Raw genomic sequence first — 57,671 nt, forward strand, 5'->3', positions numbered from 1 at the left:
TGGTGGTAACAACGCCAATAGAGCATCTCTAATAAAGATGCTCTGCATGAACATCCATACAATGATGATCAGCAAACAGCTCAATTCACAGTTATATTCTATTGTTGAAGTTTATGAAAAAGCCAGAGTGATTAGCTCTGGCTTTTTTGTTTTTACGAAAATGGTTTGGGCTTTATAAAGATTTGTTAAAATTAGTCAAATAACAGGCTTTAAAGTGTCTATTCCTACTTACGATAATTTATTAAATCCAGCATTACAGGCGTTTCATAATCTAGGAGGATCTGCCTCCATCGATGAATTGGAAGAAGAGGTTGCAAAACTTCTTAATTTATCGGATGCCGATTTGAATGAGCTCATGGAAAACCAATCTAGGTCTCGTTTCAATTATCGCCTTGCATGGGCGCGAAATTATCTGAAAAACTATGGATTACTTGAAAATACGGCGAGGGGTATATGGGCTCTTACACAAGCAGGAAGGGATACCAAGAAGATCGATCGTCTTGCTGTAGTACAGAAAGTTCGAGAAAAATTTCGTATTAAAGAAGATTTTGAATCTAATAGTGAGATCGACGAATTAGAATCGGAAGAAAATATTCCATGGCAAGAAGAATTGCTGAGTTTGTTAAAACAAATGAAACCTGACGCTTTTGAAAGGCTTTGCCAACGGATATTACGAGAATCTGGATTCGTTAATGTAGAGATTACTGGTCGTTCTGGTGATGGCGGCATTGATGGTCGCGGAGTAGTCCGTCTAGGAGGACTACTTTCTTTTCATGTTTATTTTCAGTGTAAGAGATACAAAGACGTCGTTAATCCTTCAGTGGTCCGTGATTTTCGTGGAGCTATGTCTGGCAGGGCGGATAAAGGTCTAATCATTACTACGGGTCGATTTACTCCCGAAGCAAAAAGGGAGGCTCTAAGGGATGGGGCAATTCCTTTAGATTTAATTGATGGCCAAGAATTAGTTACAAAACTAAAAGAACTTCGTTTGGGCGTGTTAGTCAAAGAGAGAATAGTCGAAGACGTTACCATCGAAAAAGAATGGTTTCTCGGATTGTGAAATAGCGGAGTTTTATGATTCGGGACTTTCTTCTCCGAAATCATCTTCGAAATTATAAAAAAGCTGCTTTTTTTGCTCATATTCTTGTTCGTACCATTCAGGCAAAACTTGGAAATGCGGATCTTCAGTTAAATACGGAATCATAAAAGGTTTACCCGCGCTTAACAAGAATTCCCTGCAATAGGCATTCAAGTCTGAGGTTTCGCAATGATTTAAGTAAAGCTTCATTAAAGAGTTTAGTCTATTTTCTTTTGCTTTATCATTCTTAATCCAAAGAATTGGATAAGGCCTCTGATTAAGTACTCCTTTCAAAATCTGAGGCTCTTCTAAATGAAACTTAAAAAATGTCGATGAAGTCTCAGCTAATAGAATTAATAGTTCTACTGAAATTATGAATTTGAGTTCGCTTGCATATTTGCCAATTCGAAAGCCGATATCCATTTGTGGGCCGATGAAATCCATTACATTCTTCGAATTTGTCTCAGTTGCAAATTCTGCATTAATTACGGGGAATCCTGCAACCCATGCGCTCCCTTTTAAGGATAATGATTCTTCACGGATTGATGTTGAGTAATCAAAAACAGTAGAGGCGAATGCTTTTACAATCTCCTGAGCTTCTTCATGTTTTTTGATTTCTGCCTTAAAGATAATTTCGTCTCCCAGAGATTTCCAGACTTCGGGCTTGTACGAATTGGGACTTCTTACTTCTTCTAATTTTCGTAAAAAAGATGTCGGAAAATCTTTGTAGAAAGTAGTAAAAAAACGTAACCAAGCATTCTGAGTTTTTGATTTATTCTTATACTCAGTGGATCCGACGATATCGGCGGAAAGAAATAATACGATTTTACGTTCTAAGAAGGGAGTCGTATCTGACATCAACTGCCTTTCTTGAGACCAAAAAATGAGCCGCTACAAAGTCCAAATCGTTATTATATCTTTTTAAGGTATTTAGAAATTCTTCCTGTGGCATTAGAAAAGCTGCCGCAAACCAATTTGCCTGCCATTCGGTTTTTGTAGATCCACGTCTAGCAGCTTGGATTCGAATTCTACCTTCATCCGAGTGGAGAAAATAATGTCCTAATTCGTGAGCTAAAGTAAATCGGTTCCGGAGCGGGCTCGAGAAATTTGATAGAAAAATGAAGAAATCATTAGGTCCATTTACGCAGATAGAGCCATCCTGGGTTTCTAACCATTTCTGCACGGAAACATAGTGTATTTTTCCGCCTAAATTTTTAATGATCGGTTCGATTTCTCCCCCAGCAACTAGTCCTAACTCTTGTCCTTTTTTTTCAGCGAGTAGGAATATTTGTTTCTGCGTTAAGATAGATGGCGTTGCGGCTGAATATGAACTATTCATATGTTTACTATACTTCTTTCTGTACTTTCGTCAATAAAATTCACGCGAAATATTAAACTTTTTCAGAAAATTTCAATGCGACATAATGTGACTGACAAATTCGCTTAGTAAAGGATATTTTAAACTGTTAATGAAATTTGTCCTATTCGATAAAGTAACTTAATTATTTCGAATACCAGTACGTTCGGGAATCATAATTATCAAATTAAATAATTTCGGAGTAGAATGAATAATTTTCGAGAAAAGGCGAATTTCCTTTGGTCAATTGCAGATTTATTAAGAGGCCATTATAAACAAGCTGATTACGGAAAAGTAATTTTGCCGTTAACAGTTCTTAGACGATTGGATTTTGTATTAGAGCCTACTAAACAGAAAGTGATCGAAGCGTATGAGGCTAATAAATCGAAAAAGCCGGAAGTAGTGGAACAGCTTTTGAACAATGTAGCCAAACTTAAGTTTCATAATCGGAGTAAATTCGATTTTAATAAACTAGCCGCTGAGCCAAAAAGTATTGCAGCGAATTTTAAAAATTATTTGAAAGAGTTCTCTCAAGGAGGGCAGGAAATTATCGAGTATTTCGGTTTGAAAGAGCAGATCAAAAAGTTAGATGAGTATGATCTGCTCTACCTGGTAATAAAAGAATTTGCGGATGCTGGAAAAATATTTAAAAATGTTACTACCTTAGAAATGGGATACATTTTTGAGGAGCTGATCCGGAAATTTGCAGAACTCAGTAATGAAACTGCAGGAGAACATTTTACTCCCCGGGAAGTCATTCAGTTGATGGTAGACATTTTGTTTGTGGACGATCAGGAAAACCTTACTAAAGAGGGAATCGTTCGTACTCTATACGACCCGGCCTGCGGAACTGGTGGTATGCTTTCTGTTGCTGAGGAATATATTCTAAATTTGAATCCGAATGCGAAACTGGAGGTATTCGGTCAGGAACTTAATGCGGAATCTTATGCGATTTGCAAATCGGATTTACTGATCAAAGGACAAAATCCTACGAATATCAAGTTCGGGAATTCATTTACTCAAGACGGGCTGTCAAAAGAAAAATTCGATTACATGCTAAGTAATCCTCCATTCGGAGTGGATTGGAAAAAAGCAAAAACTTTCGTCGAGAATGAAAAGAATAATCTTGGTTGGGATGGAAGATTCGGCGCTGGCCTTCCTTCTATCAGTGACGGTTCCTTTCTTTTTTTGCAGCATATGATTTCTAAGATGAAAGAAAGCAAGGACGGCGGAAGTCGGATTGGGATCGTCTTCAACGGTTCTCCGTTGTTCAGCGGAGGAGCTGGAAGCGGACCGAGCGAGATTCGAAAATGGATCATCTCGAATGATATGCTGGAGGCGATCGTTGCATTACCAGATCAACTATTCTATAATACGGGGATTTCAACGTATATTTGGGTCGTGACAGATCGGAAATCCAAAAAAAGACAAGGCAAAGTGCAGCTGATAAATGCGACAGGCGCGGAGATGGAGGATAAAGGCAATCCTTTCTATCGTAAGATGCTTCGCAGTCTCGGAAACAAGCGGAAAGAGATTCACGAGGATGCAATTTCATTCATTACAAAAATTTACGGATCCTTCAGAGAAGGTCCTTATTGCAAAATTTTTAATAATGAAGAGTTTGGATACTACCGTATCACCGTCGAAAGACCAAAACTGGACGATCAAGGAAAACCAATCTTAGATAAGAAAGGAAATCCGGTCCCGGATGCTGATCTTAGAGATTTTGAAAATATTCCCCTCACTCAAGATATTGAAGAATATTTTGTGAAAGAAGTAATTCCTCATATTCCAGATGCTTGGATCGATTCTGAAAAAACAAAAATCGGATACGAGATCAATTTTACGAAATATTTCTATCAGTACAAACCTTTGCGAAGTTTGGAAGAAATCCGTCAGGATATTTTAGCCTTGGAAAAGGAAACCTTGGGAATGATCGAAGGTATTATCGAAACATGAAACGTTACGAGAAATACAAGGATTCAGGAGTAGAATGGATAGGGGAGATTCCTGAAGGATGGGAAGTTCAAAAGGGTCAATCACTTTTTAATATTGCTAAAGAGGTTATAAGTAAAGGGCAGTTGGATAATTTCTTCGTTTACCATTACAGTATCCCTTCTGTTCAGAATACGAATGACGCTTATTATGAGGATGGTAAAGGCATTGATAGCGATAAGTTTACAGTATTTGGAGATGAGTTGCTCTATTCAAAACTAAACCCCCGAAAAGAGACTGTTGTAATAACAAAAAAAAGGAATGCGTTACAGGTTTGTTCGACAGAATTCTTAGTAATAAAGCCGCTAAAATTTAATTTGAAATTCGCATTCCACTTATTTAAATCTCATTTTTTGAAAGAAGAAATTTGTTCGACTGTTCAATCCGCAACAAAGAGTCATCAACGCGCGAACCCAGGTGAAATACATCGTATGTATTATCCGCTTCCCCCCCTTTCCGAACAAACCATCATTGCTGACTATCTAGACCAAAAAACATCTCAGATCGATAACTTGATTGAAGGCAAGAAACGCCTTATGGAGCTTCTGCAGGAAGAACGGACTGCAATCATCAATCAGGCTGTCACCAAGGGTTTGGATCCGAATGTAAAATTTAAGGATAGTGGGATCGACTGGCTGGGAGAGATTCCGGAAGGATGGGAAGTAAAGAAGTTACGATATTTAAGTAAAATTTATACTGGATCTAAGAATACAGAGGATCGAGTTGAAAATGGTGAATATCCCTTTTTTGTTAGATCACAAACAGTTGAACACATAAATACGTATAGTTTTGATGGGGAAGCAATTTTAACGGCTGGCGATGGTGTTGGAGTTGGAAAAGTATTTCATTACCACAATGGAAAATTTGATTTTCATCAGCGGGTTTATGCAATTGTTCAAATAAGTGAGATTTACGGGAGTCTCTTGTTTCACTACATTAGCAATTGCCTTAGTAAGGAGTTATACAGATGGAATGCTAAATCAACAGTTGATAGCTTACGTTTACCACTGTTTCAAAATTTTCCAGTTGCATTTTCTCAAAGCCCGTCTGAACAAAAAAAGATTTCTGACTTCATTCAAAAGGAAACTGCGCGCATTCGAAGAGTGTCGGAGGCAATCAATCACGAGATCGAACTGCTCCAAGAATATCGAAACGCTTTGATCAGTGAGGTTGTAACAGGGAAGGTAAAAGTGGTATGACTCTATGTGCAGCGTGGATTCGAGATACCGGTGATTCTGAGGAACTCATATTCTGCACAGATAGCACATTGACCGGTGGCGAAAAATGGAACCACGGTGTGAAGCTCTTTGAGCTCCCTAGGAAGGACTGCCTAATTTGTTTTGCTGGAGAAACTTATCGGGCTTACCCTTTAATCCTAAATTTAATTTCTGCTCTCAAACATGACAGGAAACTAAATGATTCGATGCTTGATATCCACGATGTTCTCCATCGAGTCGTTGAAAATTTTACCGAGTTGGTAAATTCCATCTTTGATCTTCCCTCCGGAGATAATCAAAATATAGGAGCCGAAGCGAAATTTTTATTTGGAGGCTGGAGTTGGAAGGATAGTAAATTTAGAGTCTGGCGTTTGGATTATAACCCAGGAATCAAAGCATTTATTTCCATCGAAGAATTATTGGGAAAGATAGGAAAAATTACTTTTATAGGAGATCCGGAAGAAACCGAACCAGGGATTAATATACCCGAGATTGCATTAGCTAAACTAAAAGAAATCCGAACGAATACGGACAGTTTTGATGGTAAGATTGGCATGGAACCGATGGAGGTGATTGTGAAAATGTGCAGGGACTCTGCTGTTCGGGAAGTTGACGGTGCTCTGCAGATTGGAAAAATTTATAAATCAGGTACGAATGAATTTTTCGGAATTTGTTGGCCATCCGTTATTAATGGAAAGCATACGTTTCTAGGTAAAAATTATGATCTTTTTACGAAACCCACTGTAAAATACTTTGATCCGGATAGTTGTGAGATACTTGAGGAAGAGTTGCCTACTAGGCTTCCCTCATTGGAAGATTTCGAGAAAAATGAAAGCTTCGAATTTATTCTGAACGCTTATTCCGGAGAAGAAAATGAATTGCGTAGCAATCTTTCCGAACCAGAAAGAAATAAATTAATATCTATATTTAAAGAATATTCGTATAAAAAGTTTTTGGATAATCTTACCGAATCTCAGAATGGAGAATATGATTGAAATATTTTTTAATCAATCCTAATGACTATGCGAATTATATGGAAGGCTGGTATAGCATAACATGAGTTCGTCCATCCATAAGGAATCTACGTTTGAGGAATCTATCGTTGAACATCTTATATCAACAGGTTGGATTTTCGGGATTTCAAATACTTTTGACAGAGAACTTGCCCTGGATAAAGTCAATGTTTTATCTTTCGTAAAGGATTCTCAGCCGAAAGAGTGGGATAAACTAACAAAGTATTACCAGGAAGATACAGAAAATAAATTCTTCCAAAGACTCTATCGAGAACTTGATTTACGGGGGATGCTTGACGTCATTCGTCACGGAATCGTAGATAGTGGGATCCGTTTCCAATTGGCTTACTTCAAACCTGACAGCCAGCTAAATCAGGATGCATGGAAGGCATATCGGAATAATCGACTTTCAGTTGCCCGCCAATTGTTTTATTCCAGCAAAAACCAAAATAGCATAGATCTGTTATTATCTTTGAATGGCTTACCATTGGCAACGATAGAGCTAAAGAATCCTTTTACAGGACAAACTGTTGAAGATGCAAAAAGGCAATACCGAGAGGATAGAGATCCGCGAGAACTATTATTTGCTTATAAAAAACGATGTGTCGTACATTTTGCCGTCGATCCGGACGAAATATATTTAACGACCAAACTCTCTGGAAAAGATACAGAATTTTTACCGTTCAATCGTGGATATGAAAAAGGGTGCGGAAATCCTCCCAACCCGAATGGTTATAAGACTTCTTATTTTTGGGAGGATCTCCTAAGACCTGATAGTTGGATGGAAATTTTGGGCTCCTTCTTGCATATGAAAAAGGAAGAGGTTGTGATAGGCGGCAGGAAAACTTTTAAGGAATCTACTTTATTTCCCCGCTACCACCAAATAGATGTAGTCCGTAGGCTTGCAGGCGATGCAGAGCAAAGTGGTCCAGGAAAGAATTATCTGATCCAACATTCTGCTGGAAGTGGAAAATCAAATTCGATTGCTTGGTTGGCTTATCGTCTAGGTAGCTTATTCGATGCGGATGATCGAAGGATTTTTCATTCGGTTCTTGTCATAACGGATAGAAGAGTCTTAGATTTCCAGTTGCAGGATACTATATATCAATTTGAACATAAACAGGGAGTGGTCCAGAAAATCGATGACGACTCTAAACAATTGGCCTCTGCGATTAAATCAGGGACAAATATTATTATCACGACCCTGCAGAAGTTTCCCTACGCTTTAAATCATATCTCTGAAGTTCCGGATCGGAATTATGCTGTTATCATTGACGAAGCTCATAGTAGTCAAGGAGGCGAGGCAAGCCGTAAAATGGTCGAGCTTTTAGCCGGAAAATCGGTTAGCTTACAGGAAGCAGAAGAAATAGAAGGAGAGGTCGAAAACTCAGAGCCAGACGAAGAAGATTCAATCCGCGAGATTATTCGAAAACGCGGAATACAGAAAAATTTGAGTATTTTTGCCTTCACTGCGACCCCAAAACAACAGACCTTGGAGGTCTTTGGAACCAAAGACGAAGAAGGTAGGCCGATTCCTTTTCATCTTTATTCGATGAAACAAGCGATTGAGGAACATTTTATTCTGGATGTTCTGCGTAACTATACCTCATACAAAGAATATTATAAAATTTCTAAATCGATTACAGATGATCCGGAGCTTAACAAAAAAAAGGCATTACGCGCTATTGGTCGATTTGCCTCACTACATCCTTATAATCTTTCGCAAAAAACGGAAGTGATTGTGGAACATTTTCGTTCCGTGGTTATTGGAAAAATCGGCGGTCGTGCCAGGGCAATGGTTGTCACGGCTTCTCGACAGCATGCATACGAATATTACTTATCTTTTATGAAATACCTGAAAGATAAAGGATATTCTGATATCATTCCGGTTGTCGCTTTTTCAGGTGAGCTTGCCCATAATTCCCTTTCTGAAAAAGTGAGCGAAGCTTCTCTAAATCAGTTTAAGGAGCAAGAGCTCCCTCGGAAATTTGCTGAGAACAACCAATTCAAATTTCTAATTGTCGCGGACAAGTATCAAACGGGATTTGATCAACCGTTACTCCATACTATGTATGTGGATAAAAAACTTTCAGGAGTTAAAGCAGTTCAGACCCTTTCGCGTTTGAATCGAATTTATCCGGGAAAGCAAGATACATTTGTTCTTGATTTTGCAAATGATAGGGAAGGAATCCTCAAGTCTTTCCAGCCCTATTATACATTAACATCAATGCAAGAGTCAACAGATCCTAATCGATTATTCGATTTAAAGGCTAAATTGGACAAAATGAGTATTTATTATCAAATGGAAGTGGACAGCTTTGCAAAAGTCTTTTATAAGCCGGGCGTAAGTTTAGCAAAAGCCCAGAGCAAACTATATTCATTTGTGGATCCAGGAGTGGATCGTTATGCCCGTCGAACAGAAGAGGAACAAGATGAATTTAAGAAAAGCTTGAATAGTTTTATCGAGCTTTATTCTTTCCTTTCTCAAATTATGCCATTTCAAGATATAGGCTTGGAAAAACTGTATACTTTTGGTAGATTCCTTTCTATTAAATTACCGAAACAAAATTATTCGGAACGACTCCAACTTGACGATGATATAGCTCTGGAATACTACCGCTTAAGAAAGGTGGCCGAAGCAGATTTAGTATTAGAAATTCAAGGAGTTTCCTATTTAGACCCAATAGTAGAACCTTCGACCAAAAAGGACAAACAAGAAAAAGCCAAACTATCGGACATTATTCTAATTTTGAATGAACGATATGGAATGGAGCTTAATGAGGCAGATTCGTTTAATCTTAGTCAAATCGAAGAGGATTGCATTCAGGACGCGCAACTTAGGTTACGAGCTCGGAATAATTCGATAGAGAATTATAAATTTGCGCTTAAAGAAATTTTTATGGAAAAAATATTGGAGCGCATCAATAGAAACAACGGCGTTTTTGAGAAAATTCTTGAAAATCCTGAAATAACTAAATATCTAATCGATCAATTTACTGAACGAACATATGCTCGATTCAACGAAAAAGCGGATTAGAAAGAATGCCCTTCTTCTCTCATTTTAAGAACGAAGGTAAAGTTACTTAGAACATTCCCCCGCGTTAGGGATACGTAGGACGCGAAGCGGACCCCGCAGCCGAAGGCGAGGAGTCCGAAGCGAAGCGCAGTCCGTAGTAGCCCGACCACACCATATTAGAGAAAGTTTGCTTAGAAATAGGGAGAGAGTGTGGGAACGTCCAGCTCTTTGTTTTTGAAAATCTTTATACACCGACGGTTGTTTAAACCGATATAGAATCTTCTTGCCTTCAAAATTCCCCCATAAACTGCCTTGCTTTTCTTAGCTGATCGAACATATCTTGATCGCAAAAGGTGTGCGGATGGAAGCTATACAAAAAGACACTAAGTTAGAATCGGGAAAAACTTCCCTTTGGAAGGAATTAAAAAAAGCGCTCGCTGGCTCGGAAGCGGATTATACACAAATTTCACTTGGTAAGGCAGTTTTTTTACTCTCTGTTCCAATGGTTTTGGAATTGGTCATGGAGTCTGCATTTGCGGTCGTTGACATTTATTTTGTGGGAGCTTTGGGTCCTTCTGCAGTTGCAGCGGTTGGGCTTACGGAAACATATTTGTTCCTTCTTTATTCTCTCGCGATCGGAATGTCGACTGCTGTGACCGCAATTATTGCAAGAAGGATCGGAGAAGGAGACAAGGAACAAGCTGGGATTGCAGCAGTTCAATCTGTTTTTCTTTCCATACTTGTTTCGTTACCATTTGCTGTCTTCGGAGTTTGGTTTGCGAAAGATCTTCTTATACTCATGGGTGGTGATCCTTGGGTTGTAGAGCATGGATCTCGTTACACTCAATGGATCTTTGGTGGAAATATAGTAATCGTACTTTTGTTTGGGCTCAATGCGGTTTTTAGAGGCGCAGGTGATGCAGCTATCGCAATGAGAGTATTATGGATTTCTAATGGTCTTAATATGATCTTGGATCCAATCTTTATCTTTGGCTTTGGTCCAGTCCCTGCCATGGGTATTGAAGGTGCTGCCATTGCTACGAATATAGGAAGAGGAGTAGGCGTTCTTTTCCAGGTTTATCTGCTTCTTAAAGGTGGAAATCATATTAGGGTGCTTCGTTCTCAGATCAGTATTCACTGGGAAATCATTTCGGATATAGTTCGTACTTCTATCGGCGGGATCGGACAAACTATTATAGGAATGACTTCTTGGATCTTTCTTGTGAGAATTATTTCCGAATTCGGAAGTGAGGCAGTAGCAGGTGCAACGATCGCTCTTAGGATTATGATGTTTACTCTGATGCCTTCTTGGGGAATGTCGAATGCTGTTGCAACTTTAGTTGGTCAGAATTTAGGAGCTGGGAGACCCGATCGTGCTGAAAAATCCGTTTGGATTGTTGGAATATGGAATATGGTCTTTCTGATCGGAGTTTCCATCTGCTATTTTATTTTCAGAGAATCTCTTGTGTCCATTTTTACTGATGATCCAAAAGTGATCTCTATCGGTTCTGAATGGTTGGGTATTGTATCTTATTCATACTTTGTATATGCTTGGTGGATGGTTAGTGTTCAGGCATTTAATGGTGCTGGAGATACTATGACTCCTACATTAATCAACCTGGTCTTCTTTTGGATGTTCCAAATTCCATTCGCTTATGTTTTGGCGAAGGTTCTTTCATTTGGATACTCTGGAGTATTTTGGGCAAGTATGATCACTGAAACTTCTGTGGGATTGTTCACTCTTTGGTTATTCCGAAAAGGTGGATGGAAAACTTCGAAGGTTTGATTTTTGAAGATTCTAATATCTTTGTAGTGTGTGAAACTGTAACGGCGACCGGCTTGTTCGCTAATCTGCCGTTACAGTCACCGTCTGAGTTGTCGAAACGGTTACATTTATGACACCGATAATTTGTCCTGGTTTTATGCCAGGAAACCATACGTCATATACATTATTCATAACTCTATAAACTACTCGAGCTTTTCCAGGAGTTGAACCGCTAATATTAAAACTATCTGAGTAGTTGGGAAAACAATCATCCATGTCAATCCTGTCCCAAAAACTACTTGAGCCATCTGAAACTGTAATATTTACACCTTCTTTACTTCCAAGGAAGCTTATATTTACTACATTACAACCTGGTCCGTATGGAAGAGTACCTGAAACCGAGTAACTTCCGCTAGTCCCTGCTGTAAAGATTACCGGTTCGCTTGGGAAGCTCATCCAACTGATGGGCTCCACGTTTAACGGAGGTAGATCGTTTGATCCTAATAATGTGAGCAGGGGAGATAAATCTGTCTCGTCGCTTTTTACTTGTTTTTCGTATGAATCGAAAAGTAAGTAAGTTCCGCATTGGACTTGTAAGAATATAAGTAAGATAGGAAAAAGAATAGACGCGCGTTTCACTTTTAATTTCCAGAATAGGCCATAGCTTAACATTATCGACTATTTGATGCAAGGTGGATTTTTGAATTTAATAAAACTTATGTATAACTTTGGAAACGAAGCAATTCTGTTCTTACAAGAAATTTCCTATACTTGGGCTGCTTTATTGTTCTTGGTTGAAAATCTTCTGATATTCACTTGTTCCGTATATTTCGGAGATCTGTTAGCTAAACGTTATACCCATCGCCGTATCGTTCCGGTTCCTCTTAAAATCGAAGCTAAAGAGATCCTATTTGCGACCTCTACCATCCTCCTTAATACTGTTGTTACGTTATTCGGTCTATGGCTTTGGAGAACGGGTTCTATTCAATTTAGGACCGATATAGACATTTTCGCGTTACTCGATATTTTGATCCTTCTTCTCGTCATGGATGCGGGCATGTATTTGCTGCATAGGATAGCCCATATTCGATTTATTTATAAGTTTGCTCATAAAACTCATCATAGATACGATAAACCTCGCCCTCTGACTCTATTTGTTCTGAATCCTCTAGAAGCTCTTGGATTTGGAACTCTTTGGTTATTGGTTCTTTGTATTTATGATTTTTCTTGGCTAGGGATGAGTATTTATCTCGGAGTGAATGTGATATTCGGCTCAATCGGCCATTTGGGAGTAGAGCCTTTATCAGAAGGATGGCTTCGCTCTCGTTTATTCAATACGTTTACTACCAGCACTTTTCATGCAAGGCATCATCAGAAGGAAGATTATAATTTCGGATTTTACACTTCGATTTGGGATCGGATCTTCGGAACTTTTTATTCGGAGAACTCGCGTAGCCAAGGATAGCTGACTCGCGAGATCTAAAGTTTAGATTTTCGTTGTAGGAGTTCCGACAAACAAGAACTCCTCAATATATTTTTAATATCCGTGAGCAGTCATAACTTTCTCAAACTTTTCCAGAAGTTTGTGATCGTCTTGGTTGTTTGGATGAAAACCAGGAATATAATATTCTAAAATATAGAAGATCACTGCCCAGGCAAAACCAGGAACACCAAAGAAGAATCGAATGTCTCTAACGACTTGGCTTTGATTAGGAATACCAAAATAGAATAAGGCTCTAATTGTTCCCACGATCGCTAAAATTCCAAGCAGCTGGACTGCGATAGTCATTCCAAGTATACGAGTAAAATACCCGCCACCGGAAGCGCGATACACATCATAAGCCACAGCTTTATGTTCTAATTCTTCCAGCGCATGCCATTCGATCACTTTCCAACTGATTGGATCGATCCAGGCCACACGTTTTTCAGGAAGAGAAAGTAAAAATCTACCTAGAGTAGCAGTGAAATGTTCTGCGGCTGCGGTGATAGAGAGTGCGAGTCTTTTTCCCCAAACAGGAAATAGTTTAAGAATATTTTTTTCTAATATATCGAAGAACAACCAACAAAACATTTTTTCGTGACTGCGGAAATCTAAACCGATCTCTACAAATCTTTCGTTCATTTTATCATGAACGTTGCCATGGACTGCTTCTTGACCTGCGAATGCTTTGATCTCGTTCCTTAAAGCAGGATCAACAATATCGCTGAAAGCTTTGACCGAGCGAATAAAGAAACGTTCTCCTTCTGGAAATAATACGCTTAAGCTGGAAAGAAATGCCGTAAAGAATGGGATATTTTTTCCGAAACCTCTTTCTTTCGCGATATCTTCCAAAGGGAATTTCGGTTTACGTATTTTCGGCTGGACTCGTGTAGATGCCGCTTGGCCCATAATATTCTCCTAATATAAAATCGATTTGGATTTTCGATTTTTCTTTCTCCATCCTTTGGATTTTCACCGCTCATTAGAGAATATAAAAAAGATATTATATATTGATCCGGGCTTTTTATCTATTCCTTGAGTTTGTCCGGCCTCAGTCTGGAATAGTTATCTTTTGAATCATTGTAACGGTTGCTACAGAATTAGGTCAATCCCAATCCTGGAAAAAGTCCATGGGCCAAATTGAATTGGCGGCCCGAAAAGTAACAAACAGCGCTCGGATACGGACCTAAGATCTAATAGAAGCCTCTTCTATTTTTACCTTTCCCGTTTTTTCCAGCCACTGGGAGAAGTTGAGAAGACCAGGATGTTCCTTCCTAAGAGAATCCAGATCCACTTTCGGATAACCTTCTCGATTGATCCATTCGGTCAGTTGTCCCAGAATTTTATTATGAGAATAAACCGTTTCAAGAGGGATCCTCATATATTCAATCCTTCTGTCTAAAAACACAGAAAGTATATCTACAATTTGTAATGGAGTTAGGCTATCTCCTACAAGATCAATCGTCCTTCCAGAATATTTTTGCAGACTCTCGAAAGATAAACCTGCAAATGTTCCTATATCTTCTACAGAAATCATATGGATTCGACTATCGGGAGAAACTGTCTCGTATAAAAGTCCACCTGGTAAACCTGAACGTGAGTGTATCAAGTTTTCCATAAATCCAGTTGGTCTTAAGATCGTGAAAGGTATTCCTAAGCCTTGTATGTGTTTCTCCACTTCCCATTTATGGGTCCGAAAGCTGGATTGTCTTTCTGCTCCAATTACAGAAGAATAAACGAAATGTGAAACATTCGCTTTCTTGGCTGAATCGGCGACCGATATTCCTATATTAATTTCATTTGTATCTGTAGATTCAGTCGGTTCCCATTCTGGTGGTTGGACACTGAATACTCCATATACACCCTGCATTGCTGAATCTAATGAAGAAGAGTCTTCCATATCACCTTGGAAAATTTCTGCTCCAAGCTCCTTCAGTTTCAAAGAGTTTTCGGAAGAAGGACTTCGGGTAAAAGCTCTAACCTTCCAATGATTTTTAAGAAGATACTTTGCTGTTTCCCCTCCTTGTTGCCCGGTAGCCCCTAGCACCAATATGATTTTATCTTTTTGACTCATTTGTATGTTCTCCAATATAGAACGGCACGGTATCGTTCCATTAATCCGGAATCGATTTTTCTGTGTCAAATTATTTATAAATAAGTCTTTTGATAAGTTTCCTCGAAGATTTCTTGACCCTGAAAAATGAAACAAGATCTTATGACCATATCCGAGCGGAATTTTCAAAAAAAAGTTTATGGCGAAGAAGGTCCGGCAGATCAGAACAGGGCGTCCACCTAAGGAAGTGTCAGACGGCTTATCCGATAAGATATTGGATACTGCCTTAGGACTTTTTACGACCCAAGGATTTACTGCAACTTCTATGGAGCAGGTGGCTTTAGCCTGCGGCTCAGGCAAACATACAATTTACAGGCGATTTGAATCCAAAGCAGATTTATTCTTAGCTGTGATGGAATTCCAAAAACAGAAATTTTTCAACTTACTCGTTCGGATAGAATGTAAGAAAGAAAATCCTTTGGAAACTTTAAAGGAATCTTGCAGAAGACTATTAGAATTAATCGTATCAAATGAAATTATAGACTTTTACAGGATCACTATTTCAGAAGTTGAACATATCCCTAAAATTGCATCTAACTTACAATGCGAAGAAAGTCCTTCCTTTCTTAGAGTTTTGGATCTTGTAATTTCTGCACAAAGATCTAAGGACTTAAATCAGATAGATCCACAATTTTTGACTGCTCAGCTACTTCAAGTTATGACTGGTTATCCTTTAAGCGAAGTTCTTTTGGGAAGTAAAGGATTCAGTTCTTATTCTAAACGTTCTAAATATTTTGAGAAGGCTTGGACCTTGTTTATAAAAGGAGCTGGCAGACTAAAAAAGAAGAAGGTCCGTAAAAGACCGATCTAATATTCAATCCCCAATTCATTCAAAACGAACAAGTTCCCATTGATTCAAATTGAAGAAATTTATATTTTTTCTAAACATGATCTCTAAATATGACAGATTTTGTCATATTTAATATGCAATAATAGCCATATACGGATCCGAGATTTTTGATACATTTTTGAGATCTGAAAAGGAGTTATATATGAGCCTTAAAAAATATTCTGGAAGTTGTCATTGTGGTGCAGTTCGTTACGAAGCGGATTTGGATTTGAGTGCGGGCACAGGAAGATGTAACTGTTCCTTCTGCAGAAAGGTACGAAATTGGTCCATCATAGTTAAACCTGAATCTTTTCGTTTATTGAGCGGAGAAGATAGTCTTAGTTTTTACGAATTTAACACAAAAAGTAGCAAACATCATTTTTGCAAAAATTGCGGAGTCAGAACTTTTTCAAAAGGATATATCGAAGAAATCGGCGGCGCCTTTATAAGTGTTGCTATTTCTACTTTAGATAATGCAGACCTAAGCGAATTAATCGAGGCTCCTGTATGGTATGCAGATGGTTTGAATAATAATTGGCATAACCAACCTGCAGAGATCCGACATTTGTAATTTTCCCGGCCCGCGAGGATCATAAGGGAGGCTCTTAATGTTGGAGTTCCTACTCGCGGGAGCTACTCAATCCTTATTTCTGTTGGAATTCCTACAGTCAATTTTAGGTGAAATCTTGGACCCTTGGAAAACTTTGGTTCATAAAGAGCGCACTTAAAGATGATCAAAATTTCTAACCTTCATAAATCTTATACTTCTAACCTGCTGTTCGATGATCTGAACCTGAGTTTGAATCGGGGCGAAAAATTGGGTCTTGTCGGGCGAAACGGTCACGGTAAGTCCACTTTGTTTCAGATGATTTTGGGGAATGTGGAACCGGATTCTGGTACTATCACTTTTCCGAAGGGTTATAAGATCGGACATTTACAACAGCATTTGAAATTTACTAAACCTACCGTATTGGAAGAATGCGCGCTCGGTCTTCCGGAAGGTGAAGAATACGAGACCTGGCAGGTTGAAAAAATTTTGTCAGGCTTGGGTTTTTCAGAAGCGGATCTGGAAAGAAGTCCGGAGGAATTTTCGGGTGGTTATCAGATCCGAATGAACTTGGCAAAACTTCTGGTATCCGGTCCTGACTTACTTATGTTAGATGAGCCGAATAACTATCTTGATATCGTTACAATTCGTTGGCTTGAGGAATTCTTACGTGAGTGGGAAGGCGAGATCATTCTGGTCACTCACGATAGAAGTTTTATGGACAGCGTAGTGACTCATACTGCGGCGATACATCGTACAAAAGCGATCAAGGTCCAAGGTGATACGGATAAGCTTTATAATCAGATCAATCAGGCTGAAGAAATTTACGAAAGAACTCGTTTGAATGAGGCGAAAAAAAGAAAACAAGAAGAAGTCTTTATCGCTCGATTTAAAGCGAAGGCGAGTTTTGCGAGCCGTGCTCAATCCAGAGTGAAAAAACTGGAGAAGCAAGGTGAGATGAAAGCGTTAGAAGAGATCGAAAGTTTGGAATTATATTTTAATTCCGCACCTTTCGCAGCGAGCCAAATGTTATCTGCTGAAAATATTTCTTTCTCTTATTCTGGGAAAGAGCCTTTTTTGATTTCCGATTTTTCTCTGAGTGTTGGTAAGAGGGATAGAATTTGTATCATCGGTAAAAACGGTAAGGGTAAGTCTACTCTTCTAAAACTTCTTGCTGGGGAACTCCAAACAAGTTCCGGAAAGATCCAAAAACATCCTGCATTGAAAGAAGGTTATTTCGGTCAGACAAATAAATTAAATCTGAATGAGAACGCAACCGTCACCGAAGAAATTATGAGTGCGGATAAATCTTGTACTGAATGGCTTGCGAGAACTATCGCTGGTGGATTGATGTTCTCCGATGATATGTCTTTGAAAAAGATTAAGGTACTTTCGGGTGGTGAGAAGAGCAGGGTGATGCTTGGAAAAATTTTGGTAACTCCATGCCACCTTCTATTTTTGGATGAGCCTACCAACCACTTGGACATGCAATCTTGCGACGCTTTGATTGAGGCAATCGATGAGTTCGAAGGTTCTCTTATCATGGTAACTCACAACGAAATGCACCTTAGAGCTGTAGCCACTAAGTTGATCGTTTTTGATAACGACTCGATCAGAATTTTCGATGGTTCTTACGATGACTTCCTCAAAGATGTTGGTTGGTCGGACGAAGATTATTAAGAAAAGATGTTTCTTAATAATCTGTTTGGGTGCTTATCCCTTTCGAACCAACCAAGCACTCACGATCAGTAACCCTAATCCGATTATCTTTTGGGCTGAAATTGGTTTTTCAGGGAATCCTAATACTCCCCATTTTTCTAATAAGATGGAAGTTACTACCTGACCCAATAAAAATAAAGCGATCCAACTTGTGGCTCCTAATTTAGGGGCGAAAACTAAAGAAGAAGTGACTACGATCGCTCCTAAAAACCCTCCAATCCACAGCCACCAAGGTTGTTCTTTGATTGTTTGTAGGATGAAAGAAGTGGATTTCATTTCTCCTAAAGCGAAAGTGATGATCCCTAATGCGATTGTTCCTACGAAAAAGGAAATCGTAGAAGCGAGCCAAGGACTTTCTATATTTTTTCCTAATATAGAGTTGATACCTGGCTGAATGGACATAGCGAGTCCTGAAAGAAGTGCAAAGATTATAGGTAATAATAGGTTCATACGTTGATCTTAGGTCGCCCGTGTTTTTTTACGAGCTGTTTGAGGGTGAGTAACTTTAAATTCTGCTTTTGCTTTTGTTTCTCCATTCACAACGATTTCCAATTTATGAATTCCGGGAGAATGTATTCTGGTAGTCATTTGCTGGAAAGATTGTTTTCTTTCATAAACTTTTGTTTCTTTGGGAGAAAATTCTCTTTCTTCTATCTGAAAAACTTTTACGGAAAATTTCCCAGAAGGTTTTAGGTAATGTATTTTAGATTCTAATCTATAGAGGGTAGGTATTTTCGCTTCAGATTTCATTTCGAATCTGTAGGTTAAATGTTTTCCGATCTCTATTGTTTTAGGCTGGAGTTCCAACTTTGAAATTTTAGCGGATTTACTTTTTGGGAACCCAAAGATAGAAAGTGTATCAGTATTACCTTGTTTTAATAAACCTCTAAGAGCGTGTTTTAGTAAAAGATCTGTGTTTTTAGATTTACCCTTCCATTTTTTTGCAATTGAGATCACAATGTCTGGATGATCTTTAGAGATATCGTTTAGATGATTGGCCACACTTCTTCTGACCACTTCATCAGGGTCGTTTTTTAAATTTTCCAAAATGGATAGAGTTTTTTTAGGATCTTGTTTTAATCCAGGAATACCTTTTCCCCAAGGCAATCTGGGGCGAGAACCTTCGCTTGCTAATCTTCTTGTTCCTGGATGAGAATGTCTGGACCACTCTAACATTTTTTTCCAAGTGACATCTGGGTGTCGGATCAGGAACTCTCGAATGGAAAATTCACAAGAAATGATCTGGGTGATCCTCTCCATACAATGTAAAGATTCCTGTGGGTAATCAATGCCAGAAATTTCTACTACATCGCCCAAGAAGATGATATAAAACCTTTGTGTTCCCGGGAATTTTTTCTCTAGAACTTTCGAAATATTTAATAAAGGAGAAACTGCTTTTGGAAATGGTTTAGGAAGAGAATCTGATAATACCTCGGCAATTCTTTTGATCCTTTGTTTGAGTTCTAATATCTTCCAATCTTTACGTTTGATCTCTTGGACCCAATCTTCTGGCCGCTTATGGGATAATACTGTGGAAAATTGGGTCCCTAATTCTAAGAGAGCCTTATCATCGTAAAAATTTTTGAGAGCTTCCGCCATAAAGTTTATTATAATTCATTTCCCGATTTGGGTAGGTAGTATTTTTCGTCATTCGATGGAGAAAAGTCTTGATGATTGTAAAAATATTTTATATCGATACTTACGTCGGTTTGTTTTATGAAATAGTAAAATGATTCCCGAAAATCCATATTTGATAGATTGATACACATACGTGAATATCGCATTAACAAGATTGAAACATCTTCATGTTTCGGATGCTCAATATCCTTCTCCCGAAAAGGTAGTCGAGGCTATGGGTGCTATCCAAGGCCAAGACTATGCTGCCTCTAAATGGGCGATAGGACTTAGGACCTCTGGTGCAAAGGAAGAAGATGTCGAGTCTGCATTTTTGAATAAAAAGATTATTAGGTCTTGGCCATTAAGAGGAACATTACATTTAGTTTCTGCAAAGGATATTTATTGGCTATTGGATCTACTGGGACCACCTACTATTTCTAAATACGCGGCTCATTATAAAAAGATAGAATTAGAACCCAAAGTATTAAAAAAATGTTATTCTATTCTTTCAAAAAATCTTTCGAATCAAAACTTTCTTACCAGAAAAGAAATATCTTCCATTTTAGAAAAATCTGGGATTATCACAAATACTACCAGGTTATCTCATATTCTGCAAAGAGCAGGTTTAGAAGGTTTGATCTGTTTTGGTCCAAGAAGAGATAAAGATTTTACTTATACATTGATCGAAGAATGGATCCCAAAGATAAAAAAAATCAAAAAACCAAAAGAAGAAGCTCTTTATGATATTACTAAAATATACTTTGATACAAGGGCCCCCGCTACATTAGCGGATTTTGTTTGGTGGTCCGGTTTGAATGTGAAGGATGCAAAAACTGGAATAGAAAGTGTAGGTTCTAAATTGAACAGTTTTCAAAAGGATGATCAAACTTATTATATTCCTAAAAAGATGGATTTAATCAATAAGGATTCAGACACATTATTTCTTCTTCCTGCGTTCGATGAATTTTTGTTAGCTTATACGGATCGCAAAGATTGTATGGACCCTCCTGCTAAAAAAGTTTTAACTCCTGCAGATGATCTTTTTAGGCCAACATTAGTGATCAATGGTTGGGTAACGGGGATTTGGCAGAGAGAATTCAAAAAAGAAGATGTTATTCTAAAAGTAACTCCTTACAAACCTCTAAATGCAAATTTTAAGAAAAAACTAAGGAAGGCAGCGGAAGAATATGCAATATTCCTTGGGAAAAATCTGACCTTAGAAGTTTAGATCAATTCGAGGATTCTATTAATAATTTATGAATTAGATCGTAATTTTTCCAGGGAAGAAAATGCCCTTCTTTTGGAAGTAGATATGTTTTTGTTTCTGTCGAAAAATTTTTCTGAATAAATTCCAGGTTTTTAGGATCTACAAGTCCGTCTTCTTCTCCTTGGACTACGATTGTTTTAGCTTTGATCTTTTTCCATTCTGGGGTCAAACTTTTTAATTGTTCCTTTAAAGGTAACATTTCTGAATTACTATGAGTCCATTCTTCGGGTAAGATCCAGCCTGCGATCCAAGTATCGGCGATCTTGTTGTACCATTTTATTTCTTCTGCTTCTGGGTCCATGGCCGCCGCTAATAAAAATAGATATTGAAACTTTTCAGGGGAGATTGAGGCCATTCTTGCTGCGATTGGACCTCCATAAGAATGTCCTAATATAGAAATTGATTTTTTTCCTTTTTGTATTTCGGGAAGTTTTGAAAGAGTTTCTAAAATTTTTTCTGCTTGGGCATTTACATCAGCAACTGTTCCGGTGGATTTTCCGAAACCCGGGCGATCTAATCCAAGCATACAATATTTTTTTAATAATTCAGGATCGTTTAAATATCTGAGATAATTCGACCAAGTTCCTGGAGATCCGTGAATGAAGATGAGGACTTTGTTTTTATCAGGTTTACATCCAGTGCTAATCCAATGAACAGGGCCTTCTTCCTTTTTAGTTTGGATCAGGTGTTCTTGATAGAATGTATCGGATCCTTTGAGCTTCTGGAAGGCTTTATCTTCTGCCATATCCATTTCTTCATAACTGCTGCAGCAGGAAAGAAGTATGGATAGAAGAAGAAGTGTTGATCTTTTCATAAACGAAATGCGAGAAAGGTTATATTTTAGTTCGTCCTAGCTCGAAATTGTTACGATAAATTTGAGATTTTATACAAAGATTTTAATGAGCAAAAAGATCCCGAAATTTGCTCCGAATACAATATAGAAAAATAATGGAGGAGAAGGCTCCAACTGTTTGTCTATTGCCTTGTTTAGACTTGTTTTGATAATTTCTTCTAAGACGGAAATGTCTTGGGTTCCTTTTTGTTCGTAAGCGGCTGCTACTTCTTCTGCGAATTCAGCGATCCTGATCTTTTTTAAAAAGGTTTGTAAAATGAAGCGAAGAACCTTCGGCAAGTTTTCCTTCTCCTGTAAAAATGTAGGCAGGTCTTTCAATTTAGAAGAGATAAATTTCCCCCAGTTGTCTATTTTTTCAGATCCGACTCTTTTTTTGATCATTTCAGAAAGAGTTTTGGAAATATTATCAGTGAACCAGGCTTTGTTTTCAGTGACCAAACTTCCTAATTCTCTTCCTAAAAGATATTTTTTGATCCCAAGGAAGTAAAGGAAAGGAAATACAAATGCGAACCCAATTACCAAAAGAACGATAGGCCAAAGCTCTAAGACTATTACGATTAATGCAAGTATTGCTCCGATTCCTCCTGCTCTTGCGATTGGCATTGGCCCAAGGTTCGACGCGACACTTTTCATTTCTGGAAAACAGAATGCTAATAGAAATAGATTAAAAATGAATCCTAAAAAGAGTGCTATGGAAGAAAGTAAAAATATTTTTGCGGAACTTTTGACTGCAATTTTTACGAATGTTCCGATCTCTTCTTTCATTAATATTTCTCCGGATATGTATTTCTTATTAATAACGGATGGCGCCTGGCTTTTTTGCGCGTTTTAACTGTTCTGTTTTAGCCAATCAAACATGATGTCGAAAATTTTCTCTTTTCCAGGTTCGTCTGTAAGCCAATGCGCATGATTGGGTAGGGCAACAAATTCTGAATTTTCGTATCTTCTTGCGACAGCCTTCGTGACACGGATCGGGATGATCCTGTCCTTCTCCCCTGCTAAAACTAGAACTGGACAATTTACTTTTCCTGCTGGGATTTTACTTCCTTTGAGGGGATCGAAAAACCAAAATGCAAGTTCGAAAAGTGCTCTGCCGGATTCATAATTTAAAGAAGCATAATATTCTTTTCTTTTATCTTTTGGAACTCGATTAAATAATCCAAAATTTGCTCCACGATACGTTGGTTTGAAAGGTTTGGTCCAAAATTTCCAACGAAATGGAACTTCTAACAAAGTATATAAAGGAGAAGGTCCTAATGGAAAAATTCCCGCTGGAGCAGCCGGTGCAAACAATACAATTCTAGAAGCAAAACCTTCTGCAGCTAATGCTTGTGCCAACCATCCTCCCATGGAGTGGCCGATCAATGTTGGTTTGTCCCAGCCTTTGTTTCGAATTTCCTTTTTTAGGAATTCAACATAATCAACGAGTCGATATTTTCCTAATGCGGGATCGGGTGGTTTGTTCAATTCATGAAATGGTAATGTAGGAGCAAAGACCTCATGGCCTTTTTGTTCTAGTACTTTTTTAACCGAGTCCAGAGTATCTGGTCTGGACCACATTCCGTGTAATAAGACGATCTTCATGTTCGGATCCGAGGGTCCTAATTGGAGGGTATCTTAAGAATAGAATCAAGAAAAAAAGAAGAAGGTCTTAAGTTTCCGGAATAAACCCTCTGCGCATTGTATTCTCAGTGATGCTGATTGGTTCTAAAAATTGTTTTAGGTAATCTGGGCCGCCGGCTTTTGCTCCCACTCCTGAAAGTTTATAACCCCCGAAAGGTTGTCTATCTACAACAGCTCCAGTGATACCTCTGTTGATATATAAGTTCCCGACTTCGAATTTCTCTTTTGCATATTGTATGTTATTAGGGTTTCTGGAAAAGACCCCACCTGTAAGAGCGTAATCTACGTTATTCGCTATTTTGATAGCATCTTCAAAATTTTTAGCCTTGAACAAAGTAACATAAGGTCCGAAAAATTCTGTTTGTCCTAAAGGAGAGGACGGATCTTCACTTTCAAAAATAATAGGTTCCACAAAATGACCTGAATGTTTTTGGGTTTCTTCTATTTTCAGTTTACTTAAGATCTTAGAAGAGAATTGGGAAGCTATTCCATCCAATCTCGTTTTGGATTCTGAATCTATTACTGGTCCAACTTTCACGGAAGGATCTTCAGGTAATCCAGTTTTTAGAGATTGTAATGCATCTATAAATCTATTTTTGAATGTATCATATTTAGATTCCAAAAGTATAATGCGCGAAAGTGCGCTACATTTTTGTCCTTGGAATCCGAATGCGGATTGTATGGATGCGATCACTGCTTCGTCCAAATCTGCGTCTTCGTCCACAATTAAAGCATTCTTGCCTCCCATCTCAGCGACCACCTTTTTGACGAATTTAAGATCTTGGGACGCGGCTTCTCGGATCATTCCTAATCCTACTGCTCTGGAGCCAGTAAAATTGATTGTATGTATTTCTGGATGTTTGACTAAATAAGCGCCGATCTCTTCTCCTTTTCCTGGTAAAAAATGAAGTGCCGAAGAAGGGACGCCAGCTTCTAATAATATATTAAAAAGTTTGAATGCAATCACAGAAGATTGTTCTGCTGGTTTCATGATGACTGGATTTCCGGCAACCAAAGGAGCCACTGTCATTCCGCAAAGGATCGCCAAAGGAAAATTCCAAGGAGCGACTACGAGGGTAACTCCTCTTGGTATATATGTGTAGATATTCTCTTCTCCCAATAGATCTCTTTTTCTGGGTTGGAAAATATTCTCTGCTTCTTTTGCATAAAATTCACAAAAGTCGATCGCCTCTGCGATTTCTGCGTCTATGTCCTTGATCCCTTTTCCTACTTCTAAAGACATCAGTGCGCTAAGTTCCGTTTTTTGGGAGCGTAGAATGTCTGCTGCCTTTTTTAAAAATCCAATTCTGATCTCAGGCTTTGTACTTTTCCATGTTTCAAAAAATTGGACCGAGTTTTTGGCAGCTTCTTCCGCATCTGTTATGGAAGCATAATGTATATCCGCAATTTTTTCTGATGTATTCGCAGGATTTTGAGCTGGAACTATTAAGGAGGATTTTTTTGTTTTTCCAGAGATGATAGGATAAACTTGTATTGGGAATTCTTTTCGGATAGAGACGAATCCTTTGTTTAAGATAGATCTTTCTTCTTCATTGGAGAAATCTCTTAGGGTTTCGTTTTGAAAATTGGAATTATTATGATAGTTCATTTTGATCTTGAATTCTCCAAATACAATAGTTTTTCCCTATCTTTACTATTCGCGTTGATATTTTTTAAAAAGCCTTCGTTGGTGGAATTTTCGAGTAACCTTCTTACCAGGTAGGCCATACCAGGGATCACTTCTCCAATGGGAGAATATTCTCTGACTGAAATTCCTAGGCTACGAATTGCCTGTTTGTAGGAGTTCCCCATTCCATATAACATCTGTACTTCAAAAAAGTTTTCTGGGACTAAATATTCTGCTGCTTGAACAAAAGCGGAGGAAAGGCTTCTTATATTATGAGAACCGAATGCAGGTCTGATATGCGGATAAGACTTTAGCAAGAGTGCTGAACATTCTTCGTAATTTTTATCTGTTTCAGATTTTATAAGAAAAACAGGCGGCTCCCATCCTTTTTGGGCAGACTGGGTCATTTCATATTCCCAGTAGGCACCTTTTACCAAACGAACAGTCAATGGGTGTTTTCGTTTTTTAGAATATTCTATTACTTTTTGCAGATCTTTTTGAGAAGCTTTCAGATATGCTTGGACTACGATCCCGAAATGAGGATAATCTTGGAACTCTGGCTCTGCAAAGATCCGGAATGCTGTGTCCATTATGATATCTTTGGTCTCATACTGTTCCATATCTAAATTAATAAAAATATTTTTAGAAACAGCGGATCGAAGGATTGGTCTTAACTTCTCCGTTAAATGAGTCACAGAAGATTCATGCGCAAGAGGATCTAATTGAGAATAAAGAGAAGAACATTTTACGGAAACGTTACCTGTGGGCTCTCCTGGGAATTTGGAGCCACGTATTTCGGAAAGTTCCTTATCCTTGGAAACTTCTTCCAATAAAAGTAAATACTCAGAGATATAACGTTCTGCTTCTTTTTCTGAGAGTACTGCTTCTCCTAAAATATCTATTGTAGAGCAGATCCCATTTTTATATCTATCAATGATCTTTTTACGATCGGAACCATAAGTTCTCCCTAATATAAAAAATTTTGCAGTGAGTCTGATGCCAATCTTTGCGCCTAATACAACGAATACGGAACTGAGCCGATTGGATAAGAATAAAGAAAGAAGTAACAAGATCCATTTAGGAAGTTCTGTAGGAGTTTCGACAAAATAGATCCGGATATAACGAGAGATAGATGAAAGAGAGCTCAGACTTGGAAACAGATCAGCAAATCTAAACGCCTGTAGTTTCAGAAGAGGGCGATTTTCCAGAAATAAAAGGCTTTTGGAAAATAATCTGTATGTGCTAAAAAAACTATCTTCGAAGGAATCACTTAAACGAAATAATTCCTTTCCTTTTTCCAAAATCCTATTTTGTAGATCCGAGAAAGAAGGAATTAGTTTTTGTTCATTTTCTTCTGTCGCCTTCATACTGTGTTCTGTTCCAAGCGGTTTTGCCATGCGAACCTTTCTGAAAGGCTTTTGCATCCACTATTCCCAAATCAAATATTACGAGTTGGAAAAAAGCATTGCCTTTTGGACGAATAAACAGTCAAAGTTCGGTAGGCAACCTGATGAATATCCTATCCCATTCTACCACAAACTTTTATAAGGAGCTTCCTGAGATTTCCCAATTTTCAGAAGTTACTGATAGCAAACATTATAGAAAGGTTCCGGATGATTGGATCGTGATCGTAACTGACATAGTAAAATCTACAGAAGCGATTTTAGAAGGTAGATACAAAGATGTGAATATGGCCGGGGGGCTGACGTTGATGGGGATCACAAATCTTCTCAAGGATATGGAGTTCCCATTTTTCTTTGGCGGAGATGGTGTAACCATTTTACTTCCTGGTTCAAGATTAAAGGAGGTTCAGGATATTCTTGCGGATACAAGGAAATTTGTAAGAGACTACTTTAAATTAGATCTTCGTATTGGATTTGTGCCTGTTTCTGCGATCTATGAAGCGGGTTATAGTCTGACTATGGCCAAACTTAGGATCTCTAAACATTATACTCAGGCTGTTTTAGGCGGAACTGGTGTTGCATATGCAGAGATTAAGATCAAGGAACCGAATTCTAAATATCTAACAGATAGTTCTTATATTCCAAATATTCGTGCTGATTTTTCAGGTTTCACATGTAGATGGAAGGACATCCAAAGTCCTAAGGGTGAGATGGTCTCGCTTATTGTTAAGATCAATTCGGATTCCGATTCGGAAGCTGCAAAAACTCTTTCGGATCTATTATCCATGATTGACTCTTTGTACGGTTCTGAAAGGGAATATCATCCTCTAAGAGAAGAAAATTTGATCATAGAACATTCTTCTTCTGTTTTGGATAAGGAAGCGACCGCTTCTTCCAAAGGAAATAGTATATTAAGAAAATTATATCTATGGAAGATTAAATTCGAGACTTATGGTGCAGAGCTTGCGATCCGTTGGAATCTACCTTTAAAAGCATTTCATTATAAATTAAATAAGTTAAAGAACTATCAGATCATCTCTTCTGATTTTAGAAAATTCGACGGAACTTTCAAAATGGTATTTGCAACGGACACTATTGATCGAAAAAAATTAGAGTCGCGCTTGGAGCAAGCGGAGAAGTCCGGAAATTTACATTATGGGATCCATATCTCAGACAAAGCCCTAATGACTTGTTTATTGCACGCAGGAACAGAAAGAGAAGTTCATTTTATAGATGGGGCAGGCGGAGGTTATGCCTTAGCTGCAACAGTTCTCAAGAAAAAATTGCAAGCAGTAGCAGCATAACTAAGGACAGCTATAACCAGAAGATTGAGTTGCTGTATTCGAAGATATTTTTGTGAATTCGGACATACTGATCAAAGTGGAGGAAAGATTGAGCACATATGTTCCACTAGCGTCTGCGCTATTTCCCCAGTCTCTTCCTAGCGCTAATGAATAAGGTCCTGCACTCGGGATAGAAACAGCAATTGTGTCACTTATATTCTGGCCTCCACATTCTCTGTCAGTTGTTGCTCCGTTGCTTCATATAACAATCAAAACCGAAATAAATTTCTCTAGTATTAGAAAATATAGGGTTAGTAAATAAATTTTCTCATTCGGAATCATTCTAAATCAATTCATCCGAACTAAAAAAATGGCAGACTTTTGCATTCTTTTGTCTCGGGGCTGCAACATTTCAAAGAAGATATTAAAGAGTTCTTATATTCTTCCAAAACTTTGATCTTGGACTCAATCTCTTTGATCTTTTGTTTGGCGACATTTTCGTAATCGGAGCAATTCCTTCTTCCTTCGTTTATCAAGGATAAAAGTTCTTTTATTTCGCGGAGAGTGAAACCTGAGTCTTGGGCTTCGGATATAAAGCCGAGTTTTTTAAGATCTGATTCTGAATAGATCCTATAATTATTTGTATGCCTATTAGAGCGGATCAATCCTTCTTTTTCGTAATATCGGACTGTATCAGTTGAAACTCCTACCTTCTCCGCTAATTGGCCTATTAAAAAATTTCTGTTTTCTTGCATAAAATTTTTGTCCCAGCTATTGACCTTGGACCTAACTCCAACCTGTATATTGGACGTGTTTTCAGTCAGGAGGTTGACTATGTTAACTAAAAAAGAAACACCTATCGCTTGTGATCTAACCGTTTTTACAAACGAAGAAAGAAGATCTCATATTTCTCACTCGGAAAAAGTATTAGATCACGCCAAAGGATTTTTGGAAAAGGAAGAAGGATTAGAACTTTATTTTGATCATTCCTTATCAGCAGAAGAATTAACAGAGTGGTTTTCAAAAGAACATAAATGTTGTCCGTTTTTAGAATTCAAATTGGAAAAAAATCAGAATGGACATACGATCCTAATTTCTTCCAGCAAAGAAGGGATCAATTTTTTCAGATCGGCCTTTTTGAGCCGGAAACAAGAGAATGTTGGAACTCCAACGAAGAAGTCTAAATCATTCGCCAAACTGTCCGTATTACTCGCTGGGATCTTATGTTTATCTTGTTTAGCACCTTTACTTTTCGGATGGTTCTCTGCTGAACTTTTAGGAAATTTTTTTGATCTAGAAAGATATATGATCCCAGTGATCGGAGTTGCTTTAGCAGTAACATGGTTTTGGATTTCTTTTAAGAAGAAGAAAGAAGTCCAAAATTCATCCGGCTGCGGTTGTTAATCTCAACCGGATGATATATTAGGTTTATTCTTTTTCTAACCAGTAATAGAATGCAGGCAGTAATACCAAGGTAAGGACAGTGGAAGAAAAAATTCCTCCTATCACTACAGTGGCCAGGGGTTTTTGGACTTCCGCACCTAACCCTGTTCCGAATGCCATAGGAATAAATCCAAAAGAAGCGACTAGCGCGGTCATGACCACTGGGCGAATCCGGCTGACCGCACCTTCTAATACCGCGTCTCTAAGCTTAAGTTTACTTTCTTCTCGGATCCTATCGATCGTGTATAATTTTACGAGTCCGTTCAAGACTGCAATTCCAGAGAGTGCGATACATCCTACAAATGCGGAAACGCTTAAGTCCATTCCTCTTAGGAAAAGGAACCATATCCCTCCCGTTAATGCGAATGGGACACAGAAGAATACAAGCAATGCTTGTTTGATAGATCTGAGTCCTAAGTATAGAACAGTAAATATCATGAACAATGTAGCAGGAATGATCACTGCAAGTTTTTCTTTCGCTTGAGAAAGATTTTCTATTTGCCCTCCCCAAAATATAGAATATCCATTAGGGATCTTTAATTTAGAAACCTCGATTATCGCTTCCTTATAAAATCCTTCTAAATCTCGGCCTCTTAAGTTTACTGAGACTGCTACGAATCTTCTGGATTTATTTCTGGAGATGGTCATTACCTTCTCTCTTTTTTGTATGGAAGCCAAAAGTCGTATAGGAACAGTTCCTCCATCTTCCGTTCCTACATTAATATCTCCGATTTCAGATTCTCTGTTCCGAAATTCTTCGGAAAGTCTGATCTTGATCGGAAATCTAACTTCTTCTTCATAAAATCCTCCGAGTTCAAATCCGCTCATAGAACTTTCCAGAACTGAATTGAATAGAGGTAAAGAGATATTATAGTATTTGAGCTTATTGCTATCAGGGATCACATCGATTACATTCGATTTTCTTAATGCCATGATAGGGTCTAATTCTACTTCTGCGGCTCCAGGGATCTTTTCTAATGTGTTTTTTAATTCTTCCTGGAGTTGTAATAAAACATTTAAGTCTTTTCCTAAGATCCGGACACTTATATCCGCTCTGCTTCCTTCCAATAGTTCGTTGAATCTGGCTTCTAATGGTTGGCTTAAGGTCAGTTCTGATTCAGGGAATTTTTCTTTTACGGATGTTTCTATCTTATCTAAAAATTTTTCCCAAGTATTCTTTTCTAAAAGATCAGGAAGAATATCTTTTTTTAGAATGATGAATGTATCCGCATTGAAAGGACCCATGGGGTCGTTTGCGACTGAACTTGTTCCTATTCTGGAAAATACACTTTCCACTTCAGGCATTTGGCCAAGGAAAAGTTCTAATTCTTTTTGTTCTTTTAAACTTTCTTCTAATCCAGTATTTCCATTTCGGACAATGACTAACATCAGATCCCCTTCCGTTAATTTAGGAAGGAATACTGTTCCCATTCTGAAATAGATAAGAAGTGTAACCGCGAAAAATATTAATGAATATATTATGATCTTACGAGGCTGGTCTAAGATCTTAGGTAATTTTTCTGCATACCAATTTACTATCTTACTATCCTTTTTCTTGCTATGCGCTCCTATATTTTTAGGCGATAGGAAGAAGTATAAAAGGGGAGGAAGAAGGAAAACTGCTAAGAATAAACTAAATCCCAAAGCGAGAAGCACAGTTTCTGCCATAGGTCGGAACATTCTTCCTGGGATCCCATCCAAAGTAAGGATTGGGACGTAGACAAGCATGATCACTAATATTCCAAAGGATACCGGCTTTAAAACTTCCAAGGAAGAATCGAGGATAACTTTCCGTTTTTCTTCTTTGTTTGTGAACTTTCCAGTTTCGAATTTAGAAAGAACGTTTTCTGTGATTACGATAGATGCATCTACTAATAATCCAAAGTCAATCGCTCCTAGACTCATTAAGTTGGCAGAGATCCCAAAAAATCTCATACAAACGGAAGCAAGTAGCATTGAACCTGGTATGATTAACGCTACTATCAAGGATGCTCTTAGGTTAAACAATATTAAGAAAAGTGTAAGTATTACTAAGATCGCACCCTCTCCCAAGTTTTTTAAGACAGTTTTGATGGTGGATTGTATCAAGAAGGATCTTTCTAATAAGATCCTAACTCTTACATTTTCAGGTAAACTTAGATTAGAAACTGCCTTATGGAGATCTTCGTTTACTTTATAACTATTTTCTCCTTTTAGCATTAATGCTGTGCCTAGTACGATTTCTTTTCCGTTGGAGCTTGCTCCTCCTAATCTTGGAGTGCCGTGTTCATTGACATCTGCTATGTCCGAAACTTTTACTGAAGCGCCTGTGAGAGTTCTTCTGACAGAGATAGCAGAGATCTCATTTAGATTTTTTTTGAGTCCGTAAGCTCTTACTATGGAAATTTTTCCTGAGTTCTCTATAAATCCGCCACCGAAACTTTCTCCTATTGTAGAAATATCTTTGATGATCTGATCTATAGAAAGTCCCCAGCGTTTCATTCTGTTTGGGTCCACATCTATATGGATCTCTTTTTCGTAACCTCCATTGGAATCCACTTCTACAATTCCAGGAACCATTGCTTTGATCTGAGGGCGAACAACGTAATCTTGGATAGTTCTTAGGAATAAAAGTTTTTTCTCTTCGGGAAGTTTATCTAATTCTGAATCGGGAGTTGCTTCTACTGAGTAAAAAAAGATCTCTCCAAGACCTGTTGTATTGGGAACGATTGTTGGGGTCGCCCCTGGAGGTAGTTTTTCTTTGGCACTAGCAATTCTTTCTGCTACCATTGCTCTTGCTTGGTATATATCTGTCGTTTCCTTGAAGATCAGAGATATATTAGATAAACCGAATTTAGATACAGAGCGTACATCTATTAGATTTGGTAATCCCAAAAGTTCTGTTTCTAACGGAAAAGTTATCACCTTCTCCACTTGTTCTGGATCTAAGGAACCAGTATCAGTTGTGACGATCACTTGCACATTTGTGATGTCTGGCACGGCATCTATAGGAACTTCATTTAAAGTGAAAAATGAAAATATTAGTAAAAACGCAACCAGTCCAACGGATAAGAATGGGTTATTTAGGCTGGTATTCAAAAGTCTGGCTAGCATTGCCCATTACTCCTAAAATATCTTTTTCGTTCGTGATATAAAGCAGGTTCAGGAGGCTTTCCAAATGGGAAATTTGAGCATCTAAAACTGCGTGATGTGTTTCGTGTAATTGGTTTTCCAACTCAAGATAACTAATGAGTTGTATTCTTCCTCTTTTGAACTCCATATCGGCGAAGTTCAGATCTCTGTCGATACGATCCAGCTGTGCCAGGTCATAAAGTTTTAGATTCACCTTGGATTGTTCATATTCCAAATACGATTGGTTGAAGGAAGTTTGTATTAAATTTTCCTGATATATGAGTCGGTCTTGCTTTGACTTCATATTAGTCTCTGCAGAAGCTACTTTGTTTTGGAATTGGTCCCAAACAGGGATACGGAACTTCAGTCCAAAATCATAAAATCTGTTAGCAACCCCAGACTTATCCTCTCCAATTTGGCTGGTTATAGAATAATCCGGATATTTTTCTAAGTTTGCTAATCTAAGTTCTGTTCTGGCCTTGTTCAATTCTCCTTTAGCGGCAAGAATAGAAGGATTTTGAGAAACCGCCTTTTTTTCTAGATCTTGACGGTCGAATTTCACTCCTCCTCTAAAATAAGGAATTTTGAGCGGAGGCATTGATTCCTGTCTTAAATATAAGTTTAAGGATTCATAATCTTTAGCGGCTCCTAGCTCCAGATCGTTAAAATGTTTTCGTAGAGCCAAAATTTTGGTCTCTATAATAAACAGATCCGTTTTTGCTTGAGGAGTGAAGAATGGCCTGGCCTTGATATAATTTTCTATTAAGGAAAGTCTTTTGAGTCTTTCTTTGACATGGTTCTTCTTATCTGCTGCTACCAAATAACGATAGGCGAATTTGATCGAACTAAGTCGGATAGAATTATAAGCTTCAATTTGTTGGATCTCTTTGATCTTGGAATCATTATCCACCAAAAGTTGTTTGAGTTCCTTCCTTCCTGGAAAATAAATCGGCTGCTCTATCTGGACTGCATACTCTGCACCTGATTCGTCGGCAGCCTTTCTTTGACCGTAATCTACGTAAACAGAAGGGTTCTGGGTTTTACCTTCCTGTCTTCTTTTGTAAAAAAGACTTTCCAGGTCAGAATTAATGGCGGTGAGCAGAGGTGAATTTTTTTCTGCTATCGCCATAATTGAATTTAAGTTTAATTCTTTTTTTTGATCATCTTCCGAAGCTTTGACAGGAAAGAATAATATCCAAAATAAAGATATGAATACTAGTATATAAGAATAACGCACAATAACCTCACATTATAAAAACAGAAAATTATAATGTGAGATCTAAATTAGGATTCTGATAAAGGAAAGGTGAGTAAGTGTTTCGGAGCTAGAAAGTTTTTGGAATTTAATTTGGAAAGTATAGAAGAAAGAGATATGGACTAAATCTTCCAAACCTATTCTGAAATGTTCAAAAACTTGGACAGGAAAGGATAGAATGGAGCGAGAATCTTCTATTTCTTTTTTGATAGAAACAAGATCCCAATCACATACAGGTCCGCTGTCCCTATTTTGATCCTGATGGCATGGAGAAGATTCCGAACTGCCCGCTTCGATCTCACAAAAAGGCCCACAATTAAATGCAGGCACGAGAATGGAAAGTAAGGCGCAAGCCACCAGAACTTTCAAGGATCTCGATTTCATTCTTCCAGAGTAGCAGCCGGCTCAATAAAGTAAATTGAAAAAACTACCGGCGAACCTTGCCTTTTGTCGCTACCTTACGTTTAGGTGTAGTTTTCTTAACAAGACGTTTAACCGACTTTTTGCGGGCTGCCTTTTTCTTTGCGGCTGCTTTCTTGGTAGAGGATGAAACTTTTGATTTTGTAACCTTCTTCTTTGGAACTGTTTTCTTTTTTAAGGAAGAAGCCTTATTCGCTTCGGCCAAAGATTTTCTGAACCAGAATATAAGGTCTTCGTCATCTTCTAAAATTTCTTCAGGAACTTCCCAATAGGAAACTCGGACAAGTTTGCCGTCTTTACCTGCGTAAGTGAAAGGCGCCATTCCTGCAGATTCGTATTCTGCTTGGTTGGATTGTCCTACTCTGAAATACAAACGGTCCTTGATGACCATCGCAAAAATTTGAGATCCGGAATAGACTCCGAAACCTCCGAACATATTTTTATAAGATAATGGGCCGCAGACTTTTAATCTATCTTGGACATGTGTAAGAAAAGAACTCATAGGCAAGGGATTGTCTCCTAATACAATAAATTGACAAGAAGAAAATCCGGCGCTTTTATAAAACTGCTTTTAATCTATCCAATACTTGCCCGTTCTTTTCTAATTTTCCGAAAGAAAGAACTTGGGTAGGGCAATTTACCACGCAAGCAGAACATCTGACACATTGGACGCTGTCCATTGGTCTTCCTTTGTTTGCATAATTCATCACGTCAATTCCTTGGTGGCAAACAGAGGTGCAAATATTACAAGAGATACATCTTTTTTTCTCGGAGAAGATCCGGAACTTGCTGAACTTAGCGTAGATATGCATTAAGGCAGAAAGTGGACAGAACATTCTACACCAGATCCTGCCGGAGAACATAAAATAAGCTCCGACCCCTACAACTCCGCCAAGACCTAAGTCCACAATTAAATCATAATATACTTTGACTGAATCTGCAGCAAATTCCAAGGGCCAGAAAAATTGTCCTGAACTTCCTATTAATTTTGCAATTGTCAGAATTCCAGCGATAAGCAAGATCCATTGGCCTGAATGTTCCAGTTTATACGCCAATTTTCCATGAGGCATTCTGTTTCTATATTCGTCGCCAAGTGTTTCTGCTAAACCACCGCAGGAACAGATCCATCCGCAATAAACCCCTTTTCCATATTTATATACAAGATAAGGGATGAGAGCAAAGCTCATTAGGAATCCATAAATTAGCCAGAAGGTGGTGATCCCTCCGTCGTATAGGACTCCCATATTTAAAGGCCAGGCTAATATAAATCCATATGCTTTCCAGTAAGCGCCGTCTGGGAAAACTTGAGTGAGTAAAAATCCATTAGAAGGTCCTAATAGACCTTGATCCCCTAAGAAAGGAAGAATGATCTCAGGCAATAGGAAGAGTGGAAATATTTGGATTAAGATTAAGGTTATCGTTTGTAATTTTATATATTGTGTTGGTCTGACCCAGATCCTTCTGATCCCAAAGAATAGGATGGTAGTGGAATATAAAACTGTATAATGAAAGCTAGGGTATTTTCCGAATAAATAAAATCCTAGATATTTAGAACTTAAATATACTCCGGAGAAATAAAGTGCAGCAGAAATTAAATAAAGATTTTTGAATGTTTTCCATCTCCAAGCAGAGAATGTTTCTTTGGAGAATAGAAATCGGATAGAAGAAAGAGCAAATATAACTCCAGAAACTAATGCTACCCAAGAATACCAATTAGAAGCGTAAAACGATGCCTTACCGAAATACAAAAATAGTGCGAAAGAAAATAAGGAAACAAATCCAAGGATTTCTTTAGAGTTGAATGAGTTTCTGATCTTTATCCCTATTTTTTTTAGAAAAGAGAGTGGGGGCTCTGAGCCTATTAACACAAGAGAAGAGTCTATTTTTTCTTTTTTTGTTTTAGTTCCTTGTTTTAAGAAGACTTGTTTTGATTCGAATTTTTCAGGAGAAGAATTTGGCAAAAATTGGATCTTATTTTCTCGGACTGCGTTTTGGAATTTACGTTTATTTTCTTCTTTTGGTCTGGAAATTTCAGACTCTCTATAAGATAGAGTGACGGAAGAAGAAACATCCAACAAGGATAATGCAGCTTCTATTGCACTATCTCCTCCTCCTATGACTAAAGTATTTTGCCCTTGGAAGTCTTGCGGATCGATCAATCTATGAAAAACATTTTCATGATCTTCTCCCGGAATTCCTAAACGTCTGCTATCCCCTGATTTTCCGATTGCAAGCAGAACATAAGAAGAGTTGAAATTTTTGCCTGATTCAGTTTTGATTGTGAACCCGAGCTCTGAATCTTTGGAAGGAAGAATAGATTCTACCTTCTCCCCATTTAATATTGGAAGTTTATGTTTTTTTAATACGGATCCGAGTGATACTAAGAGGTCTTCTTTCGTTGTATCTCTGATCTGGATTGGTGAATCCACTTCTAGTTCGGAGGGTTCTGCAAATATAGGTTTACCCTTAGGATAGCTCGTGATCGTATGAAATGGCTGGTTTGCTTCTAAGATAAGAAAATCTAGACCATTCGTCTTTGCTTCGATTCCTGCTGCAATCCCTGAAGGCCCTGCGCCTACGATCAAAACATCAAGATTCCCTTTTGTTTTCCTTTTAGGCTTTTCTAGGATGTTGCGGATCGCCGAAACACCACTCTGCACTGAATATTTCAAAAGTGGAATACCAGTTAGATCACCGGAGATATATATGCCAGGGACAGAACTCTCGAATTCTAGATTTGTTTCAGGGTATTTTTCGGCTTCACCTTGTGGGGCGTTGTTATTCAACCAATCAAAATATTTTGGAACTAAGGATAATAGGCCTTTCATAACTCTTACCGATCAGGAAATCAGCTTGCAAGCTCCGATCTAAAAAGAAAACTCCTGGTAAAATGGATTTTTTGCAAGGACACAATACAAAAAACCGGCTTTTCTTTTTTATAATCGCGTTGCTTGGTTTTACTGGATTCTGCATCTCCTTAGGAAGGGTGGCAGTCGATCCGAGACTCGCTGACTTCTTTTATAACTCTGATTCTCTTTTCTTTTCTATAATTTACCAGGAACTTTTTCTAAAACCCGGAGCAAACTTTTTAATATCTTTGAATGGTTTCGGTTGGACCCCTGCTTTATATTTTTTTCCTGATTTAGTTCAGTATTTTGCACTTAGAACCATTTTCTTGTTACTGGAGAATGGTGGCTGGGAACTTACTCACTTATCTTACTCTGCATTCCAATGGGTCTTTCTTTTGCTCGGGATTATTTTCCTTTTGCAGATATTGACGAAAGAAAAAATTTCTTATGAAATATTGAGCCTTGTATTAGCTTTCGGTTTTTTGATCGGAATCATATTAATTTTATTTAAACAAGATCTATTTGTATTTCTGCCCGGATTTCATGGAGGAAATTTAGCGGTTCTATGTTGGGCCTGGGGGTTTTTCTATCGCTGGGAAGAGAGTAATTCTAAGAAAAGTTTTGTTTTAGTTGCTGGAACGGTATTCTTATTCGCTTTAAGTGATCTTCTATTTATCCCGTACTTTCTGATCCCTACTTTAGGTTTACATTTTTCAGATTGGCTGTTTAAAGAAAGATCCATCCATAGAGTCCAAAAAATCGCATATACTTACTTTCCTGTGTTTTTGGGGATTGTAGCTTCCAGAATTGTTTTTCAAATTTTACGTAAGAACAATTTTATATTTTTTCCAGGAACTGCCGCGCCTAAAAAATTAGGAGAAACAATTGCTAATTGGAAATGGGAAAGTTTCTTCCATTCTTTTTCATATTTATGCAAAGAAAATTGGATCTATCTTGTTCTGATCATTTTCCTATTTGGTCTCCTAAAGTTTTTATCAAAAAAAGAAGAAGGAACAAATTTGCGTAAGCCGATCTATCTTTTCTTAATTTTAGGGATTATAGTTCCTTTATTTTTTTTGGTATACGGATTTATTTTTGGACTAACAGGGAAGTCAGGTATCCAAGGGATAGATAGATATTTCGGTGAGATCCTACTTGGTTTTTTGGGAATTGGCGCAGTTTATATTTTAAAAATTTCAAATATCCCAATAGCGAAATTTGTGTTAGGTTGTGTATTCTTTCTTGGGATCCTTTTGGGGATTTATTCTTCTTATTCTAAAGGTCTTGGGCTAACTCATTATCCTGCAAAAGTTGCCTGTCTTGATGGGCTTGCAGAGGCGAATCATTGGAAGAGAGGAATTGCCAGTTTTTGGTATGTAAGGCCAATGAGGATCTTTTCCAAAAAAGCATTAGAGCCAGACGATTATCTTTATGATCTTATGTTATTCTATTGGCAGAATAATCTAAACTGGTTCGAAAGAGAAAATCCTCCTTATACTTTTGCGATCATAGATGGCGTGGACGAAAAGATCGTAAGAAAAAAAATGGGTGAACCAATTTCTGTTTCTTATTGTGATAAGATACCTATCTATACGTTTGCGAATCTGGAAAAAAGTCTGGAGTTTGTAAGAGAGAACCGAGGCAAGATCGATATCTGGAAATTTTCTACTTCCAGATATTAAGGTTTTCTAATTTAAAATGTTCCGGTGTATACATTATTTACCCGGATCTATCCTTAGTATTTGCCCTGCTCCAAAGTCGGCTATATAAACGGATCCTCTTGCATCTTTTCCGAAACTAGAAATTAGGACTGGCCATTTTCCTAGAGAGTAGGCTTCTTTTACTGAGCTTCCGTCTTTAGGAAGATCGATTGCCCAGATCCTTCCGGATACAAAATCTCCGAATACATATTTGCCATGAAGATCTGAAATTCTATCGTTTGTAACTACATAACCGCCTGTGATTGAACTTCCATCTTCTCTTCCGTATTCATAAACTGGATCTGTTAATCCTTTTTTATCGCAGTCTGTTTTAGGTTCGAAACAATGGGTTGCTTCCATTTTGTTCCAGCCATAATTTTTTCCTGCTTCTACTATATCAACTTCCTCGAATAGATCTTGGCCTACATCTGCTATGATCAATCTTCCGGAAGGATCAAAAGAATATCTCCAAGGGTTTCTGAAACCGTAGGCGAATGTTTCCGGTTTGAAAGAAGGATCTTTTAAGAAAGGATTATCTTTTGGAACTGAATATTCTTTGCCTGGATCTTTAGAATTCACATCCACTCTCAGAACAGAACCTAAGAACGTAGAAGGATTTTGTCCGTTTCCTTTTGGATCTCCCATCCATCCTCCATCTCCCCAAGCAATATATAACATACCGTCTTTTCCGAATGCTAATTGTCCTGCATTATGATTTCCATAAGGTTGTTTTACCTCCATCAAGATCCTTTCTTTAGAAAGTTTTGCTTTTTTAGGATCTTTGGGAAGATCTATTGTCCATTCTGAAACTCTGCTCGTTTCTCCATTTTTTTTTGCTACATAGTTCAAATAAAGAAGTGGTTTTTCAGGAAATTCAGGATGTAACACTACACCCAGAAGTCCTTGTTCTGAGTCGGTAGAAATTCCATCAAGTTTCAGTAATATACCAGAAGTTCCGTCTTTTGGATCCAACCATTTCAAGGCTCCGGTTTTTTCCGCGACTAAGAAGATATCCGGACCAGGGATCATAAGTAAGTCTACAGGTTGTTCGAATCCTTTTCCTATCGTGGTAAGGCTAATCGTGATCTTCTTTCTTTTTTCGTCGTTTTGATTGAAGACTGCAACCAAGCCGGATTCTTTTCCTTCTGCTTTGTACTTGGCCATGTCATCCACATTGGCGACTAAGAGGCGTCGGATGTCATCGCAGGAGAAAAGTTGAAAACATATAAATAATGGAATGCTGAACCTAAAGGATTTGGAAAGGAGAAGTTTCATGGACTGAATTCTTCTTTTGAATCGATTTCCTTCCAGCCTTTTTTGAGAAAGAAGGAGTCACGTAATAGGCGATTTAACCTTTAGAACCATTCCACTCAGATGCAGTTAATTCACCCGATTTAAACTTAAGTAGAGTAGACTCAGAATTCAATTTGCCGAATATATGGGTGGTAGGGTTTACAAAATCGATAAATAATTCATAACGAAATTGTTTCTCTTTAGTAATACTTCTAAAGACGAATTTTTTACTGCTACTTTTCGATCTATCCTTGGGAGGATCTAAAACACTATCTTCCGAAAGATATTTGATTGCATCTGTTAGACTTGCATTTCGATTTTCTTCATACGTTTTTCCGAGCCTCCATTCTTGGATTACTATTCCTTTCTGATCTAAAACTCTAAGTCTTAAGGATCGAAATAGATCTCCTGTTGGAAAGGAATGACCTATATCTTCCGCGAATAAAGAAACGATATATGTTGATTCCGAACTTTTTTCTAGAAAAACGCTAAAAGAATCTCTTAATTTTTGAATATGATGCCCTCCAGGAAAAGTATGAGACTTGGATGAATTAGGTAGTAGATGGCATGATTGGCAATTTTTCTTTCCGTGCCAATAGGATTGTTTCCATTCTTCTACAGTGTTCTGCATTGGAAGATTTGAATAAGAGATGAAGTTTTTCTGTTTAGTGACTGATTCTTTATCCGGAAAATTGAACTGATGGCAATTTGCACAAAATTCCTCGGAGGCTAATAATTCTGTTTGTTTATACTCGTGAACGTTTTCAGTTTGTGTGGGCAAATTGTTAACGAGTATTTTTCCGTCTCTTACATGACATGTTATACAAGATACTCCATCTTCGGATTGGAGTCTTTGGTTTGGATCCTTAGGATCTGAGTTTGCTTGTAGAAAAGGAGCATGGCAATTAAGACACCAGCTCATCGGTTCCTTTTCATGACTTTGTTTGTATAATGGATTGGTAAAGGCTTGGCTATGTCTGGAACCTCTCCAGTTTTCATATATTTTTTTATGACAGGTGCCGCAATCAGCACTGGATTCAGATAATTTTCCCGTTTTGAGATTTTTAACAGAGTCGACTGCTATATCGAAAAAAATCGGATAAACTCCATTCGAAAAACGTAAAGTTTTAATATCCTCTTCCTTACTTTTGCAGAATATGGAACCGCAAAATAAGATGCTAAGAAAGAGAACGAAAAAATGTCTACTATTCAAGGTCGTTGTATGGATCGAATTAGAGTGGACCTATTTTGTCAGGCGTATTACGCCTTTGGAATATTTAAACTTGTATTCCTTATCTGCCGAGACGTATATATAAGGAGAAACTTCTGAAATGGTACAATGAATTGTCTTTTCTGAATCGTCCGGTCCGGTAGAGATATTTCCGCCATCATATTCGATCTGGCAGGAACCATAATCCGATTCAGAGACCGTCAAAAAAGAAACAAGCGATGTGCCTGAATAACGATAAAAAGTCGTCGCACTATCGGAACGGCCAGATGTATTTACCTTCCATTCGGAAACACCGTCTCCATCAAGATCAGTCTCGTAAGCGTCCTTGGTATTTTCCAAAAGAACGAATATACCTTGAGAGTTTTTCAGATATATATTATTGATATCGAATTTTCGATTAAATTCCGAATCAAAAGTATCATAAGAGATCCTATATATAGTTTCCTTCTTCTTTTTGCTAATTTCTTCAATAGTTAAAGTCGAAAGATCTTCTACAGGATTATAACCATTCGTAGATAAAAATTGTATGAGTGATTTATCAAAATTAGCCGCATATTGTTTCGATGACCATTCGAATAAAGTCTGATTATGATATTCTACATCGTTAGCAGAAAACCAAGCATCGAGACAACCGTTTGGTTCTAGGGAGTTTATCGTATAATATTGGAATTTTCTTTCTCCATGATAATATGTAACTCCGGAAACTTTTACTTTTTGTGTAGCCCGAACGAAAGTATCTCCGGGAATAGATTTGTTTTTATCGCAAGATCCTGATTGCCATTCCGTTTTTCCTGGATCTGCCCATGCAGTAGCCCCGCCGTTTAGGATCAAAAACCCGCTGATATCTTCGCTTCCTTCTGGAATTTCGATTGGGGTTCCTTCCGAATTATTTTCTGTACCGGACGAAGTATTTTGATCTATAGTTTTACTTATTAGAAATCCTGCGTAGCTGAAACCTGTCTGGCCAGAAGGAGTAGTTACTTCAACCCATCCATCATACTTACCATCAATTTGTACTTTAAAAGGAGTTTTTCCTGTTACTTTCACTTCAGTACCGTTAGGCAACATCGTGATTATATCTCCGAGTAAGGATGGAATAGATCTAAGTCTTAAGGAAGAGGCGTTTACCATCATTCGTTCGGTGGTTTGTGGAAAGATACTAGCGAACTTATTTCTGGATAACTCTTCATCTAGTGAAATATATCCTTCGGTCTTTTCGGATTTAATGCGATACCATAGAAGACCTTCTCCTCTTTCTTTATCAGGGATCTTATACTCCAGAATTTGAACTACGGCTCCTGCATCTAAACGTATCTCGCATTCTTTTAGGATAGATGGGCCCTTATGAACACAAAGTCCAGATTCTAGAACGTATCCTCTACCAATAGGGGCTTCCTTCTTACAAAATGAGAAAATCGTAATAATGCAAATAATAATGGAAACGGATTTAAGATTCATAAAAACGATGTTGGCCGGCGAAATTTTAAGAACGAAAACTCTTGCGTTTAAATCGAATGTCGATCCTTTTTTGGAGGATCAAATATTAGGAGGTTATTGGAAATGATATGGTTTGAAAGAAGAAGATTGGAGCGTATCGGGATCGAACCGATGACCTTCTGAATGCAAATCAGATGCTCTCCCAGCTGAGCTAACGCCCCTTTTTCAGGGATGAGTGGAAGCTTTGACAGTTTAGAAGTTTGTCGGAAGTCCGACTACCCACTCTATCTAAACCGTTTTACCTGGGCCTGATAAGATTTGAACTTATGACCCCACGCTTATCAAGCGTGTGCTCTAACCAGCTGAGCTACAGGCCCGGTAAGAGACATGATTTTTATTCGAGATTCTCTGGCAAGGGATTTTTAGAATAACAGAGAGGTTTTGCATTTGCGGATTTAAAGATTCACCTTAGATTTGCCTCGTGAGATTCGGAAAAACAACCTTCTTTGCCCTCCTAATCTCTTCTTTTCTTTTTCAGTGTGGCCTTGGCGGATCTGATTTAGAACATTCTTCTGCGAAGAATGGAACTCTGGATTTAAGCAAACATTCTTTCGAAGATGGTAAGATCATCCCTTTAGATGGAGAATGGGAATTTTATCGGGAAGAATTTATTTCTCCACGTGATATCTCCGATCTAAAATTCAAATCCAAAAAAAAATTCGTAACTGTTCCTTCTGTTTGGACTGAAAGTTTTTCCGAAGATCCGGGAGAAGCAGGTCATGGTTACGCCACTTATCGACTTAGGCTGAAATTGGGAGAAAGAAAACAAACCTTGGCTCTCAAAATTCCAGATCTAGGAACTTCTTATATTCTTTATGCAAACGGAAAGAATATCGCAAGTGTGGGTGACCTAGGCAAATCCAAATCGGACGCGAGAGCAAAGTATGAGTTAAAAATTTCTTTGGTTCCCGATTCGGAAAATCTGGAGTTAGTATTTCATGTTTCTAATTTTCAAAATAGATGGGGAGGAGTTTGGAATTCAATTCAGTTAGGGGAATTGGAAAATGTTTTAAAGAATGTTCAGAAACGAAGGGACTTAGAGTGGGCTTTGATACTTATCGCGGCTACAATGTCTTTTTATAATATATTCTTTTATTTTTTCAGAAGGAACGAATCCGCTCATATATTATTCGCATTTCATTGTTTTTTAATTATGATCCGTTCTTTAACAAACGGTGACTCCAGGCTTGCCTATGAATTTTTGCAGGGTATTTCCTGGGAATTGCCAAATCGTTTGGAGTATATAAGTGTATATGCTTCGGGTCCCACATTGTATGCGTTCTTATATAGATACTGTAAAACTGATTTTTGGAGAAGATTCGGTCATTATATTTGTATCCCTTACTATTTAGCAGTCGTTATTGTATTATTTTTTCCTAATGAATATTATACACTTACACTTCTGCCAATCGCATTATATATGCCTTTGGTCACAATGCCTATTTGGCTAGTCTTGCTTGCAATAGGTTTGAAAAGAAGGATAGAAGGCGGACGTATCCTATTTGCAGGCTATATAGTGATTAGTTTGGCAACCTTGAATGATATCATGCTCTTTTTTGGATTTTGGAAAGGTGTTTACCTGATCCAATATGGAGAAGTTGCACTGATACTTGGATATTCCATTTTGATCTCTAAAATTTTCTCAGAAGCATTCCAACGTTCGGATACGTTAGGAACCAAAATGAAATCTTTGGTGTTCTCTACTAGAGAGATCATGCAATCTTCTTCTTATGATAAGGCTGCTGACACTGCTTTAAAGATGTTTCATGAGAATGGAAAAGAACAAACAGTGTATGTATATTTAGAAGAACCGAATTCTTCTGTTTGGAAAAGATATTCTATCTCATCTTTGGGAGATTTAGAAACTGTAGAAGTTTATAAGTATGATGTGCGAGATCTTTTGGGTTTGGACCCTTCTTCCCTTGTTGAGCCATTAATTCAAAATAATAGACTGATTGTATCTGTTCAAGATGAACAACTCTATAAATTGGTCTTTGATCTTCCTTTTGAAAAATATTCTGATGAATCCCAGGTGGATTGGGTAAGAGGGATTGCAGATGCACTTGCATTTTCAGTGCGCAATATTGCAAGGCAAGATAGGGAGAAGCTTGCGATTATAGGAGAACTTTCAGCGGAGATTGTTCATGATTTGGGTCATCCAATTGCGATGATCCGCCAAAATCTGAAAAATATAGGGTCTCAAAAAGGTAAATCTAAAACCAGTTTTCTTTTTCAAGCGGAGAAGGAGGTGGATGCACTTACAAATCTTACCTTAGATATATTAGATTTTTCTAAAAATAGGATTATTTTGGATTTGCAGAATGTAGATATCAAAACTTATTTTAAGGAAATTTTCGAAGACCTTGGGACTTTTTTCCAATCCACTAAGATGAAACTTGTCTCTAAGATAAATGCAAAGGGGAGCATTCGTCTGGATCCACTTCGTATTCGCAGATTGATCTTTAATCTGGCTAAAAATGCAGCAGAAGCCACTGATGAGAAAGGTACATTTTCTATTCGGATCGAAAAAGAGGAGAATGTTGCCTATCTGATCTTCGAAGACAATGGAGAAGGTTTTAGTAAGGATATGGAAAAATATATTTTCGATTCAGGATTCGGAAGTAAAAAACCGTATGGAACCGGGCTTGGACTTTCTATTATTCGTAAAATTGTATCCGCTCATGGAGGAGAGATACTTGTTTCTTCTGAAGAAGGAAAAGGAACAAGATTTACAATTTTACTTCGTTCTTAGTCTGACTCTAAGGACTTGAGTTGAACTAGAATTCTGGTTAATTCTACCATATTATCCACTTCTAACTTTTTGAAAATGGATGCTCGATGGGCTTCAACTGTTCTGACGCTTAGTTTTAGTTCTTCTGCGATCTCTCTGTTTAGTTTTCCTTTGGATAAAAAGTTTAGTATCTCGCTTTCTCTTTTAGTAAGCTTTTTTACTATCTCGGCAATATCTCTTATATGTTTTTCGTCATAGCTGAAGTTTGCAATTTCTCCTGGAAATACTTTGCCTCTATTTAATACTTTTTTAATAGAAGCCATAATAGATTCCATGGAATCACTTTTTAGAATATAACCGTCAGCACCTGCGGAGATCGCATCTTGCAAATAGGACCAATCCCTATGCATTGTTAGAAATACGATCTTCATATCCGGAAATTTTTTACGGATAGAATCCAATTCTTTGATCCCATTCTCGTCTTGGAGAGAAACGTCGCAGATCAGAAGGTCGGGGCTTGCGAAACCCATCATTTTAGTGCCTTCTCGAATGGAAGAAGCTGAACCACAATATTCATAATCTCCGGAAGCTTTGATCTCGGATTCCAATCCAGAACGAACAATAGGATGGTCGTCTATTAAGAATATTTTAGGACGGGTTCGGACGGACATTTTTTCGGATTTTAGGGAATATAGTATCAATGGCAATCCTTAAAATTTTCCGAACCCGTTGAAATATTATAAAATTATGAAGGACTTCTTCTTAGTTAAACTCATAGATTGCCTCATATTCGTTATAAGATCCATAACCAGGCTGGGTACAAGTGGTTTCTGCATACCAAGGATCGAATCCGCCAAACCCAGTTCCGCTGGTATAATAACTTCTGGTAGTAATTCCTCCGTCTGTAGGATAAGTGCATCTTCCACTTCTAGTGAATGAGGCGCCATTTAGTCCGGCGCAATCGTTCGAGGCTCCTACATATGCGGTTCCGCCTCCCAAGGTGTCGTAACATCTTGCATAGTCCATTTGGTTAGAAACACCGGTGGCCTGAACTTGCCCGTTTGCAATATTTGTTCTATAACTTGCCGGAAATGCGCCGCTGGAATATTTAACTTCTATAATATATGTTCCGCTGGTAAGATTTGTTTTTTTAAATTGAGCTCCCGTTTTTCCATTTTCTACAATTGTAGTTTTAGAGCTGGTAGGACTACTGTAATAATATAAATTCAGATTGGCACCAAAATATCCGAAGATATTGAAAAGAACATCTCCTGTGCTTCCTAATGTAATTCTAAGATAACTATTTTGATCTGCAGCGCTTACGAGCCTGCTATAAGTATTAGGCGCTCCTAATGTAATATCTATGATCGGTCTGTATCTTATGGTTTTTGAAAGAAATGGATTTCCGTTTTTTGTGATTACGAGCGGGAGAGTAGTGTTCTCGGTAATCCCTGAGATAATAGGCATTGTAAATTCTAAACTTCCATCTCCGGGAAGATTGATCCCGGCAGCAGATTCTCCTCCTACTGTAATTGTATAATCTCCTGCAACTCCTGTGAAATTATTTGTAGTAAGAGTATTTTCTGAGCCAGGAAAACCTTTTTCAAATACTATATCTGCAACAGGGAGATTATTGAGCACGACCAAATACATTAAAGGATCTGTGCCGCTATTATCTTTTGTACAACTGACCAGGCCGATTGTGTAGAATAATAAAATATAGATCCAAGCTTTTCGATTGAGGTTCATGATTTCCTTGCCTTTTTTAGGAAAATTATGACCCCTAAGTAAATAAATTTCTATTCGTAAGACTACTAGGTCCGTGCTCTCTTATAGGTAGAAGCCGAAGGTGTTAGGCGTGGAATTTATTAAATTTTATTTTTGATATCTATTATTCGAATCTTTAAAGGTTTCAAGTGATTAGTCACTATATTCCAAATTATTTCGTCATCGACCTCAAAATAACCGTGAGTGATGAAGTCGCGTAAGCCAGCAATTTGACGCCATTCTATATCTTGGTTCGAGGTCTTTATAGATTCGGGGATTTTTTTAACAACTTCTCCGATGATCTCTAAATTTCGTTCTACTGCGCGCTTCCTTAGAGTATCTTGCTTATAAAGTGAAAGGCTATTAATTTCTTTCAGAAATTCGAATATTTCATCTATGGAGGTCAGAATATCCTCCAATAATACAATTGCGTCACGCGGCATAGATCGTTTCGTCGATGATCCGTGCTTTTAGTCTGGGTTTAACTTTTTCTTTAATTACTAAATCGATTTTTCTGTTGAATAAGTCCTCTAAAAAGATCTTTAGCCCCATATAATTGGGAAAAGTTTTTTGGCCCGAAGAAAACTCGACTAAGATATCTATATCACTTTCTGGATTGAAGTCGTTTCTGGCAAATGAACCAAACAATCCGATATGCTCTACTCCATAACGTTGGAGGGTTTCCATATTGGTTGTTAGGGAGGAAAGAATTTGATCCCGATTTAGTGAAAGCATTGGCCGATATCCCGATCCTTTTAACTAAAGGTCAGAAGAGAAATTGTCAAGCGCTTTTGAGAAGTATGAAAAATCGCGCTTACTTATTTCTCTTAAAGCTGATCCCTTTATTACCAAGAACAGTCAGCCAAAAGTTTGAATCTCTTATAACAAAATGATAAACTAAAAAAGTCACAGCATATACGAAGAAGATATGAAGTGAAAATTTGATCCAGATAGAGAGACTTGTGCTCACCACCAAGAATCCAACTCCAAGAGAAATTGGATGATGGATTAAATATACAGGCAAACTAGATTCTCTTAGATAAGAACTGAGTTTATTCGTTTTATTAAAGAAGAGCTGGAAAAGTCTGATGAAGAATGCGATCCAGATCCATCCGCCTAAACATTTTAGAAAGATATGAAGTATTCTCATTCCGAATCCAGTATATCCGAAATAAGACCAGTATGGATCTATTGTGCTGACCCAATAAAATAATCCGAAAAATATAAAAGATAAAAACCCAAGTAGAATGATCTCAGAACGATCGGTTTTTCCTTTTAAGATTGTACTTTCTTTTCCGATCAAAAAACTTCCGAATAAGAAAAAGCTGAAATCATATATGAACTGGACTGGTTCTATATTCAGGTATTTTTCGTCCTTTAGGAAAAAGTAATTAATTCCGCAGGTCCAGATTGTGCACCAAATTCCTGCGATAAGTAATGTTTCCCATTTTACACTGGATCTATTTTCAGATCCTTCTTCTCCATATCTGGAAGAAGGAAGTATAAATTTTCCGATCCTGAAGACAACTGGCCGGACACCTAAATATAAAAATGTATATAATGCTAAATATAAAATGAACCAAAGATGAGACGGGGCTGGATTTTTGAGTAAAAATTCTTCCCATAAGAATTTGAAATAGTTTCCTTGGTAACCTTCTTGTAATGCGTTCACATAATATTGCATTGGTGCAAATAATATGATCCCTGGGATTAAAGGAAGAATGATCCTTAATGCTCTTAGTTTCAAAAATTCTTTTAATGTTTTAGAAAGATAGATCCTTTCAGTAAAATAGCCTGAAAGCACGAAGAACATCGGCATTCTGAAAAGGTGCACCCACTCTCCGAATACATCAAAGGCGATGGATCTATCATTATTTCTTAATGGATATATGATAATTGCGGCATATACAATCGCCACATGAAATGCTAATCCTAATAATAGTGCGAAGGATCTGAGATTGTCTAGATAATCCAGCCTGTTTTGTTTGGCCGGAGAGCTTTGTTCAGCCAAGAATTACTGGTCCAATGTGTATTTAAAAAACGTGTCCCGTATCAATATATGGCTTGGGTCGTTTTTAGGTTGTTCGACCATCTTATCTTTTACCAAAAGATTGATCGCGGATACTAAATCCGTATGTTCTAATCCAACTCTTAAGATGGCCCATTTCATAAATGCGCCCAAATGAACTTTGTATTGCCCATCTTCTTGCTCCCCTCTCGTTTGTGCGAAAGTGATGAGTGCAGAAGTTACAATATTCTTTCTGTCTCCTTTTAAAAGACTAGCTATGGTTTGGTTGGTCTCTCTTAATCTGGAAGAAAGCATCTTTACCATCTTTAAAGAGAAAGAAGGATTGGTCTGGATTAGGTTATAGAACACGCTCTCGGTGATCGCAAATAATAATACGTCGGTCTTCGCAATGGCCCTTGCACTTCTGGGTTTGCGATCCACCAGTGCCATCTCACCGAACATATCCCCTTCTTTCAGTTCTATTAGAAGTTTGAATGCTTCTTTTACTTTTTTATGGATCCCCACTTTTCCGGTGAGGATGAGATACATTTGATCAGCAGGTTCGTTCTCATCAAAAATAACAGCAGACTCCTTAAAGCGGAGGCCGTGTTTGTTTACCATATCTTCTGAGATCTTCATGCTAAAACGGACTGGAAAAGTTTTCAGTCCTCATGTACGATATCGGCGATTGGTTGGGAGCCGCAATCAATTATTCTGGTAAGAAGGCGGGAACCTCAGAATTTTACGTTGACTGCCCGACCTTCGTAAGTAGCGTCTCATTCGTTTTCCCTAAGGAGGGAATCGTGAACACGAAAAAAATCCTCCTGCTCTCTGCAGCGTTCATTATCATTTTCATAATAGGTTTTGCACTCAAACCTTCTCCTATTCAACCCATCGCTTACCAACCTCCTGTCGATACTGGTTTGATTGGCAACTTCCAAGAAAACAAAGCTTTGGAATTAGCAGAACTAATCGCACTCGGAAAGATACATGGTCCAGAAGATATAGAACCGGATGAAGACGGTAATATTTACTCTGCAAGCGAAGATGGCAAAGTGTATCTCATTTCTAAAGATGGGGAAATGAAGGCACACGCATTTACAGGAGGACGGCCTCTTGGAATGAAACTATTAGGAGATGGTTCTATTATAGTTGCTGATGCGATCAAAGGTCTCGTCCAGATCAGCAAAGATGGAAAAGTAGAAGTTCTTACCACAGAATCGGAAGGTGTTCCTTTTAAATTCACAGATGATCTGGATGTTGCTAAAGATGGAACGATCTATTTTTCCGATGCGAGTGATAAGTATGGCTCTGCAGAGTATTTATATGATCTAATGGAATCTGTTCCTCATGGTCGTTTATTAAAATACGATCCACATACAAAAAAGACCACTACTCTAATGAAAGATCTTTTCTTTCCGAATGGAGTAGCTCTTTCTAAAAATGAAGATTTCCTAGTATTAAACGAAACTTATAAATATAGGATCCATAGATATTGGATCAAAGGACCTAAGGCCGGAACAAGCGAGATCTGGGCGGAGAATCTTCCTGGATTTCCTGATAATATTTCCTCCGATCGTAAAGGTCATTTCTATCTAGCGTTATTCACCGTTCGTAATAATATGGTGGATAAGATCTTACATCCTCGTCCTTGGACAAAATCAATCGTAGCTAAACTGCCTAAATTCCTTTGGCCAAAACCTCAACCTTATGGTTTTGCAGTCATTCTGGATGAAAACGGAGTGGTTGAGGCAAGTTTCCAAGAACCAAAAGGAAAACACCTGAAAGAGATCACTTCCGTGAAAAGAAAAGGGGAGTATATCTATTTAGGAAGTCTTCATAACGACAGGATAGGAAAGTTCAAACTTCCTCCTGAATTAATAAAAGAATAAATAAGGAAAATTGAATATATCATGGATTTATCCATACCTAAAGAATTAGACGGAATTAGAGCAAAAGCAAAAGCATTCGTGGATGAGATCGCCATTCCCGCAGAAGATCATTACGATTACGATCATGGCAGAATGCCAGAGGCGATCGCTCAAAAATTAAGAGAAGAAGCTAAAAAAAGAGGCCTATGGACTGCTCACCTTCCCAAGTCAGAAGGTGGTTTAGGTCTGGATCTAGTTGGCACTGCACTTGTATTCAGTGAGCTAGGACGCTCTCCTATTGCTCCCTATCTTTGCAACTGCGATGCTCCTGACGAAGGAAATATGCACCTTCTTCATTTAGCAGCAAACGAAGAACAAAAGAAGAAGTATTATCATCCTCTTGTAGAAGGCAAGATCCGCTCAGCGTTTGCAATGACTGAACCTCCTCCAGGTGCTGGTTCGGATCCCACTGCTCTTGCGACTAACGCGGAAAAGGATGGAGATCATTATATTCTGAATGGTCATAAATGGTACTGCACTGGAGCAAATGGTGCTTCTTACTTGATAGTGATGTCCAAGGTGAATGGTAGTTTCAGAAGGACTTCTATGTTCCTTGTGCCAACGGATTCTCCTGGATACACAATGGTTCAAGAGATAGGAGTTTTAGGTTCTCATGGTCCCGGCGGTCACTGCGAATTAAAATTTGAAAACGTAAAAGTGCACGAATCCCAAGTACTCGGAAAAATTGGAGAAGGTTTCAGACTTTCCCAAGAAAGATTAGGTCCTGCAAGACTTACACATTGTATGAGATGGATCGGACTTGCTAGAAGATCCATGGAGATCGCAAGAGAATACGCGATCAAAAGAGAATTATTCGGTGGAAAATTATCTGATCACCAAGGTATCCAATGGATGTTTGCAGAATCTTCTTTGGAAATAGAGTCAGGTTTTTTACTTACGTTAAAAGCTGCTGATATTCTTCGCAAAGGTGGAGATGCAAGGCAAGCAGTCTCTTTAGCTAAATGGCAAGTGAGTGAAACATTGAACAAATGTATCGACAGAGCCATTCAAATTTGTGGATCTCACGGTTTTAGCCGTTATCTTAAATTAGAATTATTTTATAGAGATGCGAGAGCTGCAAGGATCGCAGACGGTCCTACCGAAACCCATAAAATGGTGATCGGCAGGAATTTAATATCTGGAAAGGAGAGCTTTTAATCGTGAAAGATTCCGAATTGAAGGAAAGGCTGGAATCATATTTAGGAAAAAGGCTCCAAGGAACAGTAGAAATCGCTAATATGGTTTCTCTTTCGGGAGGAGCCTGCCAGGAAAATTTTTCCGCCGATATCAAAGTGAATGGCGGTCCTGAATCTGGCCAATACCAAACTGTATATCGAACAGATAAAGGTGCGGCCTTGCTTGCTTCTTTATCTAGGATCAATGAATTCAAAGTTTGTAGAATGGCATTTGAAGCAGGAGTCAAAACTCCTGAGCCATTTTGGTTAGAATCTGATATTGCAGTTACCGGAAATCCATTCTATTTTATGAAAAGGATCCAAGGTAAGGCTACAGGAAGATTTGTAGTAAAAGATCCAAGTTTAAATAAGGTCCGTAAACAAATCACCCAAGAACTCGCAGAAAATCTTGCAAGTATCCACTCAGTGACTCCTGAGAAATGTAAGGATGAAAACCTTAAAGAAGTTTTAAATCTTGGACAAAATGTAAGTGGTAAGACTGTAGCCCAAGGTTCTGTCCAAGCATTACGTTCTCAATTGGAATCTATGGATGGAGCTTATCCCGCTATGGAAATCATTTTGAATTGGTTAGAGAAGAATGCTCCTGAAAGTGATTCAGTTGTGCTGATCCATGGAGATTTCAGAACAGGAAACTTCATGGTGAATTCAGAAGGTCTGCAAGGAATTGTGGATTGGGAATTTGCGCATTGGGGAGATCGTCACGAAGATCTGACTTGGTTATGTATGAGAGATTGGAGATTCGGAAAATTGAATAAGGAAGCTGGCGGTTTTGCAGATCGTTCTGAGTTCTACGATATTTACGAAAAAGCTTCCGGTATAAAACTAGATCCTATCAAGATCAGATATTGGGAAGTGATGGGAAATCTTCGTTGGGCGATCGGTTGTATCGGCCAAGCAGAACGCCATCTTTCTGGAAAGGATAAAGGAATAGAACTCGCATCCATAGGAAGAAGAGCCTGTGAGATGGAATACGAGGCAATGAGACTTATTGAAGAGTCCATAAAATAAGGAAATCATAATGCAGGATAAACCAAGCGCCACGGAATTATTGGAAGCAATCCAGGATTTTCTAATGAAGGAAGTCCTACCTGAATTTAGGGATAAGGACCTTCTCGCATATAAAACATTAGTAAGTTGGAATATGCTCGGAGTGATTTCCAGAGAGATACGCTCTGGCGAAGAATCTTTAGATAAAGAACTTACGAGACTTTCCTCTTTACTCAAAAAGAAAGCGGAGTTTCCTAAAACTTGGAATGAGAAGAAGAGCCTAACTTCTTCTTGGAATGAAGAACTGAGAGATATTATCCGAAAGGAAAAAAAATCTTTGGAAGATACGGAATACTGGAAACATATAAAAGAATCCGTAATCGAAAAAGTTGAGATCGTAAATCCTAGATTCACTACGGAATCCTAGACATGTCCGTAATATATCTGATTCGCCACGGACAGGCGAACTCCACTGGAGAAGATTATGATCTATTGACTAATAGGGGAAAGGAACAGGCCTTTGCCCTTGGAAAGTATATGGCTTCGAATGGAGACTTTCCAGATAAGATTATCTCTGGGACAATGAGAAGGCATAAAGAAACTGCAGAATTTTTTATGAAAGGGATCAGTTCTATACGTTCAGATCTCAAAGCTGAATCTGATTTTCATTCTTTCGATGCAAATTGGAATGAATTTCCTTCCGAGTTATGGAAGAAGTATGCAGAGCATCTTTCTGGAACAAAACCTGAATTCCAAAGATCCCTATTACAATTTTCTAAAGTTCGATTAAAAGGCGGGGTTCGATCTGCCGCTCTGTTCTTTAAACTAACTGAAGAGATCTTATCTGTTTGGAGAAAAGGAGACTTCACTCCGGAAGGAATAGAAACTTTTGCAAATTTTCAGTCCAGAGTAGAGCTTGCCTGCGATACTTATTTCCAACCTTCTAATTCAGAAAGAACCTTTATTTTTACTTCAGGCACACCAATTTCATTAACTCTGAAAAAGCTACTTAGACAAGACGAAGATGTTTTTACTTGGATGCCTTGGATCTGGAATAGTTCTGTAAGTATGTTCCGTTGGGTAAGAGGAAGATATATTCCTGTGAGTTTAAACTTTCTTCCTCATATTCCAGATAAAAGTGATAGGACATTATACTAAATCTAAACTTGTTCTAATGATAGGAACGTTGTTGTAATTCGTTCGTCGGAATTCCAACGGCGGGTTGTTTCCTTTTGGAAATAAAAAAGTGTGGACTTAGATGTTTGAAGGTGTAGGATTCTGCCCCGCTAATCCGCATGAATTCCTTGGTATCCTCACTAGAAATTCGTTCCTCAAAGGATAGAAATTTAGGCTTTCTATCCATATACATAGGATCTGCATTCGTTCTTATACTATTTGTTCTCATTTATTTCACGGATGAAACGGAATTATTACGGATTTACGATAATATACATTGGACTTCGTCTATCGCGATTGCTACGATCACTGCTTGGTTCGGTTATAAATCTGCAGAAGGGAAGACTAAAAGATTCAGGCTCTGGTTTTTTCTAGGACTTCTTTCTTATTTTCTGGGCCAGGTTGTTTGGGATATTCAGGCCATTTCCAAGTTTTATAGTTTTCCTGCACCAAGTGATCTATTCTATCCATGGTTAGGGCCATTCTTTGCTATTGGATTTGCTAGATTCTTAAAAGATAGGGTTCCAACTAATAGAATGAAGGTGGCCATTATGGATGCCTTAGGGCTTGCGATCGCAGTACTTGCAGTCACGCTAGTCTTATATCTTTCTAAAAAAGAAGATAGGCCTTGGTTCCAGTTATTAACCTTATCAGCTTATCCAGTGTTCACAATTTCTGCAGCGTGTATTGGCGCCTTGATGAAACCTTCCTTACGTTTAAAGGCAGATTTTTCTTTTTTATGTTTGATAATCGGACTCGCAGGAATGGGGATCAGTTGGCTGCAATGGAATTCTTTATTTTTGATTGCTGTTCCAGAAGACGGAACCTTGACTAACGCAGGATTTTCCGCCAGTCTTCTTCTATTAGGATACGGGACATTAACCTGGGTTCCTAGTTCTTCTGGAGAGATAGAAAGAGAATCGGGAACAGAAAGCGGGCTCCTAAGAATTCTTCCTTTATTGGAAGTGATCGTTTGTTCTGCGGCAATCGTTCTTTCCTTAACTCTACCTGGTTTACCTGAGATCATTCGATTGGTGATTTGGTTTTCTGCCGGGGTAATGGTGGTGATTGCAAGTCTTAGGCAAAGTTTGCTCGTAGCAGATCTGGCTACCGCAGAGTTTGTGATCCGAAATGCAAATAAAGAATTAGAGGTCACAGTCGCAGAGAGAACGGAAGAATTAAGATCTACCAATACATATTTGATAACTGCAAACGACAAACTCAGATCTGCAATGGATGAACTCAAAAAAACCCAAGAAAATTTGGTTCGATCCGAAAAAATGGCGGTATTAGGAAGATTGATGGCAGGAATTGCTCACGAATTAAACACTCCGTTAGGCGCAATTCGCTCTTCTACCGAAGGGATACGTTCTATACTAAGCGAACCTTGGGAGAAACTTTTAAAAGATTATTCCAGTTTTAATAGAGAAGAACGAGAATTTTGGGGGATCTTATTCAAGAAAGGAGGAACAGTTACTTCTGACTTCGATTCCAAGGAAGAAAGATCTAAAAGAAAAAAATCAGAAGTAATACTAAAAGAATTCGGTATAGAAAATTCTCTAGTAATGGCGGATGCTTTGACAGATCTCGGAATTTCCCCTGATCAAGTTTCTGAATTAGCAGACAAGATCCCAAAAGGAGAAAGAGGATGGATGATCGTAAGTAATGCATCTGCTCTTTCAAGCATTTCCAGATCCAGCCAGCTAATTTTGGACGCTTCTATCAAAGCCTCTAGAGTGATCCAGGCATTAAAAAGTTATGCATCCGGAGAAGGGGATTGGAAACCTCACTCAGAATCTGTTTCTTCTAAAGAGCAGATAGAGAATATTATCACATTATATTATTCTAAAATAAAAAATAAGGTGATTGTAGATATCAATATCCCTGAATCCGCAAAGGTATTGGGGGATCCAGAAAGATTATACTTGATCTGGACTAATTTGATAACAAACGCATTACATGCGATGAATTATTCTGGAAGGATCTTTGTGGATGCAGAAAGAAAAGGTGAATACTGGGTGATCTCTGTTCAAGACACAGGCAGTGGAGTTCCTATAGAGATCAGGGATAGGATTTTTGATCCATTCTTCACAACCAAGTCTCCTGGAGAAGGGACAGGGTTAGGTCTAGATATTTGCAAAAATGTGGCAGAAGAACATGGAGGCTCCATCAGATTTGTCAGTTCAGAAGGAGGTACAACATTCTACGTTACCCTCCCTGCCTCGCCCTAATTATTAGGTTGATGTGAAAAATTGCCCGTACAGAGTTGTGCGAGCTTTCGAAATTTTTTTCCAGATTCTTATGAACGGACCTAAGAGTGACAACGTATATCGCGATCTATTCGAACAATCTCCTATCGGACTTATGATCTTTGATAGGCAGGGCAAAATTATAGAAGTTAATGATTCTTCTCTACGTTTCCTAAGAGCAGGGAAAGATAAGATCATCGGGCTTTCTTATTCTAACCTAAAAGATACAAGAGTTTCCACATTAATTGGCAAGGGCCTCCAAGGAGAGGCTTCCGATTACGAAGGACCTTATAATACTACAGTCAGTGGATTGTTATTACAGGTCCGTATTAGAGTAAATCCGCTCTTTGATGATTCGGGAATTTTCGGTGTTACTTTAATTTTCGAAGATCTAACAGAAAGAAAGAAGACGGAAGAAAAATTAGCAGTAACACTTTCAGACATTCGTGTCGCTCAAGAAGCATTAGAAGAGCACGAGGTTAAATTTAAGACATTATTCGAATCAGCGGGAGAGGCAATCTTTCTCATGGACGATAAGATCTTCTTAGAATGTAATCCTAAAACAGAAGAGATGTTTGGATGCAGAAGAGGAGATATAATAGGAGCTTCTCCTGTAGATTTTTCTCCAGAGATGCAGCCAGATGGTGCTCCTTCTTCTCAAAAGGCATTTCAAAAAATACAAGCCGCTTTTGCAGGCAAACCTCAGACTTTCGATTGGTTACATTGCAGAAAGGATAGGACTAATTTTGATGCAGAGGTTACATTAACTTCTGTAACTCTGAATGGAAAATCTCTATTGCAAGCAATCGTAAGAGATATTTCGGAAAGGAAAAGAGCGGAAGAAGAGATCCGACAATTAAATGAGGATTTGGAACAAAAGGTTGTTCTTAGGACAGAACAGTTAAAGGCAACAAATACTTATTTAGAAAATATAAATAGAGATCTTCTTTTAGCATTAGAAGAGTTGAAATCTACTCAGGCACAACTAGTTCAATCTGAAAAGATGGCAGTGCTCGGGCAATTGA

Annotated in this window: 49 protein-coding genes and 2 tRNA genes (1 of these 51 running past the window's edge); 22 read left to right on the forward strand and 29 right to left on the reverse strand. The window is 38.2% G+C overall.

Features of this window, described 5'->3' with window-relative positions:
* Positions 1-214: 214 nt before the first annotated feature.
* A complete protein-coding gene (locus EHQ52_RS17890) occupies positions 215-1,060 on the forward strand; it encodes a restriction endonuclease (RefSeq protein ID WP_135616604.1) in 846 nt (281 codons plus the stop codon).
* A gap of 12 nt (positions 1,061-1,072) precedes the next feature.
* Here the strand turns inward: EHQ52_RS17890 and EHQ52_RS17895 are convergent, their stop codons facing one another.
* Positions 1,073-1,936, reverse strand: coding sequence for a hypothetical protein (locus EHQ52_RS17895; RefSeq protein ID WP_135616605.1), 864 nt, complete (start codon positions 1,934-1,936; stop codon positions 1,073-1,075).
* Complete coding sequence (locus EHQ52_RS17900) at positions 1,905-2,417, reverse strand: ImmA/IrrE family metallo-endopeptidase (protein WP_135616607.1); 513 nt, start codon at positions 2,415-2,417, stop codon at positions 1,905-1,907. The genes EHQ52_RS17895 and EHQ52_RS17900 overlap by 32 nt, the downstream gene beginning before the upstream one ends.
* Positions 2,418-2,642: 225 nt before the next feature.
* Here EHQ52_RS17900 and EHQ52_RS17905 point away from each other — a divergent pair, with 225 nt between their 5' ends.
* The 5 genes from EHQ52_RS17905 to EHQ52_RS17925 all read left to right on the forward strand — a co-directional run bounded on the left by EHQ52_RS17905 (position 2,643) and on the right by EHQ52_RS17925 (position 11,462).
* Entirely contained in the window at positions 2,643-4,394 is a 1,752-nt protein-coding gene (locus EHQ52_RS17905) for a type I restriction-modification system subunit M (protein ID WP_135616609.1), read from the forward strand.
* The gene (locus EHQ52_RS17910; RefSeq protein WP_135616611.1) at positions 4,391-5,629 is read left to right on the forward strand and encodes a restriction endonuclease subunit S; all 1,239 of its coding nucleotides are present in this window, start codon (positions 4,391-4,393) and stop codon (positions 5,627-5,629) included. Before EHQ52_RS17905 ends, EHQ52_RS17910 begins: the two co-directional genes overlap by 4 nt.
* A 224-nt stretch (positions 5,630-5,853) precedes the next feature.
* Positions 5,854-6,642, forward strand: a complete 789-nt coding sequence (locus EHQ52_RS17915) for a hypothetical protein (protein WP_135616613.1) — start codon at positions 5,854-5,856, stop codon at positions 6,640-6,642.
* Between the two features lie 61 nt (positions 6,643-6,703).
* The gene (locus EHQ52_RS17920) at positions 6,704-9,697 is read left to right on the forward strand and encodes a type I restriction endonuclease subunit R (protein ID WP_135616615.1); all 2,994 of its coding nucleotides are present in this window, start codon (positions 6,704-6,706) and stop codon (positions 9,695-9,697) included.
* 340 nt (positions 9,698-10,037) lie between these two features.
* The gene (locus tag EHQ52_RS17925) at positions 10,038-11,462 is read left to right on the forward strand and encodes an MATE family efflux transporter (protein ID WP_135616617.1); all 1,425 of its coding nucleotides are present in this window, start codon (positions 10,038-10,040) and stop codon (positions 11,460-11,462) included.
* Positions 11,463-11,522: 60 nt separating this feature from the next.
* On the opposite strand, the gene EHQ52_RS17930 is transcribed toward EHQ52_RS17925, so the two are convergent.
* Positions 11,523-12,080, reverse strand: coding sequence for a hypothetical protein (locus tag EHQ52_RS17930; protein ID WP_135616619.1), 558 nt, complete (start codon positions 12,078-12,080; stop codon positions 11,523-11,525).
* Positions 12,081-12,141: 61 nt separating this feature from the next.
* On the opposite strand from EHQ52_RS17930, the gene EHQ52_RS17935 reads away from it, so the two are divergent.
* Entirely contained in the window at positions 12,142-12,906 is a 765-nt protein-coding gene (locus EHQ52_RS17935; RefSeq protein ID WP_244244946.1) for a sterol desaturase family protein, read from the forward strand.
* Positions 12,907-12,978: 72 nt separating this feature from the next.
* On the opposite strand, the gene EHQ52_RS17940 is transcribed toward EHQ52_RS17935, so the two are convergent.
* Positions 12,979-13,830 carry a metal-dependent hydrolase gene (locus EHQ52_RS17940; protein WP_135616621.1) on the reverse strand — a complete coding sequence of 284 codons (852 nt, stop codon included), beginning with the start codon at positions 13,828-13,830 and terminating at the stop codon, positions 12,979-12,981.
* 277 nt (positions 13,831-14,107) lie between these two features.
* On the reverse strand, positions 14,108-14,995 hold the full coding sequence (locus EHQ52_RS17945) for an NmrA/HSCARG family protein (RefSeq protein ID WP_135616622.1): 888 nt from the start codon (positions 14,993-14,995) through the stop codon (positions 14,108-14,110).
* Positions 14,996-15,173: 178 nt separating this feature from the next.
* On the opposite strand from EHQ52_RS17945, the gene EHQ52_RS17950 reads away from it, so the two are divergent.
* The 3 genes from EHQ52_RS17950 to EHQ52_RS17960 all read left to right on the forward strand — a co-directional run bounded on the left by EHQ52_RS17950 (position 15,174) and on the right by EHQ52_RS17960 (position 18,090).
* Positions 15,174-15,845 carry a TetR/AcrR family transcriptional regulator gene (locus tag EHQ52_RS17950; protein WP_135616624.1) on the forward strand — a complete coding sequence of 224 codons (672 nt, stop codon included), beginning with the start codon at positions 15,174-15,176 and terminating at the stop codon, positions 15,843-15,845.
* Positions 15,846-16,026: 181 nt separating this feature from the next.
* On the forward strand, positions 16,027-16,434 hold the full coding sequence (locus EHQ52_RS17955) for a GFA family protein (RefSeq protein ID WP_135616626.1): 408 nt from the start codon (positions 16,027-16,029) through the stop codon (positions 16,432-16,434).
* Between the two features lie 159 nt (positions 16,435-16,593).
* Entirely contained in the window at positions 16,594-18,090 is a 1,497-nt protein-coding gene (locus EHQ52_RS17960; protein ID WP_135616628.1) for an ABC-F family ATP-binding cassette domain-containing protein, read from the forward strand.
* A gap of 33 nt (positions 18,091-18,123) precedes the next feature.
* On the opposite strand, the gene EHQ52_RS17965 is transcribed toward EHQ52_RS17960, so the two are convergent.
* Together EHQ52_RS17965 and EHQ52_RS17970 are read right to left on the reverse strand one after the other, a co-directional pair.
* Entirely contained in the window at positions 18,124-18,579 is a 456-nt protein-coding gene (locus EHQ52_RS17965) for a DMT family transporter (protein ID WP_135616631.1), read from the reverse strand.
* Positions 18,580-18,588: 9 nt separating this feature from the next.
* Positions 18,589-19,728, reverse strand: coding sequence for a DNA alkylation repair protein (locus EHQ52_RS17970; protein WP_135616633.1), 1,140 nt, complete (start codon positions 19,726-19,728; stop codon positions 18,589-18,591).
* Positions 19,729-19,900: 172 nt separating this feature from the next.
* On the opposite strand from EHQ52_RS17970, the gene EHQ52_RS17975 reads away from it, so the two are divergent.
* Positions 19,901-20,974, forward strand: a complete 1,074-nt coding sequence (locus tag EHQ52_RS17975) for a winged helix DNA-binding domain-containing protein (protein ID WP_135616635.1) — start codon at positions 19,901-19,903, stop codon at positions 20,972-20,974.
* 1 nt (position 20,975) lies between these two features.
* On the opposite strand, the gene EHQ52_RS17980 is transcribed toward EHQ52_RS17975, so the two are convergent.
* From EHQ52_RS17980 to EHQ52_RS18000, 5 genes are all read right to left on the reverse strand, one after another.
* A complete protein-coding gene (locus tag EHQ52_RS17980; RefSeq protein ID WP_135616637.1) occupies positions 20,976-21,827 on the reverse strand; it encodes an alpha/beta fold hydrolase in 852 nt (283 codons plus the stop codon).
* 69 nt (positions 21,828-21,896) lie between these two features.
* Positions 21,897-22,631 (reverse strand): hypothetical protein, encoded by a 735-nt coding sequence (locus EHQ52_RS17985; protein ID WP_135616640.1) that lies wholly within the window; start codon positions 22,629-22,631, stop codon positions 21,897-21,899.
* 63 nt (positions 22,632-22,694) lie between these two features.
* Positions 22,695-23,450: an alpha/beta hydrolase gene (locus tag EHQ52_RS17990; RefSeq protein ID WP_135616642.1), complete on the reverse strand. Its 756-nt coding sequence runs from the start codon at positions 23,448-23,450 to the stop codon at positions 22,695-22,697.
* 67 nt (positions 23,451-23,517) lie between these two features.
* The gene (locus EHQ52_RS17995; RefSeq protein ID WP_135616644.1) at positions 23,518-25,098 is read right to left on the reverse strand and encodes an aldehyde dehydrogenase family protein; all 1,581 of its coding nucleotides are present in this window, start codon (positions 25,096-25,098) and stop codon (positions 23,518-23,520) included.
* Positions 25,095-26,540, reverse strand: a complete 1,446-nt coding sequence (locus tag EHQ52_RS18000) for a proline dehydrogenase family protein (RefSeq protein ID WP_244244947.1) — start codon at positions 26,538-26,540, stop codon at positions 25,095-25,097. The genes EHQ52_RS17995 and EHQ52_RS18000 overlap by 4 nt, the downstream gene beginning before the upstream one ends.
* Positions 26,541-26,626: 86 nt before the next feature.
* Between EHQ52_RS18000 and EHQ52_RS18005 the strand changes: the two genes are divergently transcribed.
* Complete coding sequence (locus EHQ52_RS18005; protein WP_135616646.1) at positions 26,627-27,823, forward strand: DUF3095 domain-containing protein; 1,197 nt, start codon at positions 26,627-26,629, stop codon at positions 27,821-27,823.
* A 341-nt stretch (positions 27,824-28,164) separates the two neighbouring features.
* On the opposite strand, the gene EHQ52_RS18015 is transcribed toward EHQ52_RS18005, so the two are convergent.
* Positions 28,165-28,557 (reverse strand): MerR family transcriptional regulator, encoded by a 393-nt coding sequence (locus EHQ52_RS18015; RefSeq protein WP_135616648.1) that lies wholly within the window; start codon positions 28,555-28,557, stop codon positions 28,165-28,167.
* A 79-nt stretch (positions 28,558-28,636) separates the two neighbouring features.
* On the opposite strand from EHQ52_RS18015, the gene EHQ52_RS18020 reads away from it, so the two are divergent.
* Positions 28,637-29,206: a hypothetical protein gene (locus EHQ52_RS18020; RefSeq protein ID WP_135616650.1), complete on the forward strand. Its 570-nt coding sequence runs from the start codon at positions 28,637-28,639 to the stop codon at positions 29,204-29,206.
* A gap of 24 nt (positions 29,207-29,230) precedes the next feature.
* Here the strand turns inward: EHQ52_RS18020 and EHQ52_RS18025 are convergent, their stop codons facing one another.
* From EHQ52_RS18025 to EHQ52_RS18045, 5 genes are read right to left on the reverse strand one after another with little or no spacing between them, the layout of a single operon-like run.
* Entirely contained in the window at positions 29,231-32,338 is a 3,108-nt protein-coding gene (locus EHQ52_RS18025) for an efflux RND transporter permease subunit (RefSeq protein WP_135616652.1), read from the reverse strand.
* The gene (locus EHQ52_RS18030; protein ID WP_244244948.1) at positions 32,304-33,593 is read right to left on the reverse strand and encodes a TolC family protein; all 1,290 of its coding nucleotides are present in this window, start codon (positions 33,591-33,593) and stop codon (positions 32,304-32,306) included. Before EHQ52_RS18030 ends, EHQ52_RS18025 begins: the two co-directional genes overlap by 35 nt.
* A 42-nt stretch (positions 33,594-33,635) precedes the next feature.
* A complete protein-coding gene (locus EHQ52_RS18035) occupies positions 33,636-33,995 on the reverse strand; it encodes a hypothetical protein (protein ID WP_244244949.1) in 360 nt (119 codons plus the stop codon).
* A 43-nt stretch (positions 33,996-34,038) separates the two neighbouring features.
* The gene (locus EHQ52_RS18040; RefSeq protein ID WP_135616656.1) at positions 34,039-34,533 is read right to left on the reverse strand and encodes a TfoX/Sxy family protein; all 495 of its coding nucleotides are present in this window, start codon (positions 34,531-34,533) and stop codon (positions 34,039-34,041) included.
* 55 nt (positions 34,534-34,588) lie between these two features.
* On the reverse strand, positions 34,589-36,859 hold the full coding sequence (locus EHQ52_RS18045) for an NAD(P)-binding domain-containing protein (protein WP_135616659.1): 2,271 nt from the start codon (positions 36,857-36,859) through the stop codon (positions 34,589-34,591).
* Positions 36,860-37,017: 158 nt separating this feature from the next.
* Between EHQ52_RS18045 and EHQ52_RS18050 the strand changes: the two genes are divergently transcribed.
* The gene (locus EHQ52_RS18050) at positions 37,018-38,562 is read left to right on the forward strand and encodes a hypothetical protein (RefSeq protein ID WP_244244950.1); all 1,545 of its coding nucleotides are present in this window, start codon (positions 37,018-37,020) and stop codon (positions 38,560-38,562) included.
* Positions 38,563-38,595: 33 nt separating this feature from the next.
* Here EHQ52_RS18050 and EHQ52_RS18055 read toward each other — a convergent pair whose 3' ends face one another.
* The 5 genes from EHQ52_RS18055 to EHQ52_RS18075 form a co-directional block, all read right to left on the reverse strand.
* Entirely contained in the window at positions 38,596-39,855 is a 1,260-nt protein-coding gene (locus EHQ52_RS18055; protein ID WP_135616663.1) for a PQQ-dependent sugar dehydrogenase, read from the reverse strand.
* Positions 39,856-39,928: 73 nt separating this feature from the next.
* Complete coding sequence (locus EHQ52_RS18060) at positions 39,929-41,086, reverse strand: multiheme c-type cytochrome (RefSeq protein ID WP_244244951.1); 1,158 nt, start codon at positions 41,084-41,086, stop codon at positions 39,929-39,931.
* Between the two features lie 30 nt (positions 41,087-41,116).
* The gene (locus EHQ52_RS18065; RefSeq protein ID WP_135616665.1) at positions 41,117-42,562 is read right to left on the reverse strand and encodes an SH3 domain-containing protein; all 1,446 of its coding nucleotides are present in this window, start codon (positions 42,560-42,562) and stop codon (positions 41,117-41,119) included.
* Positions 42,563-42,689: 127 nt separating this feature from the next.
* Positions 42,690-42,762, reverse strand: a tRNA-Ala gene (locus EHQ52_RS18070).
* 82 nt (positions 42,763-42,844) lie between these two features.
* A tRNA-Ile gene (locus EHQ52_RS18075) sits at positions 42,845-42,918 on the reverse strand.
* A 104-nt stretch (positions 42,919-43,022) separates the two neighbouring features.
* Here EHQ52_RS18075 and EHQ52_RS18080 point away from each other — a divergent pair.
* Positions 43,023-45,353: a sensor histidine kinase gene (locus EHQ52_RS18080; RefSeq protein ID WP_135616666.1), complete on the forward strand. Its 2,331-nt coding sequence runs from the start codon at positions 43,023-43,025 to the stop codon at positions 45,351-45,353.
* On the opposite strand, the gene EHQ52_RS18085 is transcribed toward EHQ52_RS18080, so the two are convergent.
* The 6 genes from EHQ52_RS18085 to EHQ52_RS18110 all read right to left on the reverse strand — a co-directional run bounded on the left by EHQ52_RS18085 (position 45,350) and on the right by EHQ52_RS18110 (position 49,746).
* A complete protein-coding gene (locus EHQ52_RS18085) occupies positions 45,350-46,003 on the reverse strand; it encodes a response regulator (protein WP_244244952.1) in 654 nt (217 codons plus the stop codon). The genes EHQ52_RS18080 and EHQ52_RS18085 overlap by 4 nt on opposite strands.
* A 91-nt stretch (positions 46,004-46,094) precedes the next feature.
* Positions 46,095-47,081 (reverse strand): hypothetical protein, encoded by a 987-nt coding sequence (locus tag EHQ52_RS18090; protein ID WP_135616668.1) that lies wholly within the window; start codon positions 47,079-47,081, stop codon positions 46,095-46,097.
* Between the two features lie 119 nt (positions 47,082-47,200).
* The gene (locus EHQ52_RS18095; protein WP_135616670.1) at positions 47,201-47,542 is read right to left on the reverse strand and encodes a HepT-like ribonuclease domain-containing protein; all 342 of its coding nucleotides are present in this window, start codon (positions 47,540-47,542) and stop codon (positions 47,201-47,203) included.
* Positions 47,532-47,786 (reverse strand): nucleotidyltransferase family protein, encoded by a 255-nt coding sequence (locus tag EHQ52_RS18100; RefSeq protein WP_244244953.1) that lies wholly within the window; start codon positions 47,784-47,786, stop codon positions 47,532-47,534. The genes EHQ52_RS18095 and EHQ52_RS18100 overlap by 11 nt, the downstream gene beginning before the upstream one ends.
* Positions 47,787-47,913: 127 nt before the next feature.
* The gene (locus tag EHQ52_RS18105) at positions 47,914-49,110 is read right to left on the reverse strand and encodes an acyltransferase family protein (RefSeq protein WP_135616674.1); all 1,197 of its coding nucleotides are present in this window, start codon (positions 49,108-49,110) and stop codon (positions 47,914-47,916) included.
* A 3-nt stretch (positions 49,111-49,113) separates the two neighbouring features.
* Entirely contained in the window at positions 49,114-49,746 is a 633-nt protein-coding gene (locus EHQ52_RS18110; protein WP_135616677.1) for a Crp/Fnr family transcriptional regulator, read from the reverse strand.
* A 32-nt stretch (positions 49,747-49,778) separates the two neighbouring features.
* Between EHQ52_RS18110 and EHQ52_RS18115 the strand changes: the two genes are divergently transcribed.
* From EHQ52_RS18115 to EHQ52_RS18145, 7 genes are all read left to right on the forward strand, one after another.
* Complete coding sequence (locus EHQ52_RS18115) at positions 49,779-50,999, forward strand: SMP-30/gluconolactonase/LRE family protein (protein WP_135616679.1); 1,221 nt, start codon at positions 49,779-49,781, stop codon at positions 50,997-50,999.
* Between the two features lie 21 nt (positions 51,000-51,020).
* Positions 51,021-52,196 (forward strand): acyl-CoA dehydrogenase family protein, encoded by a 1,176-nt coding sequence (locus tag EHQ52_RS18120; RefSeq protein WP_135616680.1) that lies wholly within the window; start codon positions 51,021-51,023, stop codon positions 52,194-52,196.
* A gap of 2 nt (positions 52,197-52,198) precedes the next feature.
* Complete coding sequence (locus EHQ52_RS18125) at positions 52,199-53,242, forward strand: phosphotransferase family protein (protein WP_135616682.1); 1,044 nt, start codon at positions 52,199-52,201, stop codon at positions 53,240-53,242.
* A gap of 10 nt (positions 53,243-53,252) precedes the next feature.
* Positions 53,253-53,648, forward strand: coding sequence for a DUF6285 domain-containing protein (locus EHQ52_RS18130; protein ID WP_135616684.1), 396 nt, complete (start codon positions 53,253-53,255; stop codon positions 53,646-53,648).
* 2 nt (positions 53,649-53,650) lie between these two features.
* The gene (locus tag EHQ52_RS18135) at positions 53,651-54,379 is read left to right on the forward strand and encodes a histidine phosphatase family protein (RefSeq protein ID WP_135616686.1); all 729 of its coding nucleotides are present in this window, start codon (positions 53,651-53,653) and stop codon (positions 54,377-54,379) included.
* A gap of 137 nt (positions 54,380-54,516) precedes the next feature.
* Positions 54,517-56,628 (forward strand): ATP-binding protein, encoded by a 2,112-nt coding sequence (locus EHQ52_RS18140; RefSeq protein ID WP_135616689.1) that lies wholly within the window; start codon positions 54,517-54,519, stop codon positions 56,626-56,628.
* Between the two features lie 70 nt (positions 56,629-56,698).
* Positions 56,699-57,671, forward strand: partial view of a sensor histidine kinase gene (locus tag EHQ52_RS18145; RefSeq protein ID WP_135616692.1) — the 5' portion only. It continues 923 nt past the right edge of the window; only the first 973 of its 1,896 coding nucleotides appear in the window; its start codon is at positions 56,699-56,701; its stop codon lies beyond the right edge, outside the window.

The sequence above is a fragment of the Leptospira koniambonensis genome (assembly GCF_004769555.1).
Taxonomy (GTDB): Bacteria; Spirochaetota; Leptospiria; order Leptospirales; family Leptospiraceae; genus Leptospira_B; species Leptospira_B koniambonensis.

Bases quoted from the DNA above. Each gene is read 5' to 3' on its own strand.
- EHQ52_RS17895 (WP_135616605.1), bottom strand. From the start codon at position 1,936: ATGTCAGATACGACTCCCTTCTTAGAACGTAAAATCGTATTATTTCTT.
- EHQ52_RS17900 (WP_135616607.1), bottom strand. From the start codon at position 2,417: ATGAATAGTTCATATTCAGCCGCAACGCCATCTATCTTAACGCAGAAA.
- EHQ52_RS17905 (WP_135616609.1), top strand. From the start codon at position 2,643: ATGAATAATTTTCGAGAAAAGGCGAATTTCCTTTGGTCAATTGCAGAT.
- EHQ52_RS17910 (WP_135616611.1), top strand. From the start codon at position 4,391: ATGAAACGTTACGAGAAATACAAGGATTCAGGAGTAGAATGGATAGGG.
- EHQ52_RS17915 (WP_135616613.1), top strand. From the start codon at position 5,854: ATGCTTGATATCCACGATGTTCTCCATCGAGTCGTTGAAAATTTTACC.
- EHQ52_RS17920 (WP_135616615.1), top strand. From the start codon at position 6,704: ATGAGTTCGTCCATCCATAAGGAATCTACGTTTGAGGAATCTATCGTT.
- EHQ52_RS17925 (WP_135616617.1), top strand. From the start codon at position 10,038: ATGGAAGCTATACAAAAAGACACTAAGTTAGAATCGGGAAAAACTTCC.
- EHQ52_RS17940 (WP_135616621.1), bottom strand. From the start codon at position 13,830: ATGGGCCAAGCGGCATCTACACGAGTCCAGCCGAAAATACGTAAACCG.
- EHQ52_RS17945 (WP_135616622.1), bottom strand. From the start codon at position 14,995: ATGAGTCAAAAAGATAAAATCATATTGGTGCTAGGGGCTACCGGGCAA.
- EHQ52_RS17950 (WP_135616624.1), top strand. From the start codon at position 15,174: ATGGCGAAGAAGGTCCGGCAGATCAGAACAGGGCGTCCACCTAAGGAA.
- EHQ52_RS17955 (WP_135616626.1), top strand. From the start codon at position 16,027: ATGAGCCTTAAAAAATATTCTGGAAGTTGTCATTGTGGTGCAGTTCGT.
- EHQ52_RS17960 (WP_135616628.1), top strand. From the start codon at position 16,594: ATGATCAAAATTTCTAACCTTCATAAATCTTATACTTCTAACCTGCTG.
- EHQ52_RS17965 (WP_135616631.1), bottom strand. From the start codon at position 18,579: ATGAACCTATTATTACCTATAATCTTTGCACTTCTTTCAGGACTCGCT.
- EHQ52_RS17970 (WP_135616633.1), bottom strand. From the start codon at position 19,728: ATGGCGGAAGCTCTCAAAAATTTTTACGATGATAAGGCTCTCTTAGAA.
- EHQ52_RS17980 (WP_135616637.1), bottom strand. From the start codon at position 21,827: ATGAAAAGATCAACACTTCTTCTTCTATCCATACTTCTTTCCTGCTGC.
- EHQ52_RS17985 (WP_135616640.1), bottom strand. From the start codon at position 22,631: ATGAAAGAAGAGATCGGAACATTCGTAAAAATTGCAGTCAAAAGTTCC.
- EHQ52_RS17990 (WP_135616642.1), bottom strand. From the start codon at position 23,450: ATGAAGATCGTCTTATTACACGGAATGTGGTCCAGACCAGATACTCTG.
- EHQ52_RS17995 (WP_135616644.1), bottom strand. From the start codon at position 25,098: ATGAACTATCATAATAATTCCAATTTTCAAAACGAAACCCTAAGAGAT.
- EHQ52_RS18000 (WP_244244947.1), bottom strand. From the start codon at position 26,540: ATGCAAAAGCCTTTCAGAAAGGTTCGCATGGCAAAACCGCTTGGAACA.
- EHQ52_RS18005 (WP_135616646.1), top strand. From the start codon at position 26,627: ATGAATATCCTATCCCATTCTACCACAAACTTTTATAAGGAGCTTCCT.
- EHQ52_RS18015 (WP_135616648.1), bottom strand. From the start codon at position 28,557: ATGCAAGAAAACAGAAATTTTTTAATAGGCCAATTAGCGGAGAAGGTA.
- EHQ52_RS18020 (WP_135616650.1), top strand. From the start codon at position 28,637: ATGTTAACTAAAAAAGAAACACCTATCGCTTGTGATCTAACCGTTTTT.
- EHQ52_RS18025 (WP_135616652.1), bottom strand. From the start codon at position 32,338: ATGCTAGCCAGACTTTTGAATACCAGCCTAAATAACCCATTCTTATCC.
- EHQ52_RS18035 (WP_244244949.1), bottom strand. From the start codon at position 33,995: ATGAAATCGAGATCCTTGAAAGTTCTGGTGGCTTGCGCCTTACTTTCC.
- EHQ52_RS18040 (WP_135616656.1), bottom strand. From the start codon at position 34,533: ATGAGTTCTTTTCTTACACATGTCCAAGATAGATTAAAAGTCTGCGGC.
- EHQ52_RS18045 (WP_135616659.1), bottom strand. From the start codon at position 36,859: ATGAAAGGCCTATTATCCTTAGTTCCAAAATATTTTGATTGGTTGAAT.
- EHQ52_RS18055 (WP_135616663.1), bottom strand. From the start codon at position 39,855: ATGAAACTTCTCCTTTCCAAATCCTTTAGGTTCAGCATTCCATTATTT.
- EHQ52_RS18065 (WP_135616665.1), bottom strand. From the start codon at position 42,562: ATGAATCTTAAATCCGTTTCCATTATTATTTGCATTATTACGATTTTC.
- EHQ52_RS18085 (WP_244244952.1), bottom strand. From the start codon at position 46,003: ATGTCCGTCCGAACCCGTCCTAAAATATTCTTAATAGACGACCATCCT.
- EHQ52_RS18090 (WP_135616668.1), bottom strand. From the start codon at position 47,081: ATGAACCTCAATCGAAAAGCTTGGATCTATATTTTATTATTCTACACA.
- EHQ52_RS18095 (WP_135616670.1), bottom strand. From the start codon at position 47,542: ATGCCGCGTGACGCAATTGTATTATTGGAGGATATTCTGACCTCCATA.
- EHQ52_RS18100 (WP_244244953.1), bottom strand. From the start codon at position 47,786: ATGGAAACCCTCCAACGTTATGGAGTAGAGCATATCGGATTGTTTGGT.
- EHQ52_RS18110 (WP_135616677.1), bottom strand. From the start codon at position 49,746: ATGAAGATCTCAGAAGATATGGTAAACAAACACGGCCTCCGCTTTAAG.
- EHQ52_RS18115 (WP_135616679.1), top strand. From the start codon at position 49,779: ATGTACGATATCGGCGATTGGTTGGGAGCCGCAATCAATTATTCTGGT.
- EHQ52_RS18120 (WP_135616680.1), top strand. From the start codon at position 51,021: ATGGATTTATCCATACCTAAAGAATTAGACGGAATTAGAGCAAAAGCA.
- EHQ52_RS18130 (WP_135616684.1), top strand. From the start codon at position 53,253: ATGCAGGATAAACCAAGCGCCACGGAATTATTGGAAGCAATCCAGGAT.
- EHQ52_RS18135 (WP_135616686.1), top strand. From the start codon at position 53,651: ATGTCCGTAATATATCTGATTCGCCACGGACAGGCGAACTCCACTGGA.
- EHQ52_RS18140 (WP_135616689.1), top strand. From the start codon at position 54,517: ATGAATTCCTTGGTATCCTCACTAGAAATTCGTTCCTCAAAGGATAGA.